This is a genomic window from Pseudomonas sp. GL-RE-26 (assembly GCF_019956275.1).
Taxonomy (GTDB): domain Bacteria; phylum Pseudomonadota; class Gammaproteobacteria; order Pseudomonadales; family Pseudomonadaceae; genus Aquipseudomonas; species Aquipseudomonas grandcourensis.
Genome location: NZ_JAHBDI010000009.1, coordinates 1 through 54847, shown reverse-complemented (window position 1 = coordinate 54847; position 54847 = coordinate 1). Strand labels below are relative to the sequence as shown.

The 54847-nt window shown below is 60.6% G+C and carries 59 protein-coding genes and 2 pseudogenes (1 of these 61 cut by a window edge); 23 read left to right on the top strand and 38 right to left on the bottom strand.

Annotated elements, in window-relative coordinates; translation table 11 throughout:
* A protein-coding gene (locus KGB07_RS06500) for an AraC family transcriptional regulator (protein ID WP_046043536.1) crosses the window boundary here: on the top strand, positions 1 to 47 show its 3' portion. Its footprint begins 742 nt before the window's first position; 47 of the gene's 789 nt are visible here — the last part of the coding sequence; its start codon lies beyond the left edge, outside the window; its stop codon occupies positions 45 to 47.
* 166 nt (positions 48 to 213) lie between these two features.
* Here KGB07_RS06500 and KGB07_RS06495 read toward each other — a convergent pair whose 3' ends face one another.
* Positions 214 to 1314, bottom strand: a complete 1101-nt coding sequence (locus KGB07_RS06495; RefSeq protein WP_046043520.1) for a polyamine ABC transporter substrate-binding protein — start codon at positions 1312 to 1314, stop codon at positions 214 to 216.
* 335 nt (positions 1315 to 1649) lie between these two features.
* On the opposite strand from KGB07_RS06495, the gene KGB07_RS06490 reads away from it, so the two are divergent.
* The gene (locus KGB07_RS06490) at positions 1650 to 3230 is read left to right on the top strand and encodes a hypothetical protein (protein WP_223464954.1); all 1581 of its coding nucleotides are present in this window, start codon (positions 1650 to 1652) and stop codon (positions 3228 to 3230) included.
* Between the two features lie 217 nt (positions 3231 to 3447).
* On the opposite strand, the gene KGB07_RS06485 is transcribed toward KGB07_RS06490, so the two are convergent.
* Complete coding sequence (locus tag KGB07_RS06485) at positions 3448 to 4773, bottom strand: OprD family porin (protein WP_223464953.1); 1326 nt, start codon at positions 4771 to 4773, stop codon at positions 3448 to 3450.
* A 356-nt stretch (positions 4774 to 5129) separates the two neighbouring features.
* Between KGB07_RS06485 and KGB07_RS06480 the strand changes: the two genes are divergently transcribed.
* Entirely contained in the window at positions 5130 to 5750 is a 621-nt protein-coding gene (locus KGB07_RS06480) for a glutathione S-transferase family protein (RefSeq protein WP_223464952.1), read from the top strand.
* 32 nt (positions 5751 to 5782) lie between these two features.
* Here KGB07_RS06480 and KGB07_RS06475 read toward each other — a convergent pair.
* Positions 5783 to 6002, bottom strand: a pseudogene (locus tag KGB07_RS06475) (cytosine permease); the annotation flags it as partial.
* Positions 6003 to 6325: 323 nt separating this feature from the next.
* On the opposite strand from KGB07_RS06475, the gene KGB07_RS06470 reads away from it, so the two are divergent.
* From KGB07_RS06470 to KGB07_RS06435, 8 genes are all read left to right on the top strand, one after another.
* Positions 6326 to 6811: a flavin reductase family protein gene (locus tag KGB07_RS06470; protein ID WP_046043515.1), complete on the top strand. Its 486-nt coding sequence runs from the start codon at positions 6326 to 6328 to the stop codon at positions 6809 to 6811.
* A 169-nt stretch (positions 6812 to 6980) separates the two neighbouring features.
* The gene (locus tag KGB07_RS06465) at positions 6981 to 8024 is read left to right on the top strand and encodes an LLM class flavin-dependent oxidoreductase (RefSeq protein WP_046043514.1); all 1044 of its coding nucleotides are present in this window, start codon (positions 6981 to 6983) and stop codon (positions 8022 to 8024) included.
* Positions 8025 to 8132: 108 nt separating this feature from the next.
* A complete protein-coding gene (locus tag KGB07_RS06460; protein WP_221174502.1) occupies positions 8133 to 8285 on the top strand; it encodes a hypothetical protein in 153 nt (50 codons plus the stop codon).
* Between the two features lie 91 nt (positions 8286 to 8376).
* Complete coding sequence (locus KGB07_RS06455; protein ID WP_223464951.1) at positions 8377 to 9054, top strand: cysteine hydrolase family protein; 678 nt, start codon at positions 8377 to 8379, stop codon at positions 9052 to 9054.
* Between the two features lie 5 nt (positions 9055 to 9059).
* The gene (locus tag KGB07_RS06450) at positions 9060 to 10421 is read left to right on the top strand and encodes a purine-cytosine permease family protein (RefSeq protein ID WP_223464950.1); all 1362 of its coding nucleotides are present in this window, start codon (positions 9060 to 9062) and stop codon (positions 10419 to 10421) included.
* A gap of 441 nt (positions 10422 to 10862) precedes the next feature.
* A complete protein-coding gene (locus tag KGB07_RS06445; RefSeq protein WP_080925397.1) occupies positions 10863 to 11396 on the top strand; it encodes a DUF3304 domain-containing protein in 534 nt (177 codons plus the stop codon).
* The gene (locus KGB07_RS06440) at positions 11384 to 13702 is read left to right on the top strand and encodes a T6SS phospholipase effector Tle1-like catalytic domain-containing protein (protein ID WP_223464949.1); all 2319 of its coding nucleotides are present in this window, start codon (positions 11384 to 11386) and stop codon (positions 13700 to 13702) included. The genes KGB07_RS06445 and KGB07_RS06440 overlap by 13 nt, the downstream gene beginning before the upstream one ends.
* Positions 13703 to 13739: 37 nt before the next feature.
* Positions 13740 to 14261, top strand: a complete 522-nt coding sequence (locus tag KGB07_RS06435) for a DUF3304 domain-containing protein (protein WP_080925394.1) — start codon at positions 13740 to 13742, stop codon at positions 14259 to 14261.
* Positions 14262 to 14567: 306 nt separating this feature from the next.
* Here KGB07_RS06435 and KGB07_RS06430 read toward each other — a convergent pair whose 3' ends face one another.
* From KGB07_RS06430 to KGB07_RS06415, 4 genes and pseudogenes are all read right to left on the bottom strand, one after another.
* Positions 14568 to 15932, bottom strand: a complete 1365-nt coding sequence (locus tag KGB07_RS06430; protein WP_223464948.1) for a glutamine synthetase family protein — start codon at positions 15930 to 15932, stop codon at positions 14568 to 14570.
* Positions 15933 to 15952: 20 nt separating this feature from the next.
* Positions 15953 to 16507 (bottom strand): helix-turn-helix domain-containing protein, encoded by a 555-nt coding sequence (locus KGB07_RS06425; protein WP_007976194.1) that lies wholly within the window; start codon positions 16505 to 16507, stop codon positions 15953 to 15955.
* Between the two features lie 26 nt (positions 16508 to 16533).
* Positions 16534 to 17823, bottom strand: coding sequence for an NAD(P)/FAD-dependent oxidoreductase (locus KGB07_RS06420; protein WP_046043507.1), 1290 nt, complete (start codon positions 17821 to 17823; stop codon positions 16534 to 16536).
* Between the two features lie 171 nt (positions 17824 to 17994).
* Positions 17995 to 18255 (bottom strand): annotated as a pseudogene (locus tag KGB07_RS06415) (NAD(P)/FAD-dependent oxidoreductase); the annotation flags it as partial.
* Between KGB07_RS06415 and KGB07_RS06410 the strand changes: the two are divergent.
* Positions 18235 to 18702, top strand: coding sequence for an RrF2 family transcriptional regulator (locus KGB07_RS06410; protein ID WP_223464946.1), 468 nt, complete (start codon positions 18235 to 18237; stop codon positions 18700 to 18702). The pseudogene KGB07_RS06415 and the gene KGB07_RS06410 sit on opposite strands and share 21 nt — an antisense overlap.
* A 92-nt stretch (positions 18703 to 18794) precedes the next feature.
* On the opposite strand, the gene KGB07_RS06405 is transcribed toward KGB07_RS06410, so the two are convergent.
* Positions 18795 to 19130: a hypothetical protein gene (locus KGB07_RS06405; protein ID WP_046043506.1), complete on the bottom strand. Its 336-nt coding sequence runs from the start codon at positions 19128 to 19130 to the stop codon at positions 18795 to 18797.
* 302 nt (positions 19131 to 19432) lie between these two features.
* Here KGB07_RS06405 and KGB07_RS06400 point away from each other — a divergent pair, with 302 nt between their 5' ends.
* Both KGB07_RS06400 and osmE read left to right on the top strand, forming a co-directional pair.
* The gene (locus KGB07_RS06400) at positions 19433 to 19672 is read left to right on the top strand and encodes a hypothetical protein (RefSeq protein ID WP_046043505.1); all 240 of its coding nucleotides are present in this window, start codon (positions 19433 to 19435) and stop codon (positions 19670 to 19672) included.
* 13 nt (positions 19673 to 19685) lie between these two features.
* Positions 19686 to 20036 (top strand): osmotically-inducible lipoprotein OsmE, encoded by a 351-nt coding sequence (gene osmE, locus KGB07_RS06395; protein ID WP_223464945.1) that lies wholly within the window; start codon positions 19686 to 19688, stop codon positions 20034 to 20036.
* Between the two features lie 51 nt (positions 20037 to 20087).
* On the opposite strand, the gene KGB07_RS06390 is transcribed toward osmE, so the two are convergent.
* On the bottom strand, positions 20088 to 20288 hold the full coding sequence (locus KGB07_RS06390; protein WP_046043503.1) for an SPOR domain-containing protein: 201 nt from the start codon (positions 20286 to 20288) through the stop codon (positions 20088 to 20090).
* 219 nt (positions 20289 to 20507) lie between these two features.
* On the opposite strand from KGB07_RS06390, the gene KGB07_RS06385 reads away from it, so the two are divergent.
* Positions 20508 to 20870 carry an NUDIX hydrolase gene (locus KGB07_RS06385; RefSeq protein ID WP_223464942.1) on the top strand — a complete coding sequence of 121 codons (363 nt, stop codon included), beginning with the start codon at positions 20508 to 20510 and terminating at the stop codon, positions 20868 to 20870.
* 3 nt (positions 20871 to 20873) lie between these two features.
* Here KGB07_RS06385 and KGB07_RS06380 read toward each other — a convergent pair whose 3' ends face one another.
* From KGB07_RS06380 to KGB07_RS06340, 9 genes are all read right to left on the bottom strand, one after another.
* On the bottom strand, positions 20874 to 21572 hold the full coding sequence (locus KGB07_RS06380) for an alpha/beta hydrolase (protein WP_223464941.1): 699 nt from the start codon (positions 21570 to 21572) through the stop codon (positions 20874 to 20876).
* 42 nt (positions 21573 to 21614) lie between these two features.
* On the bottom strand, positions 21615 to 22388 hold the full coding sequence (locus KGB07_RS06375) for a 1,6-dihydroxycyclohexa-2,4-diene-1-carboxylate dehydrogenase (protein ID WP_223464939.1): 774 nt from the start codon (positions 22386 to 22388) through the stop codon (positions 21615 to 21617).
* A 24-nt stretch (positions 22389 to 22412) separates the two neighbouring features.
* Positions 22413 to 23426 carry a benzoate 1,2-dioxygenase electron transfer component BenC gene (gene benC, locus KGB07_RS06370; RefSeq protein ID WP_046043498.1) on the bottom strand — a complete coding sequence of 338 codons (1014 nt, stop codon included), beginning with the start codon at positions 23424 to 23426 and terminating at the stop codon, positions 22413 to 22415.
* A gap of 10 nt (positions 23427 to 23436) precedes the next feature.
* Positions 23437 to 23925, bottom strand: coding sequence for a benzoate 1,2-dioxygenase small subunit (gene benB, locus KGB07_RS06365; RefSeq protein ID WP_046043497.1), 489 nt, complete (start codon positions 23923 to 23925; stop codon positions 23437 to 23439).
* A complete protein-coding gene (benA, locus tag KGB07_RS06360; RefSeq protein ID WP_046043496.1) occupies positions 23922 to 25286 on the bottom strand; it encodes a benzoate 1,2-dioxygenase large subunit in 1365 nt (454 codons plus the stop codon). Before benA ends, benB begins: the two co-directional genes overlap by 4 nt.
* A 182-nt stretch (positions 25287 to 25468) precedes the next feature.
* Entirely contained in the window at positions 25469 to 26428 is a 960-nt protein-coding gene (locus KGB07_RS06355) for an AraC family transcriptional regulator (protein WP_317850359.1), read from the bottom strand.
* A gap of 196 nt (positions 26429 to 26624) precedes the next feature.
* Positions 26625 to 27554: a catechol 1,2-dioxygenase gene (gene catA, locus KGB07_RS06350; protein ID WP_223464937.1), complete on the bottom strand. Its 930-nt coding sequence runs from the start codon at positions 27552 to 27554 to the stop codon at positions 26625 to 26627.
* 52 nt (positions 27555 to 27606) lie between these two features.
* Complete coding sequence (catC, locus tag KGB07_RS06345) at positions 27607 to 27897, bottom strand: muconolactone Delta-isomerase (RefSeq protein WP_008053771.1); 291 nt, start codon at positions 27895 to 27897, stop codon at positions 27607 to 27609.
* 10 nt (positions 27898 to 27907) lie between these two features.
* Positions 27908 to 29056: a muconate cycloisomerase family protein gene (locus KGB07_RS06340; protein ID WP_191629309.1), complete on the bottom strand. Its 1149-nt coding sequence runs from the start codon at positions 29054 to 29056 to the stop codon at positions 27908 to 27910.
* A 127-nt stretch (positions 29057 to 29183) separates the two neighbouring features.
* On the opposite strand from KGB07_RS06340, the gene KGB07_RS06335 reads away from it, so the two are divergent.
* Positions 29184 to 30068, top strand: a complete 885-nt coding sequence (locus KGB07_RS06335) for a LysR family transcriptional regulator (RefSeq protein WP_046043493.1) — start codon at positions 29184 to 29186, stop codon at positions 30066 to 30068.
* A 6-nt stretch (positions 30069 to 30074) separates the two neighbouring features.
* Here the strand turns inward: KGB07_RS06335 and KGB07_RS06330 are convergent, their stop codons facing one another.
* Positions 30075 to 30314, bottom strand: coding sequence for a DUF1652 domain-containing protein (locus KGB07_RS06330; protein WP_046043491.1), 240 nt, complete (start codon positions 30312 to 30314; stop codon positions 30075 to 30077).
* Positions 30315 to 30433: 119 nt separating this feature from the next.
* Positions 30434 to 31333, bottom strand: a complete 900-nt coding sequence (locus KGB07_RS06325) for a polysaccharide deacetylase family protein (protein WP_046043490.1) — start codon at positions 31331 to 31333, stop codon at positions 30434 to 30436.
* Positions 31334 to 31540: 207 nt separating this feature from the next.
* Here KGB07_RS06325 and KGB07_RS06320 point away from each other — a divergent pair, with 207 nt between their 5' ends.
* The gene (locus KGB07_RS06320) at positions 31541 to 32221 is read left to right on the top strand and encodes an SOS response-associated peptidase family protein (protein WP_046043489.1); all 681 of its coding nucleotides are present in this window, start codon (positions 31541 to 31543) and stop codon (positions 32219 to 32221) included.
* 60 nt (positions 32222 to 32281) lie between these two features.
* Here the strand turns inward: KGB07_RS06320 and KGB07_RS06315 are convergent, their stop codons facing one another.
* The 3 genes from KGB07_RS06315 to KGB07_RS06305 form a co-directional block, all read right to left on the bottom strand.
* Positions 32282 to 32428 (bottom strand): hypothetical protein, encoded by a 147-nt coding sequence (locus KGB07_RS06315; RefSeq protein WP_185754858.1) that lies wholly within the window; start codon positions 32426 to 32428, stop codon positions 32282 to 32284.
* 64 nt (positions 32429 to 32492) lie between these two features.
* Positions 32493 to 32804, bottom strand: a complete 312-nt coding sequence (locus tag KGB07_RS06310) for an AzlD domain-containing protein (RefSeq protein WP_185754861.1) — start codon at positions 32802 to 32804, stop codon at positions 32493 to 32495.
* Positions 32804 to 33502 carry an AzlC family ABC transporter permease gene (locus KGB07_RS06305; RefSeq protein ID WP_007978998.1) on the bottom strand — a complete coding sequence of 233 codons (699 nt, stop codon included), beginning with the start codon at positions 33500 to 33502 and terminating at the stop codon, positions 32804 to 32806. The genes KGB07_RS06310 and KGB07_RS06305 overlap by 1 nt, the downstream gene beginning before the upstream one ends.
* Before the next feature lie 167 nt (positions 33503 to 33669).
* Between KGB07_RS06305 and KGB07_RS06300 the strand changes: the two genes are divergently transcribed.
* The 5 genes from KGB07_RS06300 (at position 33670) to KGB07_RS06280 (ending at position 39071) form a co-directional block, all read left to right on the top strand.
* The gene (locus tag KGB07_RS06300; protein ID WP_223464929.1) at positions 33670 to 34605 is read left to right on the top strand and encodes a sensor domain-containing diguanylate cyclase; all 936 of its coding nucleotides are present in this window, start codon (positions 33670 to 33672) and stop codon (positions 34603 to 34605) included.
* A 285-nt stretch (positions 34606 to 34890) separates the two neighbouring features.
* Positions 34891 to 35766: a 4-hydroxy-tetrahydrodipicolinate synthase gene (gene dapA / locus KGB07_RS06295; protein ID WP_223464928.1), complete on the top strand. Its 876-nt coding sequence runs from the start codon at positions 34891 to 34893 to the stop codon at positions 35764 to 35766.
* A 60-nt stretch (positions 35767 to 35826) separates the two neighbouring features.
* Complete coding sequence (locus tag KGB07_RS06290; RefSeq protein ID WP_223464927.1) at positions 35827 to 36192, top strand: DUF2784 domain-containing protein; 366 nt, start codon at positions 35827 to 35829, stop codon at positions 36190 to 36192.
* 189 nt (positions 36193 to 36381) lie between these two features.
* Complete coding sequence (locus KGB07_RS06285) at positions 36382 to 38046, top strand: condensation domain-containing protein (RefSeq protein WP_223464926.1); 1665 nt, start codon at positions 36382 to 36384, stop codon at positions 38044 to 38046.
* 107 nt (positions 38047 to 38153) lie between these two features.
* Positions 38154 to 39071 (top strand): LysR family transcriptional regulator, encoded by a 918-nt coding sequence (locus KGB07_RS06280; RefSeq protein WP_223464924.1) that lies wholly within the window; start codon positions 38154 to 38156, stop codon positions 39069 to 39071.
* A gap of 10 nt (positions 39072 to 39081) precedes the next feature.
* Here the strand turns inward: KGB07_RS06280 and KGB07_RS06275 are convergent, their stop codons facing one another.
* Together KGB07_RS06275 and KGB07_RS06270 are read right to left on the bottom strand one after the other, a co-directional pair.
* Positions 39082 to 40626: a sensor domain-containing diguanylate cyclase gene (locus KGB07_RS06275; RefSeq protein WP_223464921.1), complete on the bottom strand. Its 1545-nt coding sequence runs from the start codon at positions 40624 to 40626 to the stop codon at positions 39082 to 39084.
* A gap of 83 nt (positions 40627 to 40709) precedes the next feature.
* Entirely contained in the window at positions 40710 to 41237 is a 528-nt protein-coding gene (locus KGB07_RS06270) for a DUF3087 domain-containing protein (RefSeq protein WP_046043479.1), read from the bottom strand.
* Between the two features lie 226 nt (positions 41238 to 41463).
* On the opposite strand from KGB07_RS06270, the gene ppnN reads away from it, so the two are divergent.
* Positions 41464 to 42837, top strand: coding sequence for a nucleotide 5'-monophosphate nucleosidase PpnN (gene ppnN, locus KGB07_RS06265; protein ID WP_046043478.1), 1374 nt, complete (start codon positions 41464 to 41466; stop codon positions 42835 to 42837).
* A 961-nt stretch (positions 42838 to 43798) separates the two neighbouring features.
* Here ppnN and KGB07_RS06260 read toward each other — a convergent pair.
* From KGB07_RS06260 to KGB07_RS06200, 13 genes are all read right to left on the bottom strand, one after another.
* Entirely contained in the window at positions 43799 to 44338 is a 540-nt protein-coding gene (locus tag KGB07_RS06260; RefSeq protein WP_046043477.1) for a type II secretion system protein, read from the bottom strand.
* Positions 44313 to 44687: a type II secretion system protein gene (locus tag KGB07_RS06255; protein ID WP_046043475.1), complete on the bottom strand. Its 375-nt coding sequence runs from the start codon at positions 44685 to 44687 to the stop codon at positions 44313 to 44315. The genes KGB07_RS06260 and KGB07_RS06255 overlap by 26 nt, the downstream gene beginning before the upstream one ends.
* Positions 44688 to 44691: 4 nt before the next feature.
* Positions 44692 to 45165, bottom strand: a complete 474-nt coding sequence (locus tag KGB07_RS06250) for a type II secretion system protein (protein WP_046043473.1) — start codon at positions 45163 to 45165, stop codon at positions 44692 to 44694.
* Positions 45166 to 45167: 2 nt separating this feature from the next.
* Positions 45168 to 46994, bottom strand: coding sequence for a secretin N-terminal domain-containing protein (locus KGB07_RS06245; RefSeq protein WP_046043472.1), 1827 nt, complete (start codon positions 46992 to 46994; stop codon positions 45168 to 45170).
* Positions 46991 to 47518 (bottom strand): hypothetical protein, encoded by a 528-nt coding sequence (locus KGB07_RS06240; RefSeq protein ID WP_046043470.1) that lies wholly within the window; start codon positions 47516 to 47518, stop codon positions 46991 to 46993. The genes KGB07_RS06245 and KGB07_RS06240 overlap by 4 nt, the downstream gene beginning before the upstream one ends.
* Positions 47518 to 48066: a pilus assembly protein PilO gene (locus KGB07_RS06235; protein WP_046043468.1), complete on the bottom strand. Its 549-nt coding sequence runs from the start codon at positions 48064 to 48066 to the stop codon at positions 47518 to 47520. The genes KGB07_RS06240 and KGB07_RS06235 overlap by 1 nt, the downstream gene beginning before the upstream one ends.
* On the bottom strand, positions 48053 to 48598 hold the full coding sequence (locus KGB07_RS06230) for a PilN domain-containing protein (RefSeq protein WP_046043466.1): 546 nt from the start codon (positions 48596 to 48598) through the stop codon (positions 48053 to 48055). The genes KGB07_RS06235 and KGB07_RS06230 overlap by 14 nt, the downstream gene beginning before the upstream one ends.
* Position 48599: 1 nt before the next feature.
* Positions 48600 to 49403: a hypothetical protein gene (locus KGB07_RS06225; protein ID WP_223464919.1), complete on the bottom strand. Its 804-nt coding sequence runs from the start codon at positions 49401 to 49403 to the stop codon at positions 48600 to 48602.
* Positions 49384 to 51090, bottom strand: a complete 1707-nt coding sequence (locus tag KGB07_RS06220; RefSeq protein WP_046043463.1) for a GspE/PulE family protein — start codon at positions 51088 to 51090, stop codon at positions 49384 to 49386. The genes KGB07_RS06225 and KGB07_RS06220 overlap by 20 nt, the downstream gene beginning before the upstream one ends.
* An 83-nt stretch (positions 51091 to 51173) precedes the next feature.
* On the bottom strand, positions 51174 to 51707 hold the full coding sequence (locus tag KGB07_RS06215) for a response regulator (RefSeq protein ID WP_046043462.1): 534 nt from the start codon (positions 51705 to 51707) through the stop codon (positions 51174 to 51176).
* 365 nt (positions 51708 to 52072) lie between these two features.
* Positions 52073 to 53623 carry an ABC transporter substrate-binding protein gene (locus KGB07_RS06210; protein ID WP_223464917.1) on the bottom strand — a complete coding sequence of 517 codons (1551 nt, stop codon included), beginning with the start codon at positions 53621 to 53623 and terminating at the stop codon, positions 52073 to 52075.
* Between the two features lie 9 nt (positions 53624 to 53632).
* Positions 53633 to 54055 carry a hypothetical protein gene (locus tag KGB07_RS06205; protein WP_223464915.1) on the bottom strand — a complete coding sequence of 141 codons (423 nt, stop codon included), beginning with the start codon at positions 54053 to 54055 and terminating at the stop codon, positions 53633 to 53635.
* Positions 54052 to 54708: an SCO family protein gene (locus KGB07_RS06200; protein WP_046043457.1), complete on the bottom strand. Its 657-nt coding sequence runs from the start codon at positions 54706 to 54708 to the stop codon at positions 54052 to 54054. The genes KGB07_RS06205 and KGB07_RS06200 overlap by 4 nt, the downstream gene beginning before the upstream one ends.
* Positions 54709 to 54847 lie beyond the last annotated feature (139 nt).

Here is a 54847-nt window from a genome sequence, read left to right as displayed (position 1 = left end):
CCTTCCGCCAGCAGTTCGGCGAGACACCGGGGGAGTTTTTTCGCTGAGCCCAGCACAGGGCCATGGGTGTACACAGAATCTGTACTCGACACAAAACCCTGTGGGAGCGAGCTTGCTCGCGATGGCGGTGGATCAGTCGACACATGTATTGACTGACACTACGCCTTCGCGAGCAGGCTCGCTCCTACAGGGATCTCACACAATCTCTCGGTGTTACTGATCGGACTTGATGCTGGTCCAGACCCGGGTACGCACCCGCTCAAGCTTTTGCGGCAATGGCTGCACGACGTACAGCGTCTTCAAGGCCTCGCTGGTCGGTGTCAGGTTCGGGTTGCCGGTGATGTCCTTGTCGATCAGCGCCAGCGAGTCCTTGTTGGCATTCGGGTAACCGAGGAAGTCGCTGATCGGCGCGATGACTTTCGGGTCCAGCAGGTTGTTGAGGAATTCGTGGGCCTCGGCGACGTTCTTCGCACTTTTCGGGATGGCGAAGGTGTCGAACCAGATCGGCGCGCCCTCTTTCGGCAGGCGCCAGTCCACGACCACACCGTTGCCCGCCTCTTTGGCGCGATTGCCGAATTGATAGAAACTGCCGGAGTAACCGATGGCCACGCAGATATCGCCGTTGGCGATGTCGGTCATGTACTTGGCGGAGTTGAAGTAGGTGACGTAAGGGCGAACCTTGAGCATCAGCGCCTTGGCTTTTTCGTAGTCATCCGGGTTCTGGCTGTTCGGGTCCAGGCCCAGGTAATGCAGGGCCAGCGGCAGGATCTCCGACGGCGAGTCGAGCATGGCGACGCCACAGGCCTTGAGCTTCTCCATGTTCTCGGGCTTGAACACCAGGTCCCAGCTGTCCACCGGCGCATTCTCGCCCAGCGCCGCCTTGACCTTGGCCGGGTTGAAGCCGATCAGCACGGTGCCGTACATGTAGGGCACGCCGTACTGGTTGCCCGGGTCGTTCTTGTCCAGCAGCTTGAGCAATGCAGGGTCCTGGTGCGACCAGTTCGGCAGCTTGGACTTGTCGAGTTTCTGGAACACGCCCGCCTTGATCTGGGTTTCGATGAACTGGTTCGACGGCACCACCAGGTCGTAACCGGAGTTACCGGTGAGCAACTTGGCTTCCAGGGACTCGTTGGTGTCGAAGGTGTCCCAAGTCACCTTGATCCCGGTGTCCTTGGCGAAATCCTTGGGCACGGACGGCAGGATGTAGTCCGCCCAGTTGTACACCCGCAATTCGTGCTGTTCGGCGTGCACCGCGCTGGCCAGCAGCGACAGTCCGCAAACGGTGGCGCCCAGTATGCGTTTCATTGAGTCCATGGATCATTTCCCCAAGTGTGGCGTGAGTTCGATGGTTTTTATGTTCTGTACACGGCAGCGGCCTTGAAAATAGCCAAGGGCAAGGAAGTGAAGCGTTTGGTTGTGGTTTTCATCCTGGGTGGCCGACTCAGCCACCCGCGTCTGATTCTTGCTGACGGCGTCGCGGGTTCACAGCGTGAGGCAGGCCAAAAGGAGACCGAAATGGCCAAAATACCTGTCCGCATTGATCAGCGGCGCGAGGCACTTCACCAAGGGTTAGTCCAAACAGCCGATGCCCGGGCAGTCTCCTTGCTGCTTATTGCGCATCACACCAATAACAAGATCGCGAGGCTTCGATGCGTGCTCCACTCCTGCTTGCCCTGCCCCTGCTCGGCCTGCTCAGTGCCTGTTCCGAACCCTATGACCCACAACCGCTGGCCAGCACGGGCAATGCCACTGCATTGATCGGTAGCGCCGCTGTCGCACGACCGCTGAGCGGCGCCGTGCCTGCCAACCCCTTCATGGCCAGCAACGGCAGCAGCTACATGCATGCCGATGGCTACAGTTCCGACACGCACCCCGGCCCCGGTCCATTGGGCGGCGACATGCAAGTGAGCAGCCGTGACGGCAGTCGCAAACCCGGCGGCATGTGCCCGATTCATACCTTCGACCAGCAGGGTCGCCTGGTGGTGCTGTGCGCCAACCTGATGCAGTTCGAACTGCAACTGCTGGAACCGCGCACTCTCAAGCTGCTGGCCCGCTACCCGCTGCCGCCGCGTCCGTCGACTTTCCACGCGCTGATTACCCTGGACCCGGACAAGATCATGGCCGACACCTCCGGGGCCTATTTCTATGTCGACGAACAGAATCGCGTGGTCATCGCCGATGCCGAGCAGCACATCCAGCGCGTCGTGCATCGTCAGGATGAATCCGGTAAGTGGTCGTTCGAAGAGGTCGACAACTGGGACCTGAGCGACAAGGTTCCCCACGATTGTGTGCGGCCCACCAACTGGTTTGCCAAAGGCGAATGCGACCCCATCACCGGGGTCATGCCCGATCACCAGGGCTTGATCTGGTGGATCACCCGGCGTGGCCGTATCGGCACCCTGAATCCCGACACCGGCAAGGTTCAGGGCATTCAACTGGCCAACGAAGAAATCCAGAACGGCATGTCGGTGGCGGTCGACGGTGTCTATCTGGTGTCTGATCACGCCATGTACCGCTTCGCCGCCGATGCCGAGGGCAAGCCCGTGCAAGACTGGCGCGAAGTGTACGACCGTGGCACCGGGCGCAAGGTCGGGGCGATCAATCAGGGCAGCGGTACCACCCCGACCCTGCTGGGCGAGCGCTACGTCACCATCACCGACAACAGCGACGGGCGCATCAACCTGCTGGTCTACCGTCGCGAACAGGACTACGCCGGCAATCGCCTGATCTGCAAGCTGCCGGTGTTCGACAACAATGCCTCGGCCACCGACAACTCGGCCATCGGCTGGGGTCGCTCGATCATCCTCGAGAACAACGCCGGCTACACCAGCGCCTTCGCGCAGAAGGACTGGCAGGCCGTGCACGGCGGCATCAGTCGCATCGATATCCGCACTGATGAGTCGGGCTGCGACCGGATCTGGGAATCGAAGGAGCGTTCGCCATCGGTGGTTCCCAAACTCTCGGTGAGCAACGGCCTTTTGTACTTCTACACCTTCGAGCCGCAGCCCGACGGCGAAAACGCCTGGTACCTGACGGCGCTGGATTTCGACAGCGGCCAGACCCGATTCAAGGCGCTGAGCGGGGTCGGTCAGGCCTTCGACAACAACTGGTCGCCGATCACACTTGCACCGGATGGAACGGCCTATGTCGGGACTTTCGGTGGGTTGGTTGCGCTTTGGGACAAGGGTGTGAATGCGGCGAAGGAGCAGCCGCAGTTGAGCAAGAAGTAGCAACCGTGAAGTGAGCCGGGCCGAAAATAGACCCGGCCCTGTCGAACAACACTACACCTGTGGCGAGGGAGCTTGCTCCCGCTGGGCCGCGAAGCGGCCCCAACGCACGCCATCTCAACTCAGTCAGAACGGGTTGTCCGGATAGCGACTGCTGCGCAGCCGAGCGGGAGCAAGCTCCCTCGCCACAATCAACCGTCTGTTCTATCGCTTTGCTCACCTACAACAACGACAAGGTGTAATTGATGATGAACCGGTTCTGATCCACATTGCGCCCGGCATCGGTATTGGACTTGGCGTTACGCAGTGTGAACCCCACCCCCTTGAACGTGCCTGACTGCAACACATAGTCAAGGGTCATGTCGCGCTCCCACTCTGACTGGTCACTGGCGTTTTGCGCCTTGATGTCCGTGCCCTTCAGATACACGATCGAGGCTTTCAGGCCCGGCACGCCCAAGGGCGCGAAGTCGTAGGTGTATTGCCCGAAATTGGTTTGCTCGCCGGCCCGGGCAAAGTTCTGGATCATCTTGTCGGTGGGCAGGTAGACACTGCCGCCGCCCGCCCCCTTGTCCACCAGGCTGCCCTGGTTGGGCTGGACAAAGTTGCTGCCATCGCCCACCCGTTGATGCCCCACCGACACCGCGTGCCCGCCATGGGTGTAGGTGACCATCGCAGCCCAGGTGCTGTTGTCGATTTCACCGTCGTTGTCGTCGGTGTAGCCCGACACCCGATAACCTTGCGCGCGGCCGGAGGCAGAGCTGTTGGCACCGCTCGAGGTGGTGCGGAAGTAGCGCAGGTCGGTGGTCAGTGAGCTTGCGCTGTCGATGGACAGGATGTGCGTCAGGCCGAGAAAGTTCTGGTTGTAGAAGTCTTCCAGCTGCGCGAAGTAGTACTGGGTCTTAAGCGTTTTGGTGAGGTTGTAGTCACCGCCGGCGTAGTAAAACTTGTTGCTGTCCTGCGTGCTGCCCGCGACCGACAAGCCTGTGCGGTCCGTCGAGGCGCGCCCTACCGCGTGCTCCAGTACACCGCTGGTCAACGTCAGACCATCGATGTCGTTCGAGGTAACCTGCGCTCCGGTAAACGATTGCGGCAACACACGGGCATCGTTCGCCAGCAGGATCGGCAACTTCGGCAGCAAGGTGCCGTAGCGAAATTCAGTTTTGGATACCCGCATCTTCGCCGTAGGGCCGGAGCTGCTCCAGGCGTCGGCCGCGCCGTCACCGTCGGAAGGAATCATGCCGCTACCGACGTGGCGCCCCGCTCCGCTGTCCAGTGTGATGCCGAGCAATGCCTGAGCATCGAGCCCGAACCCCACCGCGCCCTGCGTAAACCCGGACTCATAGCGCAACACGAAACCCTGGGCCGCTTCTTCAGTTTTCGAAGGGACAGCGCTGCCATCGCGATTGTCGCTGTTGAAGTACAGGGTGCGCATCGAGACACTGGCCTTGCTGTCTTCCAGAAAACCATGACCTGCGGTGTCAGCCGCCTGGACGCACACCGAACTGGTGGCCAGCAGGACTGCGGTGGGAATCGCTCGTTTGAACATAGGGTGCTCCTGGGTGTTTCTTATCGTTATTTGAAGGTTTCACCGCCAGGCAGGCCCCGATTGCCGCCCACGCAACAGCGCTCAATACGGACGCAAAAACAGGCGCGCTCGCTGAGTGACATGAGTCATCGGACGTTAGAGGTGAGGGTTGACTGGCTGGCTTGTGAAACTCTTAAAACATTTCGAGAGGCTATTATCAAACGCGGTGAAAGTAGTTTTCGTACAGGGATAAGCCTTGTCGCGCAGGGGTATGGACGGTCACTGTTTTTGTATATCGGTGCGGCGGATTTTCATCATACTGACATCATCGGCGGTGTTCGGTGACTGCTTGCATGTCCCAACAAGAGCAATGACCCATGAACGATCAAATCGAACTGTACGGCGCGAACACCGGCAACAGCCTGCGGGCAGCGATTGCCCTGGAAGAGTCGGGCATCGCCTACACCGCACGCAGGCTCGACCTGTACGCACAGGAACACCGTGGCCCGGCCTTCCTGGCGCTTAACCCGGCCGGGAAAGTCCCGACCCTGATCGATCACGGGCCAACGCCGATGCTGGTCATCAACCAGTCCAACGCCATCATCCAGTACGCCGATTCCATTGCACCCGGAAGGCTGGCACCGGCGCAGCCGGGACCTGCACGCACCCGGGTGATCGACCGCTATTTCTTTTTCGTCACCGATGTCATCGCCCCCAGCCATGCCGCCTTTTTTCTGCGCCAGGCGGGGCAGGACAAGGCAGCGGCGATCATCGATCTGCGGGTGATCGAGCAACTGACTTACGCGGAAAGTTTTCTGACTGCCGACTTCATGGCTGGAGAGCAGTTCTCCATGGCCGACATTTCGGCGTTCACCATCGTCACAGCGTTCCGTGATCGACTGGAATGGCAAGAGCTTCCGCAACTTTCGCGCTGGTTTGACTCGGTCGAAGCCAGGCCGGCGGTACAACGCGGTCTGAATGCGTTCAAGCATTCCTGAGCGGTTGCCGAAAACAAAAATGCCCAACAAAGCGCCGACCATGTGCCCGAGGGCAATCGCCAGCAAACCCCAGAACAGGTTGAGGTGGAACACCTGGACCACCATGGCGCCGGTGACGATGGGCAGTGGCGCGATGTTGGTGCTGAACCACAGGGTGAACAGATCGCGGGCCTTCCCGTGGCGCTCTGCGAGTGGAACGTAGTCGACCGTGTGGTTCTCGATGAACGGATCTTGCCGGGACATCTGGGACATGTGCATGAACTCGAGTTTGTCTGTTCTTATCTTTGTATGAAGCCAAACCGGGGGGACTCTCTGGCCGCCCCTCAGATGCCGACCATATTATGGTATTCCAAACGTCAAACAAGACCGATCCGGTCTTTGAACAAGCATCTGAGCCGGCATCCTGCCCGAACCGCGCCAGCGCTGGCTAGCTTAAAGCCCCGTAATCATTGGGTTTCAGACGAAAACATTACGTTTATCAGTTCACCTAAAAAGACCTTGCAATCGATGTATTACGGTATACCATCAGACCTACAAATACATAAAAACGCGTCACACCACCCGAGGACCGTCCAATGATCGATGCCGCCATCTACAAACAAGTCATGGGTTCGTTCCCGTCCGGAGTGACCGTGATCACCACCTTGGATGACGATGGGCAAATCGTCGGCCTGACCGCCAGCGCCTTCAGTTCGCTGTCGATGGACCCGGCCCTGGTGCTGTTCTGCCCCAACTACAGCTCCGATTCCTACCCGGTCCTGATCAAGAACAAACGTTTTGCCATCCACGTGCTGTCCGGCGGCCAGCAGAACGAAGCCTATGCCTTCGCGCGCAAAGGCAAGGACAAGGCCCAGGGGATCGAGTGGACGCTGAGCGAGCTGGGCAACCCGATTCTGGCCAACGCCACGGCGGTCATCGAATGTGAACTGTGGCGCGAATATGAAGGCGGCGACCACGCCATCATGGTCGGCGCGGTGAAAAACCTGATCGTGCCCAACCAGAATGCCGGCCCGCTGGTGTATTGCCACGGCAAGATGGGTGCCCTGCCCGTTCTGGCCTGAAGCGATCACATGACAGCCACAAGTCAGTCGGCGCTTGATCGACCTTTTACTGACTGAGATCCGGACTGTTCGTCAGAATATATTTTTCTACAATTTAGTATTATGGTATACCAACAACCAGCAGGCCCGCAGTCGACAGGCCAACAACAAAAGATCCGAGGTAAGCGTCATGAAGTTTTCCCTGTTCGTACACATGGAACGTTGGGACGAAAGCGTCAGCCACCGCCAGTTGTTCGAAGACCTGACCGAACTGACGCTGATGGCCGAGGCCGGTGGTTTCAGCACCGTGTGGATCGGCGAACACCACTCCATGGAGTACACCATCTCGCCAAGCCCGATGCCGCTGCTGGCTTATCTGGCGGGCAAGACCACCACTATTCACCTGGGCGCCGGCACCATCATCGCGCCGTTCTGGCATCCGCTGCGGGTGGCCGGTGAATGCGCGTTGCTCGACGTGATCAGCAACGGGCGCATGGAAGTCGGCCTGGCCCGTGGCGCCTACCAGATCGAGTTCGACCGCATGGCCGGCGGCATGCCGGCATCCTCCGGCGGTCAGGCGCTGCGGGAAATGGTCCCGGTGGTGCGTGCCCTGTGGAACGGCGACTACGCCCATGACGGCGACATCTGGAAATTCCCGACCTCCACCAGCGTGCCCAAGCCGATCCAGCAGCCGAACCCGCCGATGTGGATCGCCGCCCGCGACCCGGACTCGCACAACTTCGCCGTGGCCAACGGCTGCAACGTCATGGTCACGCCGCTGATGAAAGGCGACGAGGAAGTCCTCGACCTGAAGAACAAATTCCAGGCCGCGCTGGACAACAACCCTGGCGTGCCGCGCCCGCAACTGATGGTGCTGCGTCACACCCACGTGCACACCGCCGACGATCCGCAAGGCTGGGAAGTCGGGGCCAAGGCGATCTCCAGGTTCTACCGCACCTTCGATGCCTGGTTCGGCAACAAGACCACCCCGGTCAACGGCTTCCTCGCGCCGAGCCCGGAAGAGAAATTCGCCGGTCGCCCTGAGTTCGAGCTGGAAAGCCTGCACAAGACCGCCATGATCGGCACCCCGGAAGAAATCATTCCGCGCATCAAGTACTACCAGGAACTGGGGGTCGACGAATTCAGCTTCTGGTGCGATAACAGCCTGCCCCACGCGGAGAAGAAAAAATCCCTGGAGCTGTTCATCAAGCACGTAGTGCCTGCGTTCCGGTAGGAGCGAACTCGCTCGCGATGGACGCCAACGATAACGCGCGCCATCTGAATGACCGCGTTATCCAGAAGTTTTTCGCGAGCAGGCTCGCTCCCACAAGGGTCGATTCCAATGATGACTGGTCGCCTCCCATCACTCGCCCTTCCCTCCGGCGCCGCGCGGGCTTACCTGCGCGGTGAATGGACCGCTTCGCACCTGCATTTCAAGCGCCTGCGCGCCAGCGTTTCGGCCAAGCAGAACGGCTTCTGGCAAACGGTTCACTGAGCCCACCCGAACAGCCAATCACGCACCCCGCGTCTCGCCATTGCATGGCGCGTACGGTGCTTTGTGTTTCGCCTTTGATCAGGTTTGCCCAATGAACAATAACAACGCGCTGTTGATCATCGACATGCAGCAGGAGGACGGGTTCGTCCTGGAAAACCTCGACAGGGTGGTCGCCCATACCGCCGCCCTGCTCGATACCGCCCGCCATCAGCGGATGCCTGTCATCTATACCCGCCACATCAATCAGGCCGACGGCAGTGACCTGCCCCACGGCGAACCTCTGGCCGCCGACGGTGGCCCCGGAAGTTACCGCGCTGGCACCCGGCAAGTGGAAATCATCGAGTCGCTGACGCCGCAGCCCGGTGAATTGATCATCGATAAAGGCCGTTACAGTGCCTTTCACCGCACCGACCTCGACGCCCGGCTCAAGGCAATGGAGGTCGACACGCTGATCGTCTGCGGCGTGCTGACCGACGTCTGCGTGCTGACCAGCGTGTTCGATGCCTTCGCCCTGGGCTATCGCGTGCGCCTGGTCAGCGATGCCTGCACCACGACCACCGAGGCCGGGCATTACTCGGCCCTGCTGATCATGGCCAACTGGGTCTACGCGCTGGAAATCCTCACCACGACCGAGTGCCAGCGCGCCCTGGAACACCGCGATTACATCAGCCTGATCCCCGAGCAACCGGACCTGTTTGCCCACCAGCCCCATGAGCTGCAAAGCACCATCGCCCGTCTGCAATCCCGTCTCGTCCGGACTCAGGAGTGATCGCCATGCAAGTCGAAAAAAGAAGCATCGATTTCATCCCCGAGACCGAACGCCACGGCAAGCCGGGTTCGCTGTTCTATATCTGGTTCGGCGCCAACATGAACATCACCACCATCGCCTCCGGCGTGTTGCCGGTGGTGATGGGGCTCAACCTGTTCTGGAGTGCGCTGGCGATCATCATCGGCTCGTTGCTGGGGGCGATTTTCATGGCCTCCCACTCGGCCCAGGGACCGAAGCTGGGCATTCCGCAAATGATCCAGAGCCGGGCGCAATTCGGCGTGTTGGGGGCGGTGTTGCCGCTGCTGTTCGTGATGCTGATCTACCTGGGTTTCTTCGTCAGCAACACCTTGCTCGCGGCCCAGGCGCTGGAGTCCGTCAGCCCGCTGCCGATGTCCGGCAATATCTACCTGATCGGCGCGTTGTGCTTCGTCGTCGCGCTCTATGGCTATCGGTTGATTCACCGCTTGCAGAAGCTGCTGTCGATTCTGTCGCTGGTGGTGTTCGTCGCCGCCACAGTACTCGCCTTGCAGTTGCCGATCCCGGCCGAACAATGGCTGCCGACGGGCTTCTCGCTGTCGAAGTTCCTGGTGGCGGTGAGCATCGCCGTGACCTGGCAACTGTCCTACGCGCCTTACGTCGCCGATTATTCGCGCTACCTGCCAAGCAACACGCCGACCGCCCAGGTGTTCTGGTACAGCTACGCCGGCACGGTCAGCGGTGGTGCGTGGATGATGATTCTCGGGGCGATCCTGAGCGTCGGCATCGGCGACTTCTCCAGCAACGTCGGCGGGCATGTCGCCGGTCTGTTCGGCGCTGGCGCGGTGCTGCTGTTCGCCTTCATCGTCTATGGCCAGGTGTCGATCAACGTGTTCAACCTGTACGGCGCGTTCATGTCGACCATCACCGTGATCGAACCCTTCGCCCGGCTCAAGGTGACCCCGCGAGTACGCGGTGTGTTCATGCTGCTGATCAGCCTGGTGGCCACAGCCCTGTGCACCATCAGTCAGGACGACTTCATCAGCTTCTTCCTCAACTTCATCTTCTTCATGAGCTACTTCCTGATCCCGTGGACGGCGATCAATCTGGTGGACTACTACTGCCTGCGCAAAGGCCAGTACCGGATTGACGACATCTTCGACCTGAACGGGATCTACGGGCGGGTCAACTGGATCGCCTGCGGCAGTTTCCTGCTGGCGATTGCCCTGGAAATTCCGTTCATGAACACCACGCTGTACGTCGGCCCGGTGGCCACGGCGCTGGACGGGGTGGATCTGGCGTGGATCGTCGGGTTGCTGGTGCCGGCGTTGAGTTATTACTGGTTGATGAAGCTCGGCAAGCGGGCGCCAGTGTTGGATTCAGTGACGTAATGATAAACGGGTGATAGAAAAAGATCGCAGCCTGCGGCAACTCCTTGTATCTCGGCTATCGCTCCGTCAGGAGCGATAGTTCTCGATTGATCATCGAGGGCGGGATCTGGAAGACGCGCAGCTCCTTAGGCGTTAAGCCTGCAACAACGTAGCAGGCTAATTACCGGATGCATCCTACAAAGCACACGGAAACGTCCTATTTCTAACTAAATCAACTTCGCCAAAGCTATGCAGCCCCAGGACCGGGGCGCAAATGCAGACCTTCCTGCTCGCCCCCATTCAGACCAGGAAGGCCTGATCATGCTCCCCCAACTGTCCACCTTCTTCGATGACAGCCGCCTCAAACGCTGGGGCCGTAACCTTGACCATGGTCTCGACGTCCTCACCTTCCCCGGCAGCAAACGCCTTGACCATCCCTTCACCCATCGCGTCGAACGGCTTATGCCGAGATTGTCATTCGCTACGTTTCCGCTGTCCTTGTTCTGCGTTCTAGTCGGTACGTTGTTCGCTCAAAGTACTCAGGCTGGCACCCTTGAAGCAGTTAATCACACCCACTGGGCCATCAATCGATTCAGCGTTGAGGGTCGTTCTGGAATCGACATTATTGGGCCATATCAGGGCGGAGGTGGGGGGTGTTGTTACAGCGCGCCAGCGCGCTGGAAGCCGGGGATGACGGTGCGGGTTGATTGGGAGACTGGCGCCAGTGGAGTGAGCGATCTCGCCGACGAGTTCCCAGGGTTTGCCGATCGACCCAAGTACTTGGCATGGATAGATAAAGTCGATGCTCAAAAACGCCAACACAGCAAAGTCGTGCCGGTCCCGGACTACACCGACCAAAAAACCTGCGGCCTCACCGTGCACTTCCTGCCCTGCGATGACCTCCTGGTCACCACCTCTTGTTACGCCTACGGCAGCCCCGAATACCCGATCAAGACCCCATTGCACTTGCCGGAGCCTCAGTCATGTCCGAAGTGAAACATGCCCGCGTCTGCTATCCGCCGCCATTTCCGCTGGAGGGCCGATTGCCCCGCCAGGCCTATCAGGTCCATCAGAACCTCTCGCGCCAACACCAGCAGGAGAGTGATTACCATGATGCCCTGTGTATGGCCGCCGGCCGCCGGGTGCTGAGGCCATGTTGCAAGTCCTTGCACATCAGCCTGTTCTTCGACGGCACCGGCAACAACCTCAACAATGACCTGTACGAATCCACTCCGCCACACCCGACCAATATTGCCCGGTTGTTTCGCGCGACTATTGGCGACGGCCATGCCGGCGGCACTGCGCACAACGCCAGGGCCCAACGCCTGACCGATGCCGTGGGTACGGGCTATGGCGAGTACTTCAAATACTACATGCCTGGCGTGGGGACGCCTTTTGCGGAAGTCGGTGATCTGGATTACACCACGCTGGGGCTGGCCGGCGCCTGGTACGGCGAAGAACGGATCAACTGGGGCCTGCTGATGATCATCGATGCCCTGCGCCGCGCGCTGGGCCAGCCACGGCTGGACGATGCCAGCTTGCTGGCGGCGGTCAAGGCCATGGGCACTGTGCCGGGCATGGAGTGGGCGGCGGGGCAGACAAACCGTCGCATTGAGTTTCGCAAGCAGCTCAAGGCCATTGAAAAGCCCTTGCATATCGCCCTGAGCCAGCCGCAGCCCGGTATGTCGAAGCTCTTGGGTATCAAGCTGTTTGTCTATGGCTTTTCCCGTGGTGCGGCAGCGGCGCGGGCCTTTGTCAGTTGGCTGAACGAGCTGATGCGTTATACGCCAGCGCTGAAACTGGGCGAACTGGAGCTCCCCGTCAGCGTGGAGTATTTGGGGCTGCTGGACACCGTGGCCTCGGTGGGCTTCGCCGATATCGTGCCGGGCGCGAACGGTCATATGAGCTGGGCCGATGGCAATCAGGAGTTACCCGGTGGCGGACTGGTCAAGCGCTGTTTGCACCTTGTGGCCAGCCATGAGCAACGACTATGTTTTCCATTGGAATCGATTCGGCGTGAGAGCGGAGATTATCCGGTTAATGCCGTGGAGGTTATTTATCCGGGTGTGCATTCCGATCAGGGTGGGGGCTACCCGCCGGGGGATCAAGGCAAGGCTTTCAGCCCGGATACTCGAAATGGAGATGGCCTATTATTGTCGCAGATCGCCCTTAACGATCTGTATGCCGACGCCTTTGTTCATGGCGCCCCCTTAAAGGTACCCAAAGCTACCTTGCCAGTATCCATTAGCGATGAGCTTTGGCGGGCGATGGATCTCGAACTTGTGCGAGAGTTTGACACTACGACTGAACTTGTTACGCGCTTCAACGCCTGGCGCCAAACAACGCTGGGTCTGCCCCCTGTTTCTCAGCCGCTGCCCACTGAGCAGACCGAACGATACCAACCGCTCCCATCCACCATTACTCTCGAACAGGCCGTGCGCGAACAACTCGGCTGGATCACCGCCTGGCGCATCGACCGCTATGCCTTTGCCAGTCTGAGAAAGACCGCTTTCTATCTCGACGCGAGCGATACCCACGCTGATCCCGACACACGGGCCACCGCCGAGACCCAGCGTACAAAAGCCCAGGCGGAGATTGAAAAAAACCGTCTCCAACAACGCGCCCGCGAACGCAACGGGCGCACGCCGAAAACGCCCCTGGCGCCCGGGGTCCCGGATTTCGATCCGGACCTTGCAAGAACCCAACTGCGCGAAGCGGCCGAAGAGTTCCGTGCGAACTACCACGACCCCGATCACCTGGCCTCCAGTCTCAGCCGAGTATTACCGGCCAACGCTCCGCCTGCCGTCGTTATGCGCATCATCACCGCCGATGCGCGGGTCGAGTGCCGGCAGATGAAGGCCGCCGGTCGGGCCAGGGTCAGTGAGTTGTTTCCACCTCCTGAACGCGAACGCAATCACTGGGACGAAAAGAACCGTGGCAATGTCGACGAGAGCCGCAATGCCAATCAGCCGGCAGGCCTGCTGCGTGCGCTGTTCGATGATCAGGTCCACGACTCCCGCGCCTGGTTTCTTTATTCGTTCGGGCGCGAACCGCTGGGCAGCTATTTTCGCGAACGCATGGTGTTCTTCGGTGAAGCCAGCCGCAGGGAGCTGGCACTCCATCCCGAAACGCAGGCGGCAATGCTGGCGAGCGGCACGCCATTGCCAGCCTATGCACCTGGCGTGGTCGCACGTCCTCCCGTCATGGATGCTCAACACCTGGCTGAGGTCCACCAGGCCATCGACGCCATCTGGGAAGACTTTTACAGCAAAGTCGGCGAGGCAGGCGATGCACAGGCCTGACTCGGTGGTTCGACACTCGGTAGAAGGAACAAAACCCATGTCCCATCGCAATGCGTGTCGCCTGCAGATCCGGGCTCTAGCGGGCTTGGCTACGGCCGTGCTCCTGCAAAACGTCGAGGCCAGCTCTCTCGAAGCCATCAATCACACCCACTGGGCCATCAATCGATTCAGTGTTGATGGTCGTTCGGGCATCGACATCATTGGCGCCTACCAAGGCGGGGGTGGAGGGTGTTGTTACGTCGCACCAGCGCGCTGGCAGCCAGGGATGACGGTGCGCGTCGACTGGGAGACCGGGGTAGCCGGTTCAAAAGGTTTTCCCGGTTTTGCTGATCGAGACAAATACTATGCTTGGTTGGACAAAATGGAGGCACAAAAGCGCAAACACAGCAAAGTCGTGCCAATTCCCGACTACACCGGCCAAAAAACCTGCGGCCTCACCGTGCACTTCTTGCCCTGCGACCAGCTGCAGGTCACCACCTCTTGCTACGCCTATGGCAGCCCCGAATACCCGATCAAGACCCCGCTGCAATTGCCGGAGCCCCGGTCATGTCCTAAATAACGCGGTGATTTCGTCACGGCGAGGAGGCCGAAACTCTGAATGCCATGACCGCAGATACGGGTATGGTCCCTGAAAAACAATTAGCTTCCGAGCCGCCTTCGCTAGCTACGCCATGCACACCAAATCTCAGGCAAAAAAAATCCCAGGCAGCTGATGGACGCCTGGGATTTAAAAATGCATAAACCGTGGTGGTGAACGCGGCGCGGATATTACGGAATATTTCGGCCTGTAACAAGATATTTTTATTCACTATCCAGTTACTAATCCTTCTAACCCCTTCAATATCCACATATTTTCTAAGGGCGACTACAGGAACCAGCGATACTCCCGCGCGCTGATGTCATGCAGAAATGCCAGATGATCCTGACGTTTGTTTTCGCAATAGACGTCCACAAACTCCGCCCCCAAGCCTTCGCGCAGCGATGCATGACTTTGCATGGACTGCACCGCTTCGAGCATTTCCAGCGGAAAATCGATGCCACTGCCACGGTCTTCGTTGAGCGGTGCAATCGGCTCGCGTTCCCCTTCCAGGCCTTGCTCCAGCCCTACCAGAATCGCCGCCAACGCCAGATAGGGGTTGGCATCGGCGCCCGCCAGGCGATGTTCGATGCGCAGGTTCTTGATGTCCGACTCCGGAATACGCAAGCAGGCATCGCGATCCTCGAAGCCCCAACTGGCGCGGGACGCGACGTTCACCGTGCCGCTCAAGCGGCGCATGGCGTTGTGGTTCGGGGCAAAGATCGGCATGCAGTGCGGCAACACCTCCAGGCAACCGGCCACTGCATGGCGCAGCGCCCGCTGGCCGTTCGCCGCCAACAGGTTGTTCGCCGCCAACAGGTTGTTGCCGGCCTGGTCATACAGGCTGACATGCACGTGCATGCCGCTGCCGGGGTGCTGCAAGTAGGGTTTGGCCATGAAGCTGGCGCGGTAGTTGTGCTTGAGCGCCACGCCCCGGGTGCTGCGGCAGAACAGGGCCGCCCAGTCGGCGGCGCGCAGGCCGTCATCGCAATGGCCGAAGTTGATTTCGAACTGGCCCGGGCCGAGTTCGGCGGTGATCACCGTGGCATCGACGCCTTGGGCTCGCGCGGTCTCGACCATTTCATCGAGCACCGGGGCGAAACGCGACAAGCGTTCGATGTGCATGTTCGGCTGATCGTCGGCATCGCCGGTCAATTCATCACGAGGGAACTGCGGCAAGCCGTCCTTCAAGCGGCTGTCGAACAGGTAAAACTCCAGCTCGAAGGCCACCACCGGGAAAATGCCCTTGCGCTTGAGCCGGTCCAGCACCTGCGCCAGCACTTCGCGGGGTTCGAATTCGATGGGTTTTTCGGTGCCGTCGGAGGTGATCAGCATCTGGCCCAAGGGCTGTTTTTCCCAGCTCACCAGCTTCAAGGTGCCGGGCACCAAACGGCGCTGCGCATCCGGGTCACCATCGTTGAAACAGTAATCGCCGATCTTGAACAGTCCGCCCTGGGTGCCGAGCAGCACGCAGTTCTGCGGCAGCTTCAGTGCACTGCCGGCAGCGACTTTTTCCAGCATCTCGATCGGGTAGCGCTTGCCGTAGAAATGCCCCGGAATGTCCAGGGAGATCAGGTCGACGTAACGCACTTCGGGGTTGCAGTGGCGGAAGTTGCGAACCTCGGCCAGCAGTTCAGAGCACACAGCATCCATCGTTTTGTTCCTTGTTGTTATCAGGTGTAAACCCAAAGCACACGGGTCAGTTGGTCGGACAGGTTGCCGTAGCGGCAGTGCGCATGGCTGGCCAGTTGAAAGCTGTCACCGGGATGCAGGGTCACCGGTTCGTTGTCGTCGAGCCACAGGGTCAACTGCCCTTCCAGGACGTAACCGCCCTGCTCGGAGCTGTCCTTCATGTGTCGGTCACCGCTGCTGGCGCCGGGCTCGAGCTGGCTTTCGAGCATCGAAAAAGACGCGCGCATCTTTGGCGACACGAGGATGTCGGTGATGCCGTCGGCGTAGTACAGCGTGCGGCGCTCGTCCGGGCGGGTGACCCAGGACAAGGCCATGGGTTTGGGCAGGCTGTAGAAATAGGTGGTCGGCACCCCCAGGGTTTCGCTGATGGCGGTCAGGTCCGCCACGGTCGGGCGCGACAGGCCGCGCTCGACCTGGGACAGAAAACCCACGGAGCGACCGATTTTGTCCGCCAGTTCCTTCAGGGTGTACTTCTTGTGTTTGCGCAGGTCCTGGATCAGGATCGCCAGCGCCGAGATTTCTTCTTGCATGTCCATCTAGATGGCTTCCAGAAAGTGTCGCTTCAAATGCTGTCGCGCAGTCGATACCAGGCTTTGCCGATGGCTTCCAGCGGCGCGGCCAGGTATTTGCCGCCGGGAAAACTGCCGTTGTTCAGGCCCTGGTACAGGGACAGCTCGTCGGGCTGACCGAGTACCGCGTCGGACACCGCCCGCGCCGCGGCCAGTGTCGGTAGCACGCCATGCCCGGAGTACCCCTGCATCCAGTAAAGATCGCCGCGCCGGCCGATATCCGGTGTGCGTTTGAGGGTCAGGTCGATGTGGCCGCCCCAGGCAAACTCCAGCCCGACGCCGGTGAGTTGCGGGAACACGCGTTCCAGGAATGGCCGGGTCGCGGCGGCGATGTCCTTGGGCATCCCGCCCAGGTAAGTGCAACCGCCACCGAACAGCAGGCGGTTATCCGGGGTGCGGCGGAAATAATCGAGTACGAACTGGTTGTCGGTCACGCACACGTTGCTCGGCAGCAGCGCGGTGGCTTGCTCCTCGGTGAGCGGCGCAGTCGCGACCTGATAGGTCCCGACCGGCAACACGCAACTGGCCAGTTGTGGGTCGAGTCGGTCGAGGTAAGCGTTGCACGCCAGCACCAGCACATCGGCGCGAATACGACCGCGCTCGGTGTTCACCACAAACCCGTCGCCCTCCTCGCCATAGTTCAGCGCCTTGCTGAGCTCGTGGATGCGCCCACCGGCCCGCTCAATGGCATCGGCAAGGCCCAGGGCCAGTTTCAGCGGATTCAGATGCCCACCCTCGGGATCGAACAGGCCGGCCCGATAGCGCTCGCTGGCAACCCACTGCGGCAAATCGCTGCGCTCGATAAATTGCAGTTTGTCGTGGCCCCACTTGTGGCTGGCCTCGTGTTGCCATTCGGTCAGCAGGCCTACCCGACGGGGCATCACCGAGGTCCAGAGATGACCGGCGCGGTAGTCGCAATCGAACTCATGGCGACCGGGCAAGTCACGCAGCTCCCGTGCGGCCCAGCGCATGCCGTCCCACAGTCGGCGTGCCCGTTCGTAACCCAGTGCCGCTTCCAGCGGTGGCATGTCGCACGACCAGCCAAGAATCGCCTGGCCGCCATTACGCCCGGACGCGGCCCAGGCCACCCGGCTGGCTTCGAGCAAGGTCACGCGCTTGCCGGCCAGCGCCAGGCGCAAAGCCGTGTGCAATCCACTGAAGCCGGCCCCGATGATCAGCACTTCGGTGTCTTGCTCACCTTCCAGTGCGGCTCGATCGACCAGACGATCGGCACAGGAATGGGCGTAGTAACTGTCGACATGCCGGGTGGATTGCTGAAACATACGGCCTCGTGAAATTTTGTATTTTTAATTTCATGAAAAAATACACGGTAAATTTCATACAGGCAATCAATGCGTAAAAAATCCCGCTCAGGCGAACCCGAGCGGGATTTTTTTATTCAGACGTGATGTTCGAATCAATCAGGCCACAGGAATCATCGGATCCGCCGCGGCTCACGCGGTGTCGCGTTTAGCCGCTGGCGGGTAGATCCGTTGGGTGTTGATCTGGGTTTTCAGCGACTTGGCCTCCTCCTTGACCAACTTGACCTGACGATCCCAACCCTCGGTGTACACCACACCCCAGGCCCCCAGGTCCAGGCAGGTCACGTACTTCGGCTGGCTGTACGGCGTCGGGTCGACACCGAGGATCTGTGCCGCCACGTTACTGCCGGCGTGACGCCCCAGGACAATGGCGTGCTGGCAGGTCATCAAGGCGTCCCCCAGGACTATCTGGCGAAAATCTTCACCAAGCTGGCCAAGGCCAGACTGGTAGTCGCCACCGAAGGCGTGCGCGGAGGCTTCAAGCTGGCCCGGCCCGCTGACGAAATCACCTTGCTGGACATCGTCAACGCCATCGACGGCCACAAGTCGATTTTCGATTGTCGGGAGATCCGTGGCCGTTGCGCAGTGTTTGACGGCGCCCCGCCTGAATGGGCATTGGAGGGTCTGTGCGCGGTCCATGGTGCAATGATGGTTGCGCAAAAACGCATGGAAGAGGCACTCGCCCAACAAACCATCCTCGACATCGCCAGGAAATTCGGGCGCAAGGCCCCGCCAGAGTTCGGCGTCAAGGTGGAAAGCTGGATGGGCGAACGTCGGGAACGCAAAAGTGCCGCCCAGGCCAGCGAGCAAATCATCCCGACGACCAACCTTTCAGACTGATCCACAAAAAAAAACCGGATGCACGCCAGGCATCCGGTTTTTTCTCAATTGAGTCGAAAAACGGTCGGTGACCGATTTTCACTCTCCCGCGCTTACAAACAGTCGCGCACGATTTTGCGCAGGTCGCCGGACTTGGCCCAAGGTGGCCCCTGATACAGCGAAACCTGGCTGCCGTCCTTGTACTTCACGATATCCAGCACTTCGTCGGCCGTGATCACACTGGGCGCGGTGATGCGGTATCCGTTGGATATCGAAATCTGGGTCGTATTCGATACTTCCTTTTGCCAGGCAGGCAACACGCACGCCGCATACTCTTTTGGCGCCTTCGCGCTGTGCTTGCTGACATTCGGCTCGCCCGGTACCAGCGACGCCGGCAACGAGCACCCGCCCAGCAATGCCAGCACGACCCCCCCCATCAACATCCGCATGCTGCTTCCTTAAATTAGAAAAAAGAGAATGTAGCTCGCCGTCGTCACTACATCCATCCCCAACGATTCGGCGTGTCATTGATATCGCTTCTACCGGTTAGTTCCTTGCCTTCAGATAATCCATCCATCTTTCGCGGGCTTCATGCTGGCGTTGCTTGACTTGCTCCCATTTTGGCCCGATGAGTTGATGAGCCGATATCAGTTTTTCCCGACCAAAGGAAACCCCGCTGATTCAGACAAACACAACATCCGGTGCGGTAAACGGGTCTAAAATTCCGGAATGAGGAGTTCAGGAGGTCATCATGTGGCTTAACGAATCGGAACAGGAACTTCGGCGTGATCTGCAAGGGCTTGCATCAGATTTGCGCTGGTCGGCCGTGGAGCTTTTGCGCATCGAGCAGCAATTGCGCCTGCTCGGAAACGACATCGACGCGCAAGCCGTTCAGAAACTGTGTGCTTTGTTTCAGGGAGATGAAGCAAAACTGTCCGGCTACGCCGAGGAAGTGAAAGCCAAGGTCATTAGCCGCAACAAGGCTCAATAGCGGGAGCGCTGCCATGAACAGGCCTCTTTTCACGCTGGTCGTCGTACTGACCACGTTGGCAGGCTGCAGCACCAACTCGATCTACCAGGACCAGCCGCTGGTCGCGAAAGTCGACACCGGCATGACCCAGGAGCAAGTCCGGCAAATCGGCGGGCAGCCCCTGGCGGTCAGCGACCGTACTATCGAACCCGGCACCTGCTTTGACTACAAGCTGACTCAGTCCGGCCATCAACAGGCGTTCAATGTCAGCTTTGATGGCCGGGGCATGGTCGACCACAAGAGTTTCATGACCTGCGCGGAATGGAGCCACACGCAACAAAAGGCCCGGGAACCCTCCCGCCCCAGTGGCGGCGGCGGCTACTAGCGTCGTTGCATCATGAAAAAGCCCCGGAGAACCGGGGCTTCGGGCCTGATTTCATTTTGTCTGATGGCTGCCCGCAGGCCTGCCAGCACGAGCCCTGTAGCCGGGCAGCGACGCGGCAAACGCCAGCGCTTCTTCCCGATTGGTAAACGAGCCCAGTCGGTCGCCTTGGGTACACACCCGCCAGGGGCCGTTGTTGACGCTGAGTACGTCGTAACCGTTCATGTGCATTTTGTTCAGCATCGGAACGCTCATAGTCACCTCCTCTTGGGCAGTGATATCAGGTTGACTTGCTTACCTTACACCCACCCTTGTCCAAAATACCGACCAGACGTCGCCATGGAGATTCCATGTTTCGGTTGCACTTATCGTCACATCGGCAGCTCAAATTACTCAGATAGCAGCGTAATCGCGGCCCTGGCCCGAATGCTGCACTTGCATGCCTGCACCATGACAACGGCCATCGGGTAATCCATGAAAGTACGCGCAACGATCATCTGCGAGCAGGAAAGGCATGTACTGCTGGTACGCAAGCCGGGAGGACGCTGGACGCTGCCTGGCGGCAAGCTCGAATGGGGTGAAAGCGCAGCCGATGCCGCCGTTCGCGAGTTGCTGGAAGAAACCGGCCTGCGGGTCGACGAGTTGATGTATGTGCAGGAGTTGGAATCGGACGGCACCCGACACCATGTATTCGAGGTGTCGGTGCTGAACCTTGAGCAAATGCGGCCGCTGAACGAAATCACCGATTGCATCTGGCACCCGCTGGATGCGCTACACAACCTGAACATCAGCGACGCCATGCGCAGTATTGTCGGCACCTTTGTGCGCCGCTTGTAGACCCTAGCCTTTGGCCAACGCCGTCGCGGCCCTGTCGATCAAGGCTGCCACTTCGGCTGGCATCGACGCCAGTGACGCATGGCTGGCATGCAAGGTCAGAATCTCCCGGGCGTTGAGCCGCGCCGCCATCCATTGCTGGTTTTGTGGCGCGATCATCCGGTCGTCGGTCGAAACCTGATACCACGATGGCTTGCTCTTCCAGGCCACCGTTCCAATGGTGTCACCGAAAGTGCTTGCCAGCGGCGCTTTCTGGGTGAGGCCCATGACCAACCCCTCGGTCGCCGGCAGGTCCTGGCAGAAGCTCTCATGGTAGAGCTCAGGCTTGACCCACAGGTATCCGTCGCTGTCGGGAGCCAGGTTGGCCGCCGCCGCTGGCAGATGCCGTTGCGTGATGCCGCCGGGGCTTTCGCCGGCGTCCGGGGCGAACGCGGCGATGTACACCAGCCCGACCACATTCGGCTGGTCGCCGGCTTCGGTGATCACTGCGCCGCCGTAGGAGTGCCCCACCAGCAGCACCGGACCGGGCACCTGGGCGACCATCTTGCGCGTGCGCTCGGCATCCTCGGCCAGCGAAGTCAGCGGCAACTCGACGGCACGAATGTGCGTGTCGCCCCGACTGAGCAATTTGACGATGACCTTGTTCCAGTGGGCAGCACCGCCCCAGAAACCATGGACCAGCACGATCGTGGGTTTGTCACTCATCACCTTGACTCCGTTTGCCGTTGGGTTTGTCTGTCGCTTGCCTCAGCCCTGATCGCCACCGCCCACGGGCATGACCATACCGGTGATATAGGACGCTTCGTCGCTGGCCAGAAACAGAATAGCCCCCGCCTGCTCATCCAGGGTGCCGTAGCGTTTCATCAAACTGCTGTCGAGGGTCTGGTCGACGATCTGCTGGTACCAGAGTTTTTCCTGCTCACTCTGCTCGGCACCGTTGCGGGGTATGCGTCGCGGCGGTGCTTCGGTGCCGCCTGGCGCCGTGGCATTGACCCGTACGCCGCGACCGGCGGTTTCGAACGCCAGACAAGCGGTCAAGGCGTTGACCCCACCCTTTGCCGCACCGTAGGGCACGCGGTTGAGGCTGCGGGTGGCGATGGAGGACACGTTGACGATCGCACCACTGCCCTGCTCCAGCATGAACGGCAGCGCGGCATGGCAACACCACAAGGTCGGGAACAGCGAACGGCGAACCTCGGCCTCGATCTGCGACGCGTCATAGTGCTCGAACGGCTTGGCCCAGATTGTCCCGCCAACGTTATTGACCAGCACATCGAGGCGACCGAAGCGCTCGACGGCGGTTTGCATCACCCGACTGCATTCCTCGTATTGCTCAAGGTCGGCGGTCAGGGCCAATACCTGGGTGGTTGACGCCAACTGTTGCTGGACTTCGAACACCAGGTCGGAGCGATCCACCAGGATCAGCTTCGCCCCTCCGGCGGCCATACGCTCGGCCACCCGCCGACCGATGCCTTGGGCAGCGCCGGTGATCAGGGCGACTTTGTCTTGAAATCGGTTCATCTCTGTCTCCCACAACAACGCGATTCAAGCCGCGCTGGCGGCAAATTTTTCGAAGTAAAAGTTGGCCGGTGCGATGCCTTGTTCGCGAATGAACTGGCTGACGGCCTCGACCATCGGCGGCGGCCCGCACAGGTAGACGTCGACGTCGCCATCGTTCAGGTGCTTCGGCTCGATGTGCTGGGTCACGTAGCCCTTGAGCGGGTGCTGGCTCTCGGGGCTGGCGACGCAGGCGCTGAAGGTGAAGTTGGGGATGCGCGCGGCAAAGGCTTCGAGTCGGTCGATTTCCACCAGGTCGAAATCGTGGGTCACGCCGTAGATCAGGTGCAGCGGGTGATCGCTGCCCTGCTCGGCGATCTTCTCCAGCATCGCGGTAAATGGCGCCAGCCCGGTGCCACCGGCCAGCAGCAACAGCGGCCGACGAATGTCACGCAGGTAGAAGCTGCCCAAGGGACCTGCCAGGCTCATGCAGTCGCCGGCCTTGGCCATGCCGGTCAGGAAGCTGCTCATCAGGCCGCCGGGCACATTGCGGATCAGGAAGCTGACCTCGCCATCGCGCTGCAACGAGCTGAACGAATAGGCGCGGGTCTGCTCGCTGCCGGGAATCCCGAGGTTCACATATTGCCCCGGCAGGAACGCCAGCTTGCTCAGGGCCTCACCCTTGATCGACAGCGCGATGGTGCTGTCGGACAACTGGCGCACGGCACTGATGGTGGCGTCGTAGCTGGCCTGACGGGTGCGGCAGACTTCGGAGGATGTCGGTACACGCACCACGCAATCGCTTTTGGCGCGCATCTGGCAGGTCAGGACAAAACCCTGTGCGGCCTCTTCAGGGCTGAGGGCGTCCTCGATGTATTCCTCACCCAGATCGTATTGACCGGCTTCGGCAAAACACTTGCAGGTACCGCAAGCGCCGTCGCGGCAGTCCAGCGGGATGTTGATGCCCTGGCGGTACGCGGCGTCGGCCACGGTTTCGCCGGCGTTGGCGTCGATGAACCGGGTGACGCCGTCTTCAAAATTGAACGCAATGGAATGGGTCATGACGGCAGTCTCACAAGTGGTAAACATCGATGACCTGGCGAACGTAGTCGTTCTTCAGGATCACTTTCTTGGCCAAGATCTGCGTGTTTTCACCGCGCACGTCGAGGGTGTAGAAACTGCTGCCGAAATAGCTGTCGACGGTCTTGTAGCGAAAACTCAGGGTGTGCCAGTTGAAGCGCACCTTGCACAGTCCGTCGCTCTGTTCGAGCAGCTCGATGTTGCTGATGTTGTGGGAGGTGCGAGTGTCCGGCACGCTGGCGCTGGAGCGCTCGGTCTTGATGCGGAAGATGCGGTCTTCCAGGCCCGTGCGGTTGCCGTACCAGATCAGCGAGATTTCCCGCTGCGGGTCCTCGGTCAACTCGTCGTTGTCGTCCCAGGACGGCATCCAGTACGTCGCGTCGGGGGCGTACAGTTCCAGCCATTCGTCCCACTGGCGGTCGTCGAGGTAGCGTGCTTCGCGGTAGAGAAAATCGCGCACCGCTTCATAGGAAATGGTCATTGCACGTCCTCCACGGCGATCAGCTTCGACTGCTCGGCCGCCAGGGCCTTGAGCATGGTCTGCTGCCAATACTTGTGTTGCAGCACGAACAGGCCCTCATCTTCGGTGCGCACGCCACTGAGCAGCGGATGCAGGTCGATTTCCTTGGCTGCCTCGTCGGCGCCTTCGATCCAGTGCTCGGCGCCACGGGACATGTCGTTCCAGGTGGTGACGCTGCCCTGATAGCTGGTCTGGCAGGAGCGGAATTCCTCCAGATCGTCCGGCGTGGCCATGCCGCTGACGTTGAAGAAATCCTCGTACTGACGAATCCGGCTGGAACGGGCGTGGTCGCTCTCGCCTTTGGGGGCGATGCAGTAGATGGTGATTTCCGTGCGGTTGACCGAGATCGGCCGGGCGATGCGGATCTGCGAGCTGAACTGGTCCATCAGGTACACGTTCGGGTACAGGCACAGGTTGCGCGAGTTCTCGATCATCCAGTCGGCGCGGGCCTTGCCGAAGTCTTGCGCCAGCTCATCGCGGCGCTCGTAGAGCGGACGATCCTCGGGGTTGGCCCAGCGGGTCCAGAGCAGCATGTGGCCCTTGTCGAAGGAATAGAAACCGCCGCCCTGCTTGGCCCAGCTGCCGGCGCTCATGGTCGGATTGCTGTCACCCGCCTCGCGCTGCTTGCGCTGGTTCTGGGTGGCCGCGTAGTTCCAGTGCACGGAGCTGACGTGGTAGCCGTCGGCGCCGTTCTCGGCGGTGAGCTTCCAGTTGCCTTCGTAGATGTAGCTGGAAGAGCCGCGCAGCACTTCCAGGCCATCGGCGGACTGGTCGACGATCATGTCGATGATCTTCGCCGACTCGCCCAGGTGCTCGACCAGTGGCAGCACATCGGCTTTCAGGCTGCCGAACAGGAAGCCGCGATAGGACTCGAAACGCGCAACCTTGGTCAGGTCATGGGAGCCTTCGCAGTTGAAGCTCGACGGGTAGCCGGCGTTGGCCGGATCCTTGACCTTGAGCAGTTTGCCGGAGTTGTTGAAGGTCCAGCCGTGGAACGGGCAGGTGTAAGAGCTCTTGTTGCCGGACTTGTGCCGGCACAAGGTCGCGCCACGGTGACTGCAGGCATTGATGAAGGCGTTGAGCACACCGTCCTTGTTGCGCGCGATGAAGATCGACTGGCGCCCCATGGTGGTGGTGTAGAAATCGTTGATGTTGGGGATCTGGCTTTCGTGGGCCAGGTACAGCCAGTTGCCCTCGAAGATGTGTTCCATCTCAAGGTCGAACAACCGGGGATCGGTGAACATCTCGCGTTTGCAGCGATAGAGGCCCTGCTCGGGATCGTCTTCAAGCAGGGAATGCACGTATTCGGGTCGCAGGGTCATGGCCGCCGCCTCCATTGTTATTGTTCAGGCAGGGGTCATGCTAGGACGGGGCAATGGGGCGGACTATCCGCGGGGTGCAGACCTTTATCCGTTTTGTGCAGTCACTGGCGGTGTGTCAGGCGCCGTCAATGGTGAATGTGCCGGCCCCATCGTCGGATCAGACAACATCAAACCTGAAGGTCTCAATGCCGACGTTTGAGGGTATCGGACGGCAATTCGCCGAACTGCTTGCGGTAGCTGTCGGAGAACCGTCCCAGGTGCAGGAAGCCGTAATCCATCGCCACTTCGGTGACGTTGCGCACGTTGCAGGTCGGGTCGCTCAGGCAGGCATTGATGCGTTCCAGGCGTTTCTGGCGCAGGTAGTTTTTCGGCGTAACGCCGGCATTGCGCTCGAACAGTCCATACAACGAGCGCAGGCTCATGTGCGCCTGGCGCGCCAGTGCTTCGCTGTCGATGTCCTGCTTGAGGTTACTGGCGATGTAATCGGCAATCGCCTCGAACGTGGCCGTCTGCGAGCCCAGCTCGAGGCGGCAGACATTGGTTTTCATCAGGCTGAGCATCTTGCTGACGATGATCTGCGTGTAATGCTCCTGCACCCTGGGGATCTGCTCGGTGGATTCAGCCTCCTGGCAGATCATCCCCAACAGGTTGACGAAACCTTCCAGTTCATTGAGCTGATAACGGTTTTCCAGAAAACGCACGCCCTGCCCCGGATAGCGCCAGCGCTGCTCATCGCAGACCGATTCAAACAAGCGGGTCGGGACTTTGAGGATGAATTTTTCGCAATCGTCGGAGTACGTCAGGTCCACCGGATCGTCGGGATTGATCAACAGCAGTTCGCCGGGGGCGAAGTAATGCTCCTGACCGTGGCCGCGCCACAGGCAATTGCCGCGCAGCAGCACTTGCAGGTGATAGATGCTGTCCAGCGCACCGGACGTCACGCGCACACTGGCGCCGTAGCTGATGCGGCACAGGTCGAGGCTGGCGAACTTGCGATGGTCGAGACTGGCCAGCGGGCTGCCGGCACGGGGCATGACAATGCAGTGGTTACCGACGTGCTGATTGACGTAGCCCGACACCGCATAAGGGTCGGCATGGTCGAACACTCTGCTGCGCTGACTCAACAGTTGAGCTTGCATCATCGGGTCACTCTCATTGTTGTTATAGGTTGCGTCGGGCCATTCTAGAACAGTGCGTCAGTCCCTTGAGATATTTCCGGCGAGTTGCACAAACACCCTGTAGTAGCGAGCCTGCTCGCGATGACGGAGTACCAAACAACATAGATGTTGAATGTTAAACCGCTATCGCGAGCAGGCTCGCTCCTACAGGATTGTGTTATCAGTCCTCCAATGCGCGAACCCGCTCGTGGCGCTGCTGTTCTTCAGGCTGGGCAGACGACTGCAGGGTGAAATCGAATTCGATTTCGGCAAAGCGACCGCTCACACCATGGGCCGCTGCGCGCTGCTGATCGTCGCTGAAGGTGATCTTGGCGATCAGTTCGTCACGGGTGGCGTAGGCGAAATCGTCGTGCAAGTACTTTTCGCCATCCAGATTGATCTGGGTAGTCAGGTGGCGATGATCCGGTGCGGAAATGAAGAAGTGCACGTGCGCCGGGCGCTGGCCATGACGGCCCAGTTGATCGAGCAGTTGCTGGGTCGGACCGTCCGGTGGGCAGCCGTAGCCCGACGGCACGATGCTGCGGAAACGGTAACGGCCTTCGGCGTCGGTAACGATGCGGCGACGCAGGTTGAATTCCGACTGGGCGGTGTCGAAGTACGAGTAGGTACCGCCAGTGTTGGCGTGCCAGACGTCTACCACGGCGCCGGCCAAAGGTTCGCCAGCGGTGTTGAACACGCGGCCTTGCATAAACAGGGTCACACCCGGATCGACGCCATCGTCAAGGCGCGCTTCGCCTTCCGACAGCGGCGCGCCCGCCACGTACAGTGGACCTTCGATGGTGCGCGGGGTGCCGCCGGACTTGCCGGCCTGCTCGTCTTCGGCGTCCATCAGCAGGTCAAGGTAGTGCTCCAGACCGAGACCGGCCACCACCAGCCCGGCTTCCTGGCGAGCGCCCAGCACGTTGAGGTAGTTGACCGCTTTCCAGAACTCTTCCGGGGTCACGGCCAGGTCTTCGATGATGTTCACCGAATCACGCAGGATGCGGTAGACCAATGCCTTGGTCCGTGGGTCGCCGGCGTCGTTGTGCAGGCCGCTGGCCTCTTCGAGAAATTTCTGGACTTCGGCAGTGTGGGAAATCTTGACGTTCATTCTGGGTTCCTCATCTTGTAATTATTAGGGTAGCGCGCTGAACAGGCTGGGCTCAGCGGTCATCGTCACGGATGGAAGAAGGATGCCGGCACATCGCGTCGATCTCGATGGCCATGTACGGAAACAGCGGCAATTGCATCAGCAGGTCATGCAGTTCCTGAACGCTGTCGACATCGAACACGCTGTAGTTGGCGTAGTGTCCGGCGATGCGCCACAGGTGACGCCACTTGCCCTGCTCTTGCAGACGCTGGGCCAGGGCTTTTTCGTCAGCCTTGAGTTTGGCTGCCGCTTCCGGGTTCATGTCGACCGGCAGGTTCACGGTCATTTTTACGTGGAACAGCATAATGCTCTCCTCAGGCTTGGTGAATGGCAGTGGATGTCTTGTCGCGGCGGAAAAACGCCAGGCGTTCCTCATCCAGGCTCAGGCCCAGACCCGGGGTGTTCGGCACGTGCAGTTCAAAATCGCGATACACCAGCGGTTCGCTGAGAATGTCTTCAGTCAGCAGCAGCGGGCCGAACAGTTCGGTGTCCCACGCCAGTTTGTTCAGGGTAACGAAGGCATGGGCCGAGGCCATGGTGCCTAGGCCACCTTCAAGCATGGTGCCGCCGTACAGGGCGATACCGGCCGCTTCGGCGATGGAGGCGGTGCGCAATACAGCACGGGGGCCACCGTTCTTGGCGATCTTCAGGGCGAACACCGAAGCCGCGCCTTCGCGGGCCAGATTGAACGCATCTTCCACGCATTCGATGGATTCGTCGGCCATGATCGGCGCCGGGCTCATGGCGTTCAGGCGAGCCATACCGGCGCGGTTATTGCGCGAAATTGGTTGTTCGATCAGGTCGATGCCATTGGTACCGAGGATCCGGCAGGCCCGCAATGCCACCGCTTCGTCCCAGGCCTGATTGACGTCGACCCGTACGCTGGCGCGGTCACCCAGGGCTTTTTTGATCGCAATCACGTGGGCCAGGTCGCGGTTGACCTCACCGGCACCGATCTTCAGTTTGAAAATGCGGTGGCGACGCAGGTCGAGCATTTTTTCCGCTTCAGCGATGTCCTTCTCGGTATCGCCGCTGGCCAGGGTCCAGGCCACCGGCAGCGCATCGCGAACACGACCGCCGAGCAATTCGCTGACCGGCAGGCCGAGGCGTTTGCCCAAGGCATCGAGCAGTGCGGTTTCAATACCGGATTTGGCGAAGGTGTTGCCACGGATGCTGCGCTCCAGGCGCAACATGGCGGCGTTGACGTTGTTGCTGTCCTGGCCGATCAACAAGGGGGCGAAGTGCGTGTCGATGTTGGTCTTGATGCTGTCCGGGCTTTCATTGCCGTAGGCCAGGCCACCGATGGTGGTGGATTCGCCGATGCCTTCGATGCCGTCGGCGCAACGCACGCGAATGATCACCAGGGTCTGGTTCTGCATGGTGTGCATCGCCAGCTTGTGCGGGCGGATGGTCGGCAGATCGACGATGATCGTCTCGATCGACTCAATGGCTGTTGCAAGCATTTCGATACCCGTCAGGTTCTTGAAGTTCTGGAATCGATTCTCGTACGGCTTTTTTCCCGATGCCAATATAGAATTGGTCTGACTTGATACCTTAAAGGTATGCAACAGATCCGCGTCTGGAGGCTCCATGGAACTGCGTCACCTGCGTTATTTCCAGGTATTGGCTCAAACCCTCAACTTCACCCGTGCGGCCGAGTTGCTGCACATCGCCCAGCCGCCCTTGAGCCGGCAGATCCAGCAACTGGAGGACGAACTGGGGGTGATGCTGCTCGAGCGCGGCCGACCGCTGAAGTTGACCGACGCCGGGCGGTTTTTCCATGAGCACTCCACCGCCCTGCTCGAACAACTGAACAAGGTCTGCGACAACACCCGGCGTATCGGATTGGGAGAAAAGACCTGGCTGGGTATCGGTTTTGCGCCGTCGACACTGTATGGCGTGTTGCCGGAGCTGATCCGGCGGTTACGCAGTGGCGAGCCGCTGGAGTTGGAGCTGGGGCTTTCGGAGATGACCACCCTGCAACAGGTGCAGGCGCTCAAGGCCGGGCGCATCGACATCGGTTTCGGCCGGATCCGTATCGACGACCCGGCCATCGTCCAGACCGTGCTCACCGAAGACCGCCTGGTTGCCGCCCTGCCCGCCGGCCATCCGTTGCTTGCAGGTCCCATCAGCCTGCGGGATCTGGCGAAGGAACCCTTTGTGCTGTACCCCGGCAATCCACGGCCGAGTTACGCCGACCATGTGATTGCCCTGTTCGAGTCCTACGGCGTGAGCATCCACGTCGCGCAATGGACCAACGAACTGCAAACGGCGATCGGTCTGGTGGGGGCAGGAATCGGGATCACCCTGGTGCCGGCCTCGGTGCAGTTGCTGCACCGCGACGACATCGGCTTCACCCCGCTACTGGAAGACAACGCCACCTCGCCGATCATTCTCAGCCGACGGGTGGGCGATGTATCGCCGGGGTTGAACCATTGTTTGCGGATGATTGATGAGCTGTTGCCACGAGGCTGACAACGATCAACCGGCAAACGCCCGGCGCCCTGCCCTCATCTCGGTACGCAACTCGCCGACAAAATCAGAGATGGCGCGTACGCTGGTCAGCTCCGCCGTCGAAACACCGCTGATCAACAACTCCACTCGCTTGGTGACGGAATCGTAGACTTCGATGCGCAGCAGTCCGAGACTCTCCGTGCACTCGCACGACAGCGGCTCAAAACCGGACTCTACGATGTTGCAAAGAACTGAAATCGGAAGCATGGCCGGTCCCTCGGGCGATAGTCAGTTGGATTGGATCCGTATCAGCATAGTTACACTTTGCCGATTTTGCGCCAGTAAATTGCCGTCAATTTTGTTATACCCCTCGCATTTCCGGCAACTCAGTGGGAATTACCACCCCAGATCCAGTTCCAGAACCCCGGCAACTCGACTGGCTGCGAACCGTCGCGTACGGTTCGCGCCATGGCCGCCCGCTGTAGCGCAGCCTGATCGTCGTAAAACGGCTTGTCGGCGGTTTTCACTCCGGTCTCCCGGGCGCTGTCGAGCAGAATCTGCAGGTACTCACGGGTATGCCGGGCGGTATAGCGGTTGAGGTCGTGGAAGGTCACCACCACCGGAATCACGCCGTCGACCACCGGCAATTCGCCACGGGCAATGCGTTCGCGAACTTCGGACATCGAACGCAGCATGTGCGACCGGCGCCGGGGGCTGGCGTTGAAGCCCCAGATCTTGCCGTCATTGGCGCTCAAGTCGGTGAGCAGCACGCGCAGGCCATGCTGCTGATAAGCGGCGAAGGTGCGTTTGTCGTAGTTCCAGAATGGCGGGCGCAACAGGGTTGGCGGGGCGCCGGTAATCGCGGCGATGTCGGCGCTGCCATCATTGAGGGCCTGCTCCAACACTGGCGGGTCAAGGGAGCGATGATTGGTGTGCCAGGGTGTCGCCGTGTGAAAGCCCAGGATATGACCTTCGGCATGTTCGCGACGCATGATGTCCCGGCCCAACTCGCTGCCACCGGCTCGCGGAGCGCGGGTTTGCACGAAGAACACGGCCTTGATGTCCGGTTGCAGCGGGTTTTGCGCCAGGCTCTCCAATACCGTGACGGTCGGATTCCACCAGCTCGATGCGCTGGGACCGTCATCGAAGGTCAGCAGAAACCGGATGGGGGGCTGCGCCTGCAAACGCTGCTCGGTCCGCGGAGTCATTTCGATCGGTGCGGCGATACAACCCAGCAGACCCACTGCCAGGGCGCACACTGTCAAACACTTGAACAATCGTTTCATCTTTTGCCTTGGGCCAGACCATCACGGTCGATACTTCAATGGGCAAGGATCCTTCGCCCGCTCATCCGTCGTCGGCCCGCATCGAGACGACGGGCCGAGGTTGGATAGGGTACACCGGGTTTGGTTCCGGAGCTTGCCAGGCCCGTTTCGCCACAAGCAACTAGACTCAAAGCTTCGGTCGGAGCGTCTTAACCGGAGTGTCAGGCCATGTGCGGACGACTGTCGCAATACCGTGGAATCCACGACTTCGTAGCGGTGCTGAGCATCCCCGACGCGCTGATCAATCACGTCGGCAACGAACCCCTGGGGCACTACAACGCCGCCCCCACCACGCAACTCGCCCTGTTGCACCTGGAGAATGAGCGACTGCACGCCGACGCCGTGCGCTGGGGTTGGCGACCGCACTGGTCGACGGATCGCACGGAGCCGGTCAATGCCCGGGTCGAGAAAGTCGCCCACGGCCCCTACTTCCGGGCGATCTGGCCCCATCGTGCGATCTGCCCGATTGATAACTGGTTCGAATGGGTCGACGCCGGTGACGGCAACAAACAACCGTGGTTGATCCGGCGACGGAACCGGGCACCGGTTTTCTGCGCGGCCATCGGCCAGTACCCCATCGGCGGAGCCCCTCACAGGGAGCACGATGGTTTCGTCATCCTGACGGCCGACAGCGCAGGCGGCCTGCTTGACGTGCATGACCGGCGACCGGTGGTGTTCTCGCCCGAACTGGCGCGGGAATGGCTGGACCCGGCCACGCCCAAGGAGCGGGCCGAGGAAATGGCGTTATCCCAGGGCGAGGTCAGTGAGGTATTTGAGTGGTACAAGGTCGACAGGGCCGTTGGCAATGTCAGGAACCAGGGCGCCGCGCTCATCAATAAGGTTCCATGAACTTATCAATCACGACAAAGCCTCGCTTAATGGCGGGGCTTTGTTGTATTCGCGTGCCGGTCAGAACTTGCGGTCAGGCTCTGACAGTTCCTTACCGTCGTCAGGATGCTTCCAGTCCGGTATCGAACGCTTCTGCTGCTCAATCTCTTCTTCCGTGGGTTCGTCCTCGTCTTCTTCCGGGTCCGGTTGCTTGGGTTCATTGGCCATGTTCACCTCTCTTCCTGAAGGGATCGGTCATCAATTTAAGCTTAGATCAGTTCCCTTGCCCCGCTCAGAGCCACCAGCGCAGCAAAAAGAAGAAGCCCATGCTCAACAGCATGCTGAGCAACGTATTGCGCGTGTAAAGCACCAGAGCGACCGCCACCAGCGAGCTGATCAGGTAGGGATTGTCCCAGTGCAGATTCAGCTGTTTATCCGGCATGAACACAATCGGCCCGCAGATGGCGGTCAACATGCCCGGTACGGCAAACCCCAGGAACTGCCGGGCATTGCTGCTCAAGCGTAGCGGCAGTCGCGGTTCCAGAAAAACATAGCGGTTGAGGAACACCAACACGCCCATTCCGATAATCACTGCCCAGACCATCATGTGCGGCCACCGTAGAATTTATTGCAGACAAACCCGGCGGTCATGCCCGCCAGCCCCGACAGCACCAGCGCCGAGCCCCATTGCCAGTAGCTGAACAGCACCGAGCAGAACAGCGACACCGCCACGCACACCACGGTCGGCACGTTGCGCACCACCGGGGTGATCAGGGCGATGAAGGTCGCCGCGATGGAGAAATCCAGGCCCAGGTGTTCAAGTCCGGGAATACTGCTGCCAAGCACAATGCCCGCCAGGGTGAACAGGTTCCAGGCGATGTAGAACGTCAGGCCCACGCCCAGGGCGTACCAGCGGTTGAACTGCTGTTTGTCGTGCTGGCTGGTCAGGGCGAACAACTCATCGGTGAGCAAAAACCCCAGGCCCGCGCGCCAACGCCCCGGCAAGGGCGAAATCACCGAGCGCATGCTCATCCCGTAGAGCAAATGCTGGGAAGTCAGCAGCAACGTGGTCAGCAAGATCGAAAAAATCCCGGCACCGCCCTTGAGCATGCCGATGGCCACCAGTTGCGCGGCACCGGCAAACACAATGCTCGACAGGCCCTGGCCTTGCAGGGGCGTGAGGTTGGCTTCGATGGCCATGGAACCGGCCAGCAAGCCCCAGGGCGCGGTGGCCAGGGACAACGGCATGATCGCCGCTGCACCGCGCAAAAAGGCACTGCGCGGCATGATTGAGTTGGACATAACGTTCTACAGACAGGGAAAGACCCCAGACTGTGCCAGCAGTCGCGGCCGAAGGCTTGAACAATCTTGCTCACTGATACGCGGCGTACCATTCATCGGCTGCCCGCTTGATTCGCCAAAGTGCTAGCAACATGATGGCGCTGCATTTTCATCGAGGCAGGCCCTTCATGAGTTCAGTGGAAACCGACAGCGACGTTTATAAAACCCTGCTTGAGTCGACCCGGGCGATTCCCTGGCGCATCGACTGGAAAACCATGACGTTCAGCTACATCGGGCCACAGATCGAAGAACTGCTGGGCTGGAAGCAGAACAGTTGGGCGTCGGTCAACGACTGGGTCGAGCGCATGCACCCGGATGACCGCGACTACGTGATGGACTTCTGCGTCTCGCAATCGCGCGCCGGCATCGATCACGAGGCCGACTATCGCGCACTCACCGAAAGCGGCGAGTACGTCTGGATCCGCGATGTGGTGCATGTGGTGCGCAAGGACGGCGAAGTCGAGGCGCTGGTGGGTTTCATGTTCGATATCAGCGAGCGCAAGAAAACCGAAGAGCACCTGATCCGCCTGCAAAAACAGCTTGAAGAGTATTCCTTCCAGGACGGCCTGACCGGCATCGCCAACCGGCGCATGTTCGACACCGTGCTGGAGCGCGAGTGGAACACGGCCCAGCGCACCGGCTTGCCGTTGTCGGTGATCGTGCTGGATATCGATTACTTCAAGCAGTACAACGACCATTATGGCCATATCAAGGGCGACGAATGCCTGCGCCGAGTCGCGCAAACCTTGTCCCTGGCGGCCAACCGGCCACGGGATTTCATCGCGAGGATCGGCGGTGAAGAGTTTATCTGGCTGCTGCCGGAAACCGATGCCGAGTCCGCGCGGCTGGTGGCGCACAAGTGCCTGCACCTGATGCGCCAGCAGCAGATCCCCCATGAATTCTCGAACGTGTCGAAGCTGCTGAGTATCAGCCTCGGCGTCGGCACCACCCTGGCGTCGATGCACGCGACAGCCCTGGAATTCGTCGAACAGGTCGATCATCTGCTCTACCAGGCCAAGCACAATGGCCGGATGCGCGCCGAGTATGCTGATTTTCGTGATTGACAAATGGCGCTCCGGCTTTTAAAACTGGGCGCCTCACTCAGGGTGTAAGCAAGTATGTCCGCAACCTTCAATCTCGACTCTTCCGTCATTGGCTTGATTGCCAAGGCGCAAGGTTGCGTTGCGCACGCCCTCAAATCGAAGAAACAGTCGCTCATGTGACCGGGGCGCGCTGTCCCGTCAGATGAGCTGACAGGACATTGAGCGCGACGGACCACCCTCCCCTTGCTTACTCTCCTTCCATGCCCCTGACGGTGACGAAATCGGTCAACCATCAGGAGAATGTGCATGTCAGCGTTTCAAGGTATCTGGGTTCCACTGGTTACACCCTTCCACAACGGCGCCATCGATTTCGTCGGCTTGCGCCGGTTGGTCAGCCATCTGCTGGAAAAAGGTGTCGACGGCCTTATCGTTTGCGGCACCACCGGCGAACCGGCGGCGATGGGCAAGCATGAGCAACTGGCGGTGCTCGATGCGGTGCTGGAGCTGGTGCCGGCGCAACGGGTGGTCATGGGCCTGGCCGGTAACAACCTGAGCGAGTTGTTGCAGTTCCAGAGCGAGATCCTCAAGCGCCCGGTGGCGGGTCTGCTGGTGCCAGCGCCGTATTACATCCGCCCTTCCCAAGCCGGCCTCGAAGCGTTTTTCCGCACGGTCGCCGATGCCTCCAGCGTTCCGTTGATTCTCTATGACATCCCCTACCGTACCGGCGTGGCCTTCGAACAGGCGACCCTGCTCAACATCGTCGCCCACGAGCGGATCGTCGCCATCAAGGATTGCGGCGGTAATTTTTCGAACACCCTCGCCTTGCTCAATAGCGGCCAGGTCGACGTGCTGTGCGGCGAAGACAACCAGATCTTCAATGCCCTGTGCCTGGGTGCCAAAGGCGCGATTGCCGCGTCGGCGCATGTCCATCCCGAACTGTTCGTGCAGTTGCACCGGCAGATCCGCGACAACCAATTGGCCGAGGGCCGCGCCACGTTTTTCCGTTTGCTGCCGCTGATCAACAGCCTGTTCCTGGAGCCCAACCCGGCCCCGGTGAAAACCGCGCTGGCCCAGGAAGGCTTGATCGGTGACGAACTGCGCGCGCCCATGCAACGCAGCAGTGAATCGATGACCGAGCATTTGAAGGCCGTGCTCAGCGCATTGGATCGCGACAATCGATAGAGCACCGGCCTGCGGCCCGAGTACCATGGAGCGATTCGTTCAGCCTTCAGGGGCACCGACATGCTGTACCGAATCGCCGCCGACGGGCTGACGCTGTTTCACTTGCTGTTCATTGTGTTCGTGTTGTTCGGCGGGTTGCTGGTGCTCAAATGGCGCCACCTGATCTGGTGGCATCCGCCCGCTGCGTTGTGGGGTATGGCGGTGGAATTCTTCCACTTGCCCTGCCCGCTGACCGACTGGGAAAACCGTATGCGCCAGGGGGCCGGGCAAACCGGCTATGGCGGTGGATTCATCGAGCACTACATTTTTCCGATCATCTATCCCTCGGGCCTGACACCCGAAATTCAGTTGGGATTGGGCAGCGTGGTGTTGGTGATCAATCTGGTGGTTTATCTTCGAATGATCAGGAAGTGGAAGCGCCCCTGAAAGATCGCAGTCTGCGGCAACTCCTTTTCCAAGCAAAGAGTTGAATCGGGCGAGTAATCTGTAGGAACTGACTCACTCGAAAAATGGAAAAGGAGCTGGAAACGCAGGAACAATCCGACTTAACAACCCATCTACAATCGTCAATAGTACCCCCCTATTACGGAAAATTTAAACTGCAAAGGGGGCATCATGAATCGCACCACACCGTCAGTCACTGGCGACGCTTCGACATTCGATCGATTACAAGCTATCTGGAAAGAAATCCTCAGCCACCAGGCCATCTCGGCCGACAGCCATTTTTTTGAATGCGGCGCGACGTCCCTGTCGGTCATGATGCTGCTTGGCAGAATTGCCAACCTGTTCAATGTTGACCTGACCCCCGAAGATATTTTCGACCATCCGACACTGGCTCAGCAGACGGACTTGCTCAACGGCAGCGCACGCCAGGGTAGTGAAAACAGCCTATTGGTGGACGCCCATGCCTGGCGCAAGCGAGAAGGTGAAGATACACCTGGACTGGCTCAACGCGAGGTCCTTGGAAAGCCTCCCGAAACCCCAGCCTATCTGGAAAATGTGGTGATGGCGTTTTACATTCGCGGCGAATGTTCAGTGGCCAGGGTTCGCGAAGCCTTCGGCGCCGTACTTGAACAGCAACCGGCGTTACGTTGCAGTTTCGAATTCAACTCTCACGACCAGTGGCGTCGTTCACAACACGCCCTGGATGAGTTCCCGTTGCCTTTTCACCTGATAAACCTGCCGCTTGAATGCGATATCAGCCGAACCATGGCCGATCTGATCGTTGAAGAAACATTGACCGCTTTTGACCTGAAACATCCACCGTTGATTCGGGCAACCTACCTTGAATGCCAAGGGACGGATGACGTGCTGATCATCACCGCCCATCACATTGCATTCGATGGCTGGTCAGGTGCGGTACTGATGGACCAGCTTTGCGCGCACTATCAGTCATTACTCGCCACCGGCGTGCCTGACAAAGCCAAATACTGCCTGCAATACGCAGATTATACCGATGCCCAACATCAACGTTTGGCTGAAAACCTGCTGGATAAACATAACGTTTTTTGGCAAGAGACACTGAAACAACTGCCCGAACCCTTTCCACTGCGCGGTGCTATTGAGCGACCTCGGCAATTTACCTATCGCAGTGCCGTTCTACCGCTCAATCTGGATGTGCAATACCCCGCAATCGCGCAATTGTGCAGCCGAACGGGCTTCAGCCTTTATACCGTTATCCTCACTGCGTTCCTGGTTTCTCTCGCCAGAAACACAGGCACGACCGACCTCTACGTACGCTCTCCGGTGGCCAACCGGACCGACGCGGCCCTGGAGCCGGTAGTGGGGTATTTTGTTCACCCCATGGTGATTCGCCCCCGGCTTTGTGAATGGTCGCCTTCTCTGCGGCTGCTGGAGCAGGTCAATCATTGTGTGTTGGATGCCTATGGCCACGCCATGCTGCCGCCGCATATTTTTGAAGCCAACTGTTCGCCCCGCGCTGTCGCTTACGGCTCCCGATTTCCCTATTGGTATAACCACCATAACTATCCCTCGCGGCAGCGCCAATTAGGCACATCACTGCTCCACGGTATCGGGGTTCCGTCCAGCGGGATCAAGACCGATGTTTCGCTCAACACACTACGTACCGAAAACGGATTGGTCGGTAGTCTTTCCTACTACTGTGACGCCATTCCTGACGATTGCGTGCAAGCCCTGTTGGTCAGCTTCAAGCAGGCATTGGACGAGTTGCTTGCCATCCCACCCGGCGTACTTGTCGGCGACAACACCGAGTTTAGCCATGAAGGCACCGGCAACCAGGCAACCGGGTTGCAGCAATAATCGCGTAGCAGCCCTTGGGGGATGCTCGCGGTTTTTATTGCCGCACACGGAACTCAGGAAACGCATATTCTTCTGCAGATACCGTATTGCCGCCAAGGATTTTGCACATGTTGTCGACAGAAGACCTGGCCTTGCTCGAAGCCATCCGCGAAACCGGCAGTCTGTCGCGGGCGGCGGCACACCTGGGCAAGGCGCCGTCGACCGTGTCCTATGCGGCGCGGCAACTGGAGGAGCGCTTCGATGCGTTGCTGTTCGACCGCCGCCGCTACCGTTTGCAACTGACCCCGGCGGGTGAGTTGCTGGTCAACGAAGCGGCGCGGCTGATGCAGGACGTCTCGCGCCTGACCCAACGGGTCCAGCAAGTCGCCAACGGCTGGGAAAGCCGCCTGTGGATCGTGACCGACGAACTGCTGGAGTTCGAAACCCTGATCCCGGTGATCCACGATTTCGATGCGCTGCAATCCGGCGTGCCGCTGCGCGTCACCCAGGAAGTGCTCAAAGGGGTCTGGGAAGCCCTGCGCGAAGGCCGCGCGGACCTGGTCATCGGCGCCACCAATGAACCGCCAGCCATTGCCAACCTGCGCTGGATGCAACTGGGGGAAATGGAATGGGTGTTTGCGGTGTCGCCCAAGCACCCGTTGGCCAAGGCCAAAGGCCCGATTACCCGAGCCATGGTCGCGCAGCACCGGGCGATTGTGGTGGCCGATTCGTCCCGAGTCACCGAGGGCAGCACCTACGGCGTCACCGGGGGGCAACCGGTGCTGGCCGTGCCGACCATGCGCGCAAAAATCCTCGCCCAGTGCAATGCGCTGGGGGTGGGTTGGTTGCCGCGGAACCGGGTTGGCTCACTGCTGAAGAGCGGCACGCTGGTTGAAAAGCCGATGGCCGACCCGCGCGAGCCGAACATCCTGTACGCCGGCTGGCGTGGCGACCATGACGGTCGCGCCCTGGGCTGGTGGCTGGAGCAGCTGAAGAAATCGTACCTGGCCACCCGACTGGTCCAGGGCACGGACCGGTTTGACTGACACCTGACCCTCAGTTGGCAATCACGCTCATGTTGCGCCCACTGGCCTTGGCCACGTACAGCGCCTTGTCTGCCGCGCCAATCAGGTCGTCGGGGCGGACATGGGACGCGGCATTGCTGGCACACACACCGACGCTGACGGTCACGGTAGCCTCCGGGCTGTCACTGTGGGCAATGTCGGCCTGCAGTACCGCGCGGCGGATTTTCTCCGCCACCAGAAATGCCCCCACGTAGTCGGTGCCGGGCAGCACCACGGCGAACTCTTCGCCACCATAGCGGGCGGCCAAGTCACCGGGGCGCTTGATGTTGTCCGTGATGATCGAACTGACCTTGCGCAAACACTCATCACCGGCCAGGTGGCCGTAGCGGTCGTTGAACGGTTTGAAATGGTCGACATCAATCATCAGCAACGCCAGCTCGGACTGGCTGCGTCGGGCACGGCCCATTTCGGCATCGATGAAAGCGTCGAGCTGACGCCGGTTGGCCAGCCCCGTCAGCGCGTCCTTGAGGGCCAGGCCTTCGAGGTTGCGATTGACCTCCAAGAGCTTGTCCTGGGTGTCCAGCAACTCGACCTGCACCAGGTTCTGCTGCTTCATCAGCTTGATAAGCCGAAACCCCAGTACCCCGAGAAAACTCAGCAACAGCGTGACGATGCCGGCGCTGAGCAGCGTCTCCTTGCGCCAGCTGCCGAGCACTTCATCCTTGTTCAACGCGGTAAAAACGATCAGCGGATAACCCTCGACCCGGCGATACCCTATCACCCGCTCGACACCGTCGATGATCGACCTGATCGTGGCCGTACCCGCGTCGCCCTTGGGCAACAACTGGGTGAACAACGGGCTCTTGGCGAGGCTGGTGCCGATGTCCGCCTCCTTGAAGGGTCTGCGAATGACAACGCTGGCATTGTCGGCGATCAGGTTGATCACGCCGTTACTGCCCATGTCGATGCTGTCGTAGAGCTGCAGGAAATGACTGAGGTAGATCGACGCCAGTGCCACCCCGGCAAAGCTGCCGTCGGGATGATTGACCCGGCGCGAAACCGTCATGACCCATTCACCGCTCGAACGGCTCTTGATCGACGGCCCGATGTGCGGCCCACGGCTGGGGTTATCGCGATGGAAGATGAAGTATTCGCGGTCGGAATTGTTGACGCCGGTCTGGCCGGCGCCATTTGAATTGGCAACCCACTGCCCTTTTTCGTCGAAAACAAATACACCATGGAGCTGGCTCAACTCACTGCGCTGGGCGTTGAGCAAGAGCGGCAGCCGGGATTGATCCACGCCGTCGTGTTCCAGACGGTCGACCAGGGTGAACAGCAGCGTGTCGGCCTGCTTGATCGTGGCCTGCGCTTGCGATGCCAGGGTCTGCGCAAGGTTGGACATCGCCACTTCCTTGTCATGCAGGTGGTACTGGCGTGAGCTCCAGGCTTCCCAGATCACGATAACCACCATCGACAGGCACACCGCCACCAGCAGGATCACCGCCGAGCGGACCTTGAGCCGGGGCACGGCTGGCCGGAGCATTTCAATATGATCGTGGATCGACGGTTGTCCCATGATGCTCCCTGAGGGTCTATGACGGGCGAGCCTTCCTGATCGCCGCTTTTACTCACTATGCCTGATCCAGGCTCGCAAAGATGTTAGCCCCTGGCTTGTTTTACCGCTTCCAGCCATGCCGGATCCAGCCGCGTCTGTTCGATATCGATGCCCAGCGCTTGCATTCGTTCCTTGTGCTGATCCATTTCGCGGAGCAACTGGCCGTGATCGCTGGAGTTGCCGTCGAGCTGATGCATCTGGTTCAACCCCAAATGGTAGAAACGCAACAGCTTCATCGCAACCGGATCGCCCTCTTCCACGGCTGCCGTTACATGATGCATGACATTGGTAACGCTCATCAGGCTGCGCTTGAGTCGCCAACTGTAGACCGCTGGCGCCATCCATTCCTGGCGCCAGAACACCTGGCGCATCAGCGCCGCCATCGCCAGCACCGCAACAAATACGCCACCGACGTTGAAGCGCAGATTGTCGCCCCCCGGCGTGCCGAACAGAGCCACTGCCGCCGTGGACAGCACCATCGCCAGCGCCAGAAAGATCAGGGCAATGATGACCGTGCTGCGCCGCGTCTGTTGCCGGTAGGTCTGGGCGTTCATCGGCTGGATTTCGAACATTGCGTCGGGTTTCCTGAGTTTGAAAGGGGTCTGAGGCAAAAAGACAGCGGGCCATTATCGCCTCTGCGCGGGATTTAGCTATGCTGGGGCTCCTTTTCATCTTTTCATCGTCAAGCCGGGGACATGGCAAGACCGCGCAGTTCGTGCCATCTTCTTTCATGAATACACATTATTCGGATGCCATTCGTAGTTGCTGTGTGAATGACATCGTTTTAAGGATCATTGAATGACCCAACGCCAAGTTATCAACGCCTCCGTCAGCCCCAAAGGCAGCCTGGAAACGCTCTCGCAACGGGAAGTCCAGCAATTGAGCGAAGCCGGTTCCGGCAGCACCTACACCCTCTTCCGCCAGTGCGCCCTGGCCATCCTCAACACCGGCGCCCATGTCGACAACGCCAAGACCATCCTTGAAGCCTATAAAGATTTTGAAATACGCATTCACCAGCAGGACCGGGGCGTGCGCCTGGAACTGCTGAACGCCCCGGCCGACGCCTTCGTCGACGGCGAAATGATCGCCAGCACCCGGGAAATGCTGTTCAGCGCCCTGCGTGACATCGTCTACACCGAAAACGAACTCGACAGCCAACGCATCGACCTGAGCACCTCCCAGGGCATCAGCGACTACGTTTTCCACCTGCTGCGCAACGCCCGCACCCTGCGCCCCGGGGTCGAGCCGAAGATCGTGGTGTGCTGGGGCGGGCACTCGATCAACACCGAAGAATACAAATACACCAAGAAAGTCGGCCACGAATTGGGCCTGCGCAGCCTGGACATCTGCACCGGTTGCGGCCCCGGCGTGATGAAAGGCCCGATGAAAGGCGCGACCATCGCCCACGCCAAGCAACGCATCCACGGCGGCCGCTACCTGGGCCTGACCGAACCCGGGATCATCGCCGCCGAAGCGCCGAACCCGATCGTCAACGAACTGGTGATCCTGCCGGACATCGAAAAACGCCTGGAAGCCTTCGTCCGCGTCGGCCACGGCATCATCATCTTCCCGGGCGGCGCCGGTACGGCCGAAGAGTTCCTGTACCTGCTGGGCATCCTGATGCACCCGGGCAATGAAGGCCTGCCCTTTCCGGTCATCCTCACCGGGCCGAAACACGCCGCGCCGTACCTGGAACAACTGGACGCGTTCGTCGGTGCAACCCTGGGCGACGCCGCCAAGCAGCACTACCAGATCATCATCGATGACCCGGCCGAAGTGGCACGGCAAATGACCCAGGGCCTCAAAGCGGTCAAGCAGTTCCGTCGCGAGCGCAACGATGCGTTCCACTTCAACTGGCTGCTGAAAATCGACGAAGGCTTCCAGCGCCCGTTCGACCCGACCCACGAAAACATGGCCAACCTGAAACTGAGCCTCGACCTGCCGTCCCACGAACTGGCGGCCAACCTGCGCCGCGCGTTCTCCGGCATCGTCGCCGGCAACGTCAAGGACAAGGGCATCCGCCTGATCGAAGAACACGGGCCGTACCAGATCCGTGGCGACGCGGCGATCATGCAACCGCTGGACCTGCTGCTCAAAGCCTTCGTCGCCCAGCACCGCATGAAACTGCCGGGCGGCGCGGCGTATGTGCCGTGTTATCGGGTGGTGGCGTAAGACTGAGCCATGGCTATCGCGAGCAAGCGCCCACACATTGGGTTCCCGGTTTTACGCGGGACTTGTGGCCACTGAAGATCCCTGTGGGAGCGAGCTTGCTCGCGATGGCTTTGTGTAAGGCTATGATTGTTTTGCGGGTGTACATATCCGTTGCTGCGGTAACGGCGGCTATAGGTTCCGCCCTTACGGCGGGTCACTTTCGAAGAGCGCGAAAGTAACCAAAGCGCTTTGCCCCTTACATTCGGTGCCTCGCCGTGGCTCGGCCTCACGAGGGGGCGTACACCGCAACAGCGTCCGAGGCGGCCTGCCGGCCGGCCTGGTTGCTCGGTGCGTTCGTCTGTGATGTACCTGGTCGACTGGCAGGCCGCTATCGCGAGCAAGCTCGCTCCCACAGGTATTCAGTACATCTGCAAGAAATTAGGCGGCTATCAGGCCGCCATCGCGAGCAGGCTCGCTCCTACAGTTGATCCGAGTGTGCCTGCAAGAAATTGGTCGGCTGGCAGGCCGCCATCGCGAGCAAGCTCGCTCCCACAGAAAAGCAAAGGCAGAGCACCCCACACCGCGCCGCTTCTCACCACTCATCAGGCCGAGCGTTAGCTCGCCTGCAGCTTTTGATCTTGATCCACCCGCCCCCTCGGCAGGCTGAGTGGAGGTGTTCATCCGGGGATTGGCGCGCAGCGCCGTTCGACGCAGTCGAACTCATTGCATGTAGGTCGAAGCGAAGCCGACCGGAGGGCAATGCCCCCGGATGAATACCGCAGCGAAGGAACCCCGAGCCTCAGCGAGGGGCCGTACGTAAGGGGCGAGACCTTTTGGTTACTTTTGGGGCGTTTGCCAAAAGTGACCCGCTGTAAGAGCGGAACCATAAGCCGCCGTTACCGCAGCAACGGATATGTACTCAATCAACCAAGAACCTGGTCAGCCCGAAGGCCGCCTTCAAAAGCAAACCCGCTCCCAAGGTTCAAGGCTGCAATGCCTGGGGCCCGGTGGACTGTTCTTTCGGTGGTCCGCTGGTGCCATCGAGGACAACTTTCTCGGCCACGAACTGCCAGTCCTTGTAGCTGGCCATGCCTTTGAAGTCCGTCCACTGGCTGGGAAAGTTCTCTTGCTTGAGCGGCTTCTGTTCGGACGGGCAGTACACACCGCTGATCCGCCCGTTCAAATCACGCATCAACTCCCACTCGCCACCTGTCATCGGCTCCGGGTACAACTGCCGCAGATGGTGCCTGGCAGTCGGGAAACGCTCGTCCTGCAACAGGTCCGTGAGTTCTTTCGGGTACTGGGCCATACCGGGCGAACTGCGGTAATAGCTGCGCAACGCCTGGGCATATTGCGTACCGGCCCAGAGCAACTGGATTTCGCGATCCCGGCGCGAAGCGGTGGCCCACAACTCGCCGGCACTGGCCAGGCCCATGCCTATCACGACGATCAGAAACAGCACACCCAAGTAGGTAAAGCCATCCTGGTTCGAAGGCTTACCACTCGGAATACAGGCTGCCATCACGCGCCCTCCCTCTGGCTCCACTCTTGATATCGGCCACCCCGCCTGCCACGCCATCCGGTGGCGCGACCATGACCCAGGTGTCCTTGCGCTCGGCAATCGGGTCCAGCGGCTGGTTGCGCAGGTAGCGCAGTTCGACCAGCTGTTCGATGGAATCGGGATAACGCCCGGTGTCCCCGTAGTAGTGATCCAGTGCCTCGCGCATGGACGACAGACTCTGGTGCAGAGTGGTCTCCTTGGAGGCCTCGAGGCTGCTGAAGTAGCGTGGCAAGGCGATCGTCATCAGAGTCGCGATGATTGCCAGAACCACCATCAGTTCAATCAGGGTAAAGCCCTTTTGCCGACGCATATGCTCACCACTCTCGGTAGGCGATGCCATTGAGACCCTTGCCGCGTACCTTGGAGTAAACGTCAAAGACGTCCTGGCCCTCCCGCGGGTTCTCAGCCGAACTGTCGTAGGAACGCAGGCCCCAGCCGCCGCCGTCGTCACGCTTGACGGCTGCCAGCGGGTCACGGGGGATGCGCCGCAGGAAATAGAACTTGGCGCCCTTGGGACTGCGCACATCACGCACCCCCTCGACCAGCACTTGCAGGTTCGGCGGGTAGCCGCTGCTGTCGAGCGACTTCTCGATGTAGCCGGCGTCGAAGGCTTGTTTGTAGGCGTCGATGGCATCGCGGATCTGGTACAGCGCGGTCCGCAGGTCCTGCTCCTTGCCCCGGCGCACCACGGTCTCGGTCAGCGGTGCGGCCATGCCGGCCAGCAGGCCGACCAGGGCAAGCGTCACCACGACTTCGACCAGGGTAAAACCGCGTTGCGAGGCGTTCATGATCAAGGCTTCCCGACGGTAACGGTGGTGGCGATCGGTGCGCTCATGGGGTTGGTCTGAACCGTCGTGCTCATCGAACGATCCGGTGCCTGGATGTGCATGCTGGTTTCGGTACCGGTCGGGAACTCCATGTCAGACGGGCTCTGGTACGGCAGGTTGCGCACGATCCGCGGGGTGATCGACAGCACCAGTTCGGATTTGCTGACGTCGTCCTTGTTGCTGCCGAACAGGCGACCCAGGCCGGGAATGTCGCCAAGGCCGGGAATCTTGTTGCCGGTGGCGCCGTGGTCGTTGCGCACGAGCCCTGCGAGGATCTGGGTTTCGCCGTCATGCAGACGCAAGGTGGTCTGGGCGTTGCGGGTATCGACCTGGACCGGAATGGTGCCCTGTGCGGTCGGCGTCAGCGGCGTGGCGTTACTGACTTCCAGCGCGATCTTGATCGCCACTTCGTTGTTCAGGTGCACGATGGGTTGCACTTCGAGCTTGAGACCGACGTCAAGGTACGTCACGCTTTCGGTGATCACCGGGCCCTGGGTCGAAGGCACCGAGGTGGCGCTGATGATCGGCACGCGCTGACCGATGTGGATGCGCGCCTGCTCGCGGTTGCTCACCCGAATCACAGGGCTGGCCAGGGTATTGATGTCCTTGTCCTGGGCATTGATCTTGGCCTGCGGCGATGGCGAGATGGTAATCCGGCTGGAGTCGATGCCTTTGAGTTGATCAAGAATGCTCACCGCCGAGCCGTCGCTGTTGACCACGCCGAAGGTGTTGGGCCATTGCAGGCCAAGGTCGAGAATGCGTTGACGGGCGACTTCCATCACTTCCACTTCCAGCACCACTTCCGGATTGGACTGATCCTGCGATTGCAGGAGTTTTTCCGCCATGCGCACCGCGTCACCGGTATCGCGCATGGTCAGAGTGTTGAGGCGCTCATCGACAAACACGTCGCGGGTCTTGAGCATGGTCTTGATCATGTTCAGCGCCGTGTTGGCATCGATGCTGGTCAGGTAGAAGGTGCGCATCACCAGCTCTTGGTAATCCTTGATCTTCTGCGGCGAGTCCGGGTAGATCAGCACGGTGTTTTCATTCACCACTTTCTGATGCAGCTGGTTCTGTTGCAGCAGCAGTTCCACGGCGTCTTCGATACGCACGTCACGTACGAAGATCGTGGCTTTCATATCCGGGCGCAGGTCCTTGTCGAAGATGAAGTTCAGGCCGGCGACCTGGGACAGCACTTCGAAAATGGTCTTGAGGTTGGCATCGCGAAATTCCAGGGTCACCGGCCGGTCAAGGCGCGTGCGCAGTTGCGGGTACTGCACCACGTTGCGGCTCTGCACCAAGCGGATGCTGTCTTGCAATTCCAGGGCGCCGTCGTTCTTCGGGTCCAGTTCTAGAATCTGTTTGACCTGGCGGTCGGCACCGTAGATGTCACCGCGACGCAGGTCGCCACGGGCCAGTTCGAGTTTCTCATCCATGCTGCGCAGGTAGTCGAGCTGGCGCAGGGAATCCTGGGCACGACGGTTGTTCGGTTCGATGTTCAAGACCCGGCTGTAAGTCATGCGGGCCCCGGCGAAATTACGCTGGGCCCGGTCCATGTCGGCCTGGCTCAGCAGTGACTTCACGGCGAGGGCCCGTCCGTTGTTGAGGGCCATGTGCAGATCGGTATCGCGAGGGTTTTCGCGCAATCCCTCTTCGATGCGGGCCAGACCGGCTTCGTACTGGCCCGATTCGATCAGGGCGGAAGCTTCATCCCTGGCGACCTGCGCGGAACTGCATGCGGCCAGCCCTGCGCAGAGACAAAGGCTCATCAACAAACGGGATTTGTTCATTCCGTACTCCCCACAGACAAAGTCTGCGCCAAATGCAGAGGCAGGTAGACCAGGCTCAGTTCCTCATCGGAAATCCGCTCGATCCGCCAGGTTTCGTCGATGACATCCCCTTTGCGCACGACGTATATTTTTTCGCCGCTCTGCAAAAACACCTGCAGATCGGAACGGTCATCCAGCCTGCCGACAAACTGGAAGGGCATCGGTGGTGCAGTGGGGACTTGCACCACAGGAGTAACGACTACCGATTGTTCAGTGACGGTGCCGGGGGCCGGCGCCGCTATCCAACTGCGGGCGGCGAACAGGTCGCCTGCCGGGCTCAGGTCCTTGATCGGTACTACCGCAGCGGCGCTCGATGCAGCCGTCGATGCGACTGGGGTCTTGCCCTTGGTTGGCGTAGCCACGGTAGCCACGGTGACCACCGCAGGGTCGCTGTCGTCGGCCTGATTGAAGTATTCGGGGAGCCAGGCGAGCGCTGCCGCTACTCCGAAGAACGCCACCCAACCCACCACTCGTTTGGTATTCATCATGACCTCGACAGGTAAAGGGTCATGCGGATCCGCCCGGTCAGGTCGGTTTCGGCGATATTCTTGCGCGAAAGCTCCACATCCTCGAGCACCACCGCCGGCAACTGGCCGAGCAAGGCGTGCAGGAAACGCCGCAGTTGCGGATAGCTGCCGCGCACCGGCAGCAGAATCTGATAACGGGCCAGATGCGTCTTGGGGTCCACGCCCAGGGAGTATTCACCCCGGGACAAGGTGATGCGTTCCTGGGCGGCCAGGGCGTAGATCTTGTCGATGGCCACAGTGGCCTGGGGCTGGGACGGCAACTTGCTGCGAAAATCGTCGAGCTGACGCTGCGGCACCACCGGCGCGGCCACGCTGCCGTCTTCGACCTTGGCCAGGTACTCGGTGGCTTCGCGAGTCTGCTGGCTGAGGCTTTGCAGCGACTCCCAGTCCGGCAGCAACCCCACCAGGCCATAGCTCAGCGCCAGCACCAGCATGGTCATCCCTGCCAGCCCCGGAACGCCCAGGCCTTGCAGGTATTCGTGGACGATCAATTTATGGATTTGCATCGCCGATCTCCCAGGTAGCCGACAGGCTGAACTGCACCGGGTGTTCCGGCACGTTGGCGACAATTTCGTGGCTCAGCAGCGACACGTCGGACAGCTCGTCGCTGGCTTCGAGGCGGCGGTGAAAATCGAGCATGGCTTCCAGGTCCAGCGCCTCGGCGCTGATCCGCACCTGGCCCTTGCGGGCATCCGGGGTCAGGGTCAGCAGGGCAATGTTGTCCCGTGGCATGGCTTCGAGGGTGGCGAACAGGCGCTCCCAGGGGCGGCGCAACTGCTGGGAGACCTTGCGCATTTCCGCCAGGTTCTGCGCCTGCTCGCGGATTTGCGCCGGGGTCAGGCTGAGCTTGCTGCCGGTATCTCCGGTAAGCACCCGCTGTGTGGTTTGCAGGTGGCCTTGCTGTTGTTCGGCCTCGTTGCTCAGGTGCTGTTGCACCATCAGGCATGTCAGTGTCAGCACCACGCCACCGGCCAGCAGGCTCCAGCCCAAGGGGCCAGCACGGCGGCGCGGCTGAAAGTCGAGCATCAGGGGGCGCATGTCAGGCTACCGCCCGAGACATGACGTACAGGCAATCGCGTACGACTGTCCGGTCTTCTTCGAGGGTGCGCAGATGCACTCCGGGCACGTCAGGCTGCGAATCGATGCGCGCCGGTGCATGCAGGTAGACATTCAACGGCCGTTCGCTGGTGGACGCCTGCAACTGGTGTTCACGACCGATCAGCGCGGTCAGCGCGGCATCGCTGTCACTGCTGCCCACCGAACGCACCGAGGTCCAGCGCCCTTCCCGGGCCAGCAGCAACACGCTGCGTACCGGTTCGGCGACCACAAACAGGAAGTCCCCGGCCTCAAAGCTCTTATCGAAATGGTTGAACGCCGCCATCAGGTACGGCTGCACCGAACGCAGGCGCAAACCGCGAGCACTGACCAGGGCCCGCAGGCGTTCGAGCAAGTCCTGTGGCAGCGCGGTGGCGATGCGGTCGTAACCGGCGGGCTCGGCCGAGAGCACCAGGCTCCAGGGCTGCGTCGGGGCACCGTAGAGGTCTTCGAAACACAGTTGGGCGAAGCCGAGCAATTCGGCCGGGCTGCTGATCTGCTCACTCCAGGGCACCAGGCAATAGCGGCTGAAGTGCCCGGAGATCACCACGGTCAGTTCCGCCCTGGCAACGCTGTGTTCAGCCAGCAAACGGTCGAGGGTATCGAGGGCCACCGTCCAGGCCTGGAAGCCTTCGTCGATGTAGCCGACGCTGCCCAGCCAACGGGTTGCAGCGCCTTGGCGTTGCCCCAGGCCAACACCGCTGGCGCCGAGCACGGCGACAAATTGCTCACGAGATAAAAGTGACACGATTGATCTCCTCGAGCGTCGTCCGGCCTTGTTCCACCATCTCCAGCGCCGACTCGCGCAACAGGCGCAAGCCACGTTTGCAGGCGTGCGCCTTGATTTTCGAAATGGGCTGGCGCTCGACGATCATTTGCCGCAATTCGTCGTCCAGGTGCAGCAGCTCGGCAATCGCGCTACGCCCCCGATAACCGGTGCCCCGGCAATGCCCGCAGCCCTTGCCGTGGACGAACTGGTAGTGAGCGACCTTTTGCGGATCAAGCCCCGAGACCTCCAATTCTTCTTGCGTCGGGCTGTAAGGGCTGCTGCAACTGGTGCAGACCAGGCGGATCAACCGCTGGGCCAGCACGGCGTTGAGTGCCGAGACCAGGCTGTAGGGATCGATTTCCATCTGGGTGAATCGGCCGATCACGTCGAACACGTTGTTGGCGTGAATGGTGGTGAACACCAGGTGACCGGTGAGTGCCGATTGCACGGCGATCTGTGCGGTGTCCGGGTCGCGGATTTCACCGACCATGATCTTGTCCGGGTCATGCCGCAGGATCGAGCGCAGGCCCCGGGCGAAGGTCAGGCCTTTCTTTTCGTTGACGGGGATCTGCAGCACGCCCGGTAACTGGTACTCCACCGGGTCTTCAATGGTGATGATCTTGTCCACGCCGTGGTTGATCTCGGTGATCATCGCGTACAGGGTGGTGGTCTTGCCGCTACCGGTCGGTCCGGTCACCAGCACCATGCCATAGGGTTCGGCGGCCAGCCGGCGCAGCTGGCGCAGGGTTTCCTCTTCAAAGCCCAGGGCCTGCAACTGCACGCCGCAGACCTTGTCGGCGAGGTCCTGTTTGTCGAGAACCCGCAGCACCGCGTCTTCGCCGAAAATGCTCGGCATGATCGACACCCGGAAGTCGATCTGCCGGCCGCTGATGCCGATCTTGAAGCGGCCATCCTGAGGCACGCGTTTTTCTCCGATGTCCAGTTCGGCCATGACCTTGACCCGGGAAATCACTTGCTCGGCGAATTCGTTGCCCTGGATCTTGCTGATGTTGTTGAGCACACCGTCGATCCGGTACTTGATCACCAGGCCGCTGCCGGTGGTGCCGAGGTGGATGTCGCTGGCGTGCATTTTCAGCGCGTCGTACAGGGTCGAGTTGACCAGTTTGACCACGACGCTGGAGTCTTCGCTGATGCTGGTCAGGGACAGGCTTTGCAGGTTATCGATTTCGGTACCGGCGTCGCTCTGGGCGTTGAGCGACTCCACCGCATGGAAGCTTTCTTCGTGACGCGCCAGGTAGGCCTTCAGGTCATCGGCATGCACCAGGTATAGCGGCGCGCCTTGCAGGCATTCATCGATCCAGGCCAGGCGCGCACTGTCGAAGGGGTCGGCGAACACACCGATGACCGCATCGTTATGACGCAGCAGGATGAATTCACGCTTGAGGCATTGGGCCAGGGTCACCCGGTCGAACACCGGCGTGGAATTGAACAGGCTGTCGGTGTCGAGCACCGGGTAGTGCAGGGTTACGCCGAGGCATTGAATGAAAGGCATGGGAGCCAGTTCGCACAGCCCCCCCAGGGCGTCCAGCATCCGCTCGCCGGAACTGGTGGCCAGGGCTCGGGCCTGGGCCAGTTGTTCACTGCTGAAACGAGTCGGTGCACAGTCCGGTTGCGCCGGTTCTACGGCAAGGGATAGACGGTCCATGGCTGCTCTCCAACGCCCGGGGCTTTGAACCCTGTCGACGCGGCGAGGCATTTCGGCGGGGGCCGGAACGTCTTGTCGCGCCACTACTCCCCGGTGAGCAATTGTTCGTCGTCTGGCGCCATCGAGGCCGATGTACTTTTTCGGCGATCTGCCAGCACCCAACTACCGTCGTACAACTGCAACGGGAAACTCTCGGTCCTGCTCTGGCGTCGTTCGACAAAGCCTTCGCAAGTGCTCACCCCCGCTTTGGGTTCGCGTTGCCTGCCCAGAAGATCAAGCACTGCACGGGCCAATTCCGCCAATGGAAACGGCTTGAACAGGATATGGCTGACGCCCAGTTGCCGGGCCCGCTCACAAACTTCCGCGGTGGGGTGCCCTGTGATCAGCACGAAATGACACTTCCTGTTCTGGCGGACGGTATCGAGCAGCTGAAAGCCTTCCATATCGGGCAAGCGGTAATCGAACACCATCACATCGGGCGCGAAATCGCCAGCTTCAGCGATTCCTTGCGCTCCGTCGTGGGCAATCCGGACTTCCAGTGCTTGCGCCTGCAGGTAACCCTGGAGGTTCTCCGCCAGCAACTGTTCGTCATCAACAACCAGTACTTTGTTTAACAAGGTGGACTCCTTGAAACCGCAGGTCCGGGTTTTGAACCTGACGGAGTGCGCGCCCTGACTGGACTAACGCACACTTCATGCCAGGCTGAGCGCCGGTAATTTTAGGACTTCATGTCCTTGAATTTAAAAAACAATGCCTTTTCGTACCGCAGTTCCATCCCCCAAAAACGGGGAAAGCGACCGGATTGACATTGAATTTTTCCCCCCACTGTTGGGGAAACCCCCTATTGATCGTAAATCCGCTTGACTCGATTGCGCGAGCGCAATGGCGCCGATGCTCTCATTGCGGTTAAGCGTAGCCCTGCCGTTTCGCCAGTGGAAGTGTCTGCACCGGGCGGTATCGAGTTTCATCGATCGGCCTCCGGTCAGGGCGTGGCAGCAATGGGTTTATAGGGCGCGACCAGATAGAATCGCTGGTCCGGCAGATCCACCGTGACGATATGGGCACCGCTCAAGCCCAGGCGCCGGCCCGGACCAAAGCTCATCAGCGGCGTCAGCCCGGTATCGAAGTCATGCAGGCCCTCCAGGGCACTGACCAGCTTCTCGCGACTGGCATCGCGCCCGGCCTGCTTCATGCCTTCGCTGAGCAGCATCATCGAACTGAACGCGCCCACTTGCAGCACCGCGTGCTGGCCGCCGAGGCCCTGATGTTCGCGCAACTGGGTCAAGGCCAGGCGCCCGGCCAGGGTCCAGTCGCTGGGCACGAACGGAAAGGCCAGGAACACCCGCCGGGAAAATCCGCTGGGCACCTGCATCAGGTTGCCCGCCACCTGGTTCGAGGCGGCGAATAGGTAAGGCACCTGCCCCGCCGTTTGCAAGCGCTCGGCCAGACGGCTGAAGCCACTGCTGCTGCCCAGGTAAAACACCGAGCGCGACCCCAAGGGAAAATCATCCCCGGCCGGGTCATAGGCTTGCAGGCGCACCTTTTGCCAAGCGTGCCCCTGCAAGTACCTGCTGAGTTCCTGCGCCGCCAGCCGTTGGCCGGGTTCGTCCGGGTAGGCGATCAGCGTCGGCCCCTGAAGCACCCGCAGGCTGGCTCTGGCGTAGTCAGCCAAGGCGATCAATTGCTCGCGAAGGCCCGGCAGCGGTTCGAATATCTGCGGGCTGGCGTGGGGCGTGCCCTGCAAGGACAGCGGCCCGATCAGAGGAATACCGGCCTGTTCCAGACGCTCGGCGAAGTCCAGGTCCAATGCCGGCGCCAGCGGTGCGATCAGGGCAAACACCTGCTCCTCATCGATCAACCGGTCCAGCGCCTTTTCGGCACTGGCGCGGTCGGCGCCGGGGTCGAGAATGGTCAGGCGCAACTGCCGGCCATGAATTCCGCCGGCCTCGTTGATGCGCGCCACGCAGCCATTGAGCACCGCCGCCACCGTGATGCCCTCCTCGCCCAAGGGTCCGGAACCCGGCAACAACGTGCCCAGGTGCAGACTGTCGGGGGCCAGTCCCGGAATGCGGTCTTCGGCCAGGTGCTTGAGGTACGCAGTGAGGTTGAGTTGATCGTTCATCGACAACACGAACCGTGGCATCGTCGGATCGAGCCGATTGTTGCCCGGGTCGCGCCCCTCCTGGACCGCCCGCGCCAGGGTGCTTTCGCTGTAGGCCGGATAACTGCGGCCGTTGATGTGCTGCGGGCCCTGGCTGCTGGCCAGTCGCGACCAGCGCAGGTCCGGCGGTCGCACCTCGCCTTCCGCGCGCCCGAGGCCATCTTCGCCATGACAACTGGCGCACGGCAGGCGAGTGGCCGGCAGCAGCATGCCCGCTGCGCCGACCCGGACCATGACCGGTTCGCCGCTGGCCGACACGCCTTCGTGGTACAGCCGTTTACCGGCACTTTCGCTGAGGCTCAGCGGCAGCGCCTGGGCGGTGAGCGCGATGCCGCCGAAGAGCATCAGGCCAAAGACGAGGGCAGTATTCATGGCCGTGGCTCAGCGACCGGCCACGGGCATTGTCAGCAATTGCAAGCGCTGGACAATGGAGGCGGCCGGGGCGGCGGAACGGATTTTGCTCCAGCGCCTGTTCGCCGCGTCACGGACGATCAACCGGGTGGAGTGTTGCGCGGGGAGCGGCACGATCTGGCCGATGCGCCCCCATACAAGGTCCATTTGCACCTTGTCGTCGGTAAGAAAAAACCAGTGGGGCCCATCGATGCCCTGTTTCAAGGTGCAAGCCTTGAGTACCGCCGGCGAGTTGCGCAGCGGATCACTGGTAAGGGAGATAAAGGTGCTGTCGTTCTGGTCCTGCATGGGTGTGTCGGTGGACGGTTGCGCTACGGGCACGGTCTGTTCATGCCTTTCGCGGGCAAATGCCCTTGAACTGCAAATGCAGTGAAAGACGCCCTGGGCGCTCATGGCTGATGCTCCATGGCGATGGCGGTGTGCTTGGCGTGGGCGTTGCGTTCGCCTCTGAGCCTCTCGACGGCCCGGGCCAGCTCTGTCGGGTCGGTGAGACCGTAGTAGCGGGTCCAGAAACGGTTGTTGCCGTCCCCCACCAGAATCAGCGGCGAGTGGTTCTCGAAACCACCGCTGTAGGCGCCCAGGCCCTTGAGCGTGGCATCAACCGACTGCGGCGTACCGGTCAGCCAGCTCCAGCCCGGTCCCTTCTGGAAAGTGCGGGCGTAGTCGTTCAGGCGTTGGGGATCATCACGCTGCGGGTCGATGCTGATCGACACCAGTTGCACCTCGGTGCCGACCCGCGCGCCCAACTGTTTCTGCACCCTGCCCATGATCGAGGACACCACCGGACAAACCGTGGTGCAGTTGGTGTAGATGAAACCCATGACCACGATCTTGTTGCTCACCAGGTCTTTTTCCAGGCTGACGACTTTGCCGTTCTGGTCCAGCAGGGCCACGTCGGCAAACCTGATCCGGGCGGTCTCCGGGCTGGCGCTGCTGGCCGACATGTCGTGCCCGGTGTGCTCGTCCGCCGAGTGAGCCAGCGCCTGGTCGATACCGAAGGCCAACAGGCAGAACGTCAGCAGGCCGCAATGCGCGAATCGGTCCATGTCAGTTTCCTCTTGGTGGTGTATCGCCACTTCTCGACAAACCGACCGGAGCAATCCGCATGCCACAAAAAAATACGTTATTAATCAGTTTGTTATAATCACGACTTGATAGGTCGGGGGATATTCCCCACCCAATCCC

Excerpts from the sequence above, each read along its gene's own strand:
- KGB07_RS06495 (WP_046043520.1), bottom strand. The coding sequence starts at position 1,314 with ATGGACTCAATGAAACGCATACTGGGCGCCACCGTTTGCGGACTGTCG.
- KGB07_RS06490 (WP_223464954.1), top strand. The coding sequence starts at position 1,650 with ATGCGTGCTCCACTCCTGCTTGCCCTGCCCCTGCTCGGCCTGCTCAGT.
- KGB07_RS06485 (WP_223464953.1), bottom strand. The coding sequence starts at position 4,773 with ATGTTCAAACGAGCGATTCCCACCGCAGTCCTGCTGGCCACCAGTTCG.
- KGB07_RS06480 (WP_223464952.1), top strand. The coding sequence starts at position 5,130 with ATGAACGATCAAATCGAACTGTACGGCGCGAACACCGGCAACAGCCTG.
- KGB07_RS06470 (WP_046043515.1), top strand. The coding sequence starts at position 6,326 with ATGATCGATGCCGCCATCTACAAACAAGTCATGGGTTCGTTCCCGTCC.
- KGB07_RS06465 (WP_046043514.1), top strand. The coding sequence starts at position 6,981 with ATGAAGTTTTCCCTGTTCGTACACATGGAACGTTGGGACGAAAGCGTC.
- KGB07_RS06460 (WP_221174502.1), top strand. The coding sequence starts at position 8,133 with ATGATGACTGGTCGCCTCCCATCACTCGCCCTTCCCTCCGGCGCCGCG.
- KGB07_RS06455 (WP_223464951.1), top strand. The coding sequence starts at position 8,377 with ATGAACAATAACAACGCGCTGTTGATCATCGACATGCAGCAGGAGGAC.
- KGB07_RS06450 (WP_223464950.1), top strand. The coding sequence starts at position 9,060 with ATGCAAGTCGAAAAAAGAAGCATCGATTTCATCCCCGAGACCGAACGC.
- KGB07_RS06445 (WP_080925397.1), top strand. The coding sequence starts at position 10,863 with ATGCCGAGATTGTCATTCGCTACGTTTCCGCTGTCCTTGTTCTGCGTT.
- KGB07_RS06440 (WP_223464949.1), top strand. The coding sequence starts at position 11,384 with ATGTCCGAAGTGAAACATGCCCGCGTCTGCTATCCGCCGCCATTTCCG.
- KGB07_RS06435 (WP_080925394.1), top strand. The coding sequence starts at position 13,740 with ATGTCCCATCGCAATGCGTGTCGCCTGCAGATCCGGGCTCTAGCGGGC.
- KGB07_RS06430 (WP_223464948.1), bottom strand. The coding sequence starts at position 15,932 with ATGGATGCTGTGTGCTCTGAACTGCTGGCCGAGGTTCGCAACTTCCGC.
- KGB07_RS06425 (WP_007976194.1), bottom strand. The coding sequence starts at position 16,507 with ATGGACATGCAAGAAGAAATCTCGGCGCTGGCGATCCTGATCCAGGAC.
- KGB07_RS06420 (WP_046043507.1), bottom strand. The coding sequence starts at position 17,823 with ATGTTTCAGCAATCCACCCGGCATGTCGACAGTTACTACGCCCATTCC.
- KGB07_RS06405 (WP_046043506.1), bottom strand. The coding sequence starts at position 19,130 with ATGCGGATGTTGATGGGGGGGGTCGTGCTGGCATTGCTGGGCGGGTGC.
- KGB07_RS06400 (WP_046043505.1), top strand. The coding sequence starts at position 19,433 with ATGTGGCTTAACGAATCGGAACAGGAACTTCGGCGTGATCTGCAAGGG.
- osmE (WP_223464945.1), top strand. The coding sequence starts at position 19,686 with ATGAACAGGCCTCTTTTCACGCTGGTCGTCGTACTGACCACGTTGGCA.
- KGB07_RS06390 (WP_046043503.1), bottom strand. The coding sequence starts at position 20,288 with ATGAGCGTTCCGATGCTGAACAAAATGCACATGAACGGTTACGACGTA.
- KGB07_RS06385 (WP_223464942.1), top strand. The coding sequence starts at position 20,508 with ATGAAAGTACGCGCAACGATCATCTGCGAGCAGGAAAGGCATGTACTG.
- KGB07_RS06380 (WP_223464941.1), bottom strand. The coding sequence starts at position 21,572 with ATGAGTGACAAACCCACGATCGTGCTGGTCCATGGTTTCTGGGGCGGT.
- KGB07_RS06375 (WP_223464939.1), bottom strand. The coding sequence starts at position 22,388 with ATGAACCGATTTCAAGACAAAGTCGCCCTGATCACCGGCGCTGCCCAA.
- benC (WP_046043498.1), bottom strand. The coding sequence starts at position 23,426 with ATGACCCATTCCATTGCGTTCAATTTTGAAGACGGCGTCACCCGGTTC.
- benB (WP_046043497.1), bottom strand. The coding sequence starts at position 23,925 with ATGACCATTTCCTATGAAGCGGTGCGCGATTTTCTCTACCGCGAAGCA.
- benA (WP_046043496.1), bottom strand. The coding sequence starts at position 25,286 with ATGACCCTGCGACCCGAATACGTGCATTCCCTGCTTGAAGACGATCCC.
- KGB07_RS06355 (WP_317850359.1), bottom strand. The coding sequence starts at position 26,428 with ATGATGCAAGCTCAACTGTTGAGTCAGCGCAGCAGAGTGTTCGACCAT.
- catA (WP_223464937.1), bottom strand. The coding sequence starts at position 27,554 with ATGAACGTCAAGATTTCCCACACTGCCGAAGTCCAGAAATTTCTCGAA.
- catC (WP_008053771.1), bottom strand. The coding sequence starts at position 27,897 with ATGCTGTTCCACGTAAAAATGACCGTGAACCTGCCGGTCGACATGAAC.
- KGB07_RS06340 (WP_191629309.1), bottom strand. The coding sequence starts at position 29,056 with ATGCTTGCAACAGCCATTGAGTCGATCGAGACGATCATCGTCGATCTG.
- KGB07_RS06335 (WP_046043493.1), top strand. The coding sequence starts at position 29,184 with ATGGAACTGCGTCACCTGCGTTATTTCCAGGTATTGGCTCAAACCCTC.
- KGB07_RS06330 (WP_046043491.1), bottom strand. The coding sequence starts at position 30,314 with ATGCTTCCGATTTCAGTTCTTTGCAACATCGTAGAGTCCGGTTTTGAG.
- KGB07_RS06325 (WP_046043490.1), bottom strand. The coding sequence starts at position 31,333 with ATGAAACGATTGTTCAAGTGTTTGACAGTGTGCGCCCTGGCAGTGGGT.
- KGB07_RS06320 (WP_046043489.1), top strand. The coding sequence starts at position 31,541 with ATGTGCGGACGACTGTCGCAATACCGTGGAATCCACGACTTCGTAGCG.
- KGB07_RS06315 (WP_185754858.1), bottom strand. The coding sequence starts at position 32,428 with ATGGCCAATGAACCCAAGCAACCGGACCCGGAAGAAGACGAGGACGAA.
- KGB07_RS06310 (WP_185754861.1), bottom strand. The coding sequence starts at position 32,804 with ATGGTCTGGGCAGTGATTATCGGAATGGGCGTGTTGGTGTTCCTCAAC.
- KGB07_RS06305 (WP_007978998.1), bottom strand. The coding sequence starts at position 33,502 with ATGTCCAACTCAATCATGCCGCGCAGTGCCTTTTTGCGCGGTGCAGCG.
- KGB07_RS06300 (WP_223464929.1), top strand. The coding sequence starts at position 33,670 with ATGAGTTCAGTGGAAACCGACAGCGACGTTTATAAAACCCTGCTTGAG.
- dapA (WP_223464928.1), top strand. The coding sequence starts at position 34,891 with ATGTCAGCGTTTCAAGGTATCTGGGTTCCACTGGTTACACCCTTCCAC.
- KGB07_RS06290 (WP_223464927.1), top strand. The coding sequence starts at position 35,827 with ATGCTGTACCGAATCGCCGCCGACGGGCTGACGCTGTTTCACTTGCTG.
- KGB07_RS06285 (WP_223464926.1), top strand. The coding sequence starts at position 36,382 with ATGAATCGCACCACACCGTCAGTCACTGGCGACGCTTCGACATTCGAT.
- KGB07_RS06280 (WP_223464924.1), top strand. The coding sequence starts at position 38,154 with ATGTTGTCGACAGAAGACCTGGCCTTGCTCGAAGCCATCCGCGAAACC.
- KGB07_RS06275 (WP_223464921.1), bottom strand. The coding sequence starts at position 40,626 with ATGGGACAACCGTCGATCCACGATCATATTGAAATGCTCCGGCCAGCC.
- KGB07_RS06270 (WP_046043479.1), bottom strand. The coding sequence starts at position 41,237 with ATGTTCGAAATCCAGCCGATGAACGCCCAGACCTACCGGCAACAGACG.
- ppnN (WP_046043478.1), top strand. The coding sequence starts at position 41,464 with ATGACCCAACGCCAAGTTATCAACGCCTCCGTCAGCCCCAAAGGCAGC.
- KGB07_RS06260 (WP_046043477.1), bottom strand. The coding sequence starts at position 44,338 with ATGGCAGCCTGTATTCCGAGTGGTAAGCCTTCGAACCAGGATGGCTTT.
- KGB07_RS06255 (WP_046043475.1), bottom strand. The coding sequence starts at position 44,687 with ATGCGTCGGCAAAAGGGCTTTACCCTGATTGAACTGATGGTGGTTCTG.
- KGB07_RS06250 (WP_046043473.1), bottom strand. The coding sequence starts at position 45,165 with ATGAACGCCTCGCAACGCGGTTTTACCCTGGTCGAAGTCGTGGTGACG.
- KGB07_RS06245 (WP_046043472.1), bottom strand. The coding sequence starts at position 46,994 with ATGAACAAATCCCGTTTGTTGATGAGCCTTTGTCTCTGCGCAGGGCTG.
- KGB07_RS06240 (WP_046043470.1), bottom strand. The coding sequence starts at position 47,518 with ATGAATACCAAACGAGTGGTGGGTTGGGTGGCGTTCTTCGGAGTAGCG.
- KGB07_RS06235 (WP_046043468.1), bottom strand. The coding sequence starts at position 48,066 with ATGCAAATCCATAAATTGATCGTCCACGAATACCTGCAAGGCCTGGGC.
- KGB07_RS06230 (WP_046043466.1), bottom strand. The coding sequence starts at position 48,598 with ATGCGCCCCCTGATGCTCGACTTTCAGCCGCGCCGCCGTGCTGGCCCC.
- KGB07_RS06220 (WP_046043463.1), bottom strand. The coding sequence starts at position 51,090 with ATGGACCGTCTATCCCTTGCCGTAGAACCGGCGCAACCGGACTGTGCA.
- KGB07_RS06210 (WP_223464917.1), bottom strand. The coding sequence starts at position 53,623 with ATGAATACTGCCCTCGTCTTTGGCCTGATGCTCTTCGGCGGCATCGCG.
- KGB07_RS06205 (WP_223464915.1), bottom strand. The coding sequence starts at position 54,055 with ATGAGCGCCCAGGGCGTCTTTCACTGCATTTGCAGTTCAAGGGCATTT.
- KGB07_RS06200 (WP_046043457.1), bottom strand. The coding sequence starts at position 54,708 with ATGGACCGATTCGCGCATTGCGGCCTGCTGACGTTCTGCCTGTTGGCC.